This is a genomic window from Pseudomonas fluorescens, from assembly GCF_000967965.1.
Taxonomy (GTDB): domain Bacteria; phylum Pseudomonadota; class Gammaproteobacteria; order Pseudomonadales; family Pseudomonadaceae; genus Aquipseudomonas; species Aquipseudomonas grandcourensis.
On record NZ_LACC01000039.1, the window covers coordinates 5761 to 57714 of the forward strand.

Below are 51954 nucleotides of genomic sequence, written 5' to 3' on the forward strand. Positions count from 1 at the left end.
CGGATATGTACACCATCAAAATCCATGCCGCCTGACACACAGCCATCGCGAGCAGACTCACTCCCACACGGGATCGAGGACAACCTCAAAATCGCCTTGCACTGCCTGCAATCGGGCCATCTCCCCGAAATAACAGACAGCGGTGTACAATCGCGCTCTTATATCTCTGTTGATCATGCGAAGGATTTTCCGGATGTTGCCGCGTTTTCCTGCCGTCACCCGCTGCCTGACTCTTGCCGCCCTCTTTGTGGCCGGTCCAGTCGCAGCATTGGAGTTTCCCCTGCCACCGCCAGGTGAGGACATCATCGGCCAGGTGCAGGTGATCAAGGCCAAGTACGAAGATACCTTCGCCGACCTTGGTACCGCCTACGATCTGGGCTACACGGAAATGGTCGCGGCCAACCCGGGTGTCGATGCCTGGTTGCCAGGCGCCGGCACGGAAATCATCCTGCCGACCCGCTTCATCCTGCCACCAGGCCCGCGTGAAGGCATCGTGATCAACCTGGCCGAGTACCGCCTCTACTACTACCCGAAAGGCAAGAACGTGGTGTACACGTTCCCGCTGGGTATCGGTCGTGAAGGCTGGGGCTCGCCGATTGCCCACACCAGCATCACCGCCAAGACACCGAACCCTACCTGGACGCCTCCGGCTTCGATCAAGGCCGAGCACGCAGCAGACGGTGATCCGCTGCCCAACGTCGTGCCGGCCGGCCCTGACAACCCTCTGGGGCCGTTCAAGTTCACCTTGGGCACACCGGGCTACCTGATCCACGGTTCGAACAAGAAGTTCGGCATCGGCATGCGCACCAGCCACGGCTGCTTCCGCATGTTCAACAACAACGTGCTGGAAATGGCGGGCATGGTGCCGGTCGGTACGTCGGTGCGGATCATCAACGACCCGTACAAGTTTGGCCTGAGTGGCGGCAAGGTCTATCTGGAGGCGCATACGCCGCTGGACGACAAGGGCAACCCGTCGGTGGTCGACAAGCACACCGCAGTCATCAATGCGATGCTCAAGCGTGAAGACATCACCAACAACCTGCGCATGAACTGGGATGTGGTGCGTGATGTGGTCGCCGCTGAAGACGGTCTGCCGGTTGAGATCGCTGTGCCGGGCAACGGTGTCGTACCGATGGTGTCGAGCACTCCGGTCGATCCGCTGCAGTAATGCTGGCAAAGAACCCGTCGGCGCGGACCGCGTCGACGGGTTTTTTATTGCCCGGAGAAACGCCAGGCAATAAAAAAGCCGACCCAAAAAATGGGTCGGCTTGATAACAATCCCGAAGGATTATTACTTGCGGCTAGCTTTGTCCAGCATGCGCAGAGCACGCTCGTTAGCTTCGTCAGCAGTCTGTTGTGCTTTTTGAGCAGCAGCCAGAGCTTCATCAGCTTTACGGTAAGCTTCGTCTGCACGAGCCTGGGAGCGAGCAGCTGCGTCTTCAGTAGCGGTCAGACGTGCTTCGGTTTCTTTCGATGCGCTGCTGCAACCGGTAGCCAGAACTGCGGCCAGAGCCAGAGCAGAGAATTTCAGAACGTTGTTCATCGTGTTCCCCTTCAAGGACTTTCTATTAAGTAGCTATCTCCTCCGATTGAGGAAATAGCCGGCGTACATACTACCCATTACTTGTAGTAAGTAAAACTGACGTGACGCAAGAAGCAAAAAAAATTGTAGGCGTTGATTCTTTTTCGAGCAACTTTTAACTGAATTGTTTAAAAAATATCCAGCTGCAAGGCCCGTGGCTGAGCGAACTGGCGAGAAAAAGTTCCTGTGGCACGGCGCTCTTTTTCCTGGTCCGGCTAAAGTCCGCCTACATGGATTCGTCTACACTTTTGTTCGGCTTTTGTGTGGCGCCTCTCAATATCTTTCTCGATGTTCAGGTGACTTTAACAACGGGCGCTCGTCTTAAGTCTCAACATCCGGCAATGTACAGGCTATCGACCCGGAGTGATCTTCGGTCGAGCCAATCCTGCGTGATCCGGAGCCGCACCCGCCAACCGGCACGATGACGAGCGCATCTTGAGCATTTCTGCCAATGGTGCCTACTATTTGTACGTGCTCGGTAGCGCGAGATCGGTGCAGCTCTTCTCGGTGTCCATTCAGGCACGGGGTGGCGTAGATGTTCCTTCGCCGGAAAAACATCGGTAAGGTAGGGGTCGGAATTCCAGACCCGCGAGGAGTAGTGATGAGCGAGGCGTTGTCCATCCACCATGACCAGGCTGGTCATCAGTTCGAGACCAATGTGGACGGTCATCGTGCCTATCTGACCTATATGGATCTGGGGAAACAGACCCTGGATATCTATCGCACCTTCGTGCCCAACGCATTGCGTGGTCGCGGTATTGCGGCAGCCTTGACCGAGAAGGCGCTGGAGTACGCTGACGAAATGGGCTACACCGTCATTCCATCGTGCTCCTACGTCGAGCGCTACATGGAGCGTCACCAGCGGCATGCGGCCAAGCTGAGTCAGTGACCTTCAACAAAACGAACACATAAAAAAACGCCGGGTTCAGCCCGGCGTTTTTTTTGTGTGCGCTTTTTGCGCCGCCAAACAGGCGATCAGCTGCGATCGCGATTAGGCAGCACATCCTTGAGCTTGGCATGCATGCTGCGCAAGGTGTTTTCGGTCGCAGTCCAGTCGATGCAGGCGTCGGTGATCGACACGCCGTATTGCAGGTCGGCGAGGTCTTTCGGGATCGCCTGGGCGCCCCAGTTCAGGTGGCTTTCAACCATCAGGCCGATGATCGACTTGTTGCCTTCGAGGATCTGGTTGGCGACGTTCTCCATCACCAGCGGTTGCAGGGCCGGATCCTTGTTGGAGTTGGCGTGGCTGCAATCGACCATGATGTTCGGCTTGATCTTCGCCTTGTTCAGCGCCTGCTCGCAGAGCGCAACGCTGACCGAATCGTAGTTCGGCTTGCCGTTGCCGCCGCGCAGCACCACGTGACCGTAGGCATTGCCCTTGGTGGTCACGATCGACACGCCACCTTCCTGGTTGATGCCCAGGAAGCGGTGCGGGCTGGAAACCGACTGCAGGGCGTTGATCGCTACGGTCAGGCCGCCATCGGTGCCGTTCTTGAAGCCGACGGCCGAGGACAGGCCGGAGGCCATTTCACGGTGAGTCTGGGATTCGGTGGTGCGCGCGCCGATGGCCGACCAGCTGATCAGGTCCTGCAGGTACTGCGGGGAGATCGGGTCGAGGGCTTCGGTGGCGGTCGGCAGGCCTTTTTCGGCCAGGTCCAGCAGCAATTGACGACCGATGTGCAAGCCGTCCTGGATCTTGAACGAGTCGTCCAGGTACGGGTCGTTGATCAAGCCTTTCCAGCCGACGGTGGTACGTGGCTTCTCGAAATACACGCGCATGACCAGATACAGGGTATCGGACACTTCGGCGGCGAGAACCTTCAGGCGCTCGGCATATTCGTGGGCGGCCTTGATGTCGTGGATCGAGCAAGGCCCGATGACGACGAACAGGCGATGGTCGGTGCCATCCAGAATGTTGCGAATGACTTCGCGGCCCTTGGTGACGGTGCGCAGTGCGGCGTCGCTCAGGGGAATATCGCGCTTGAGCTGATCGGGAGTGATCAGTGTCTCGTTGGAGGCGACGTTTAGGTCGTTGATCGGTAAATCAGCCATCGTTTACTCGTCAGGTCACGGGTGCCGGCCGCCAGCGAACCCGCGCGGCGGAGCACAGCAAATTAAGCGCGTCGGGGACCCGAACCTTAGCGCGTTACACCGTGGCTCGACAATGGGCAGACGCCGGTTTGGTGGGCTTTCGCAGTCAGTTTCCCTACCGTGAGGGGCAAACCGATCAAGAACACCCCTATTCCAGCACCGGCTGCGCAAAAGCCTTGCGCACCGAATCGTGAGAGAACTCGTCGGCATGCTCCTGGACCCATTCGAGGGCCAGGGCCTGGATATCCTGCAAGTCCTCGTGGGCGTCATGCAGGCGGCAGTAGCGTTCGATCTGGCACACCTGCTCACCCATTCGGGCGCTGAACAGCGTTTGTTCATCGACGAAGGCGATGCCCACCAGGTAACCACGCTTGCGTCGCAGGCACCAGGCGACATAGCCCAGGTAGCGCATGTCCGGGTTCACGGTCGGCATGCGTACCTCCAGCGCCGTGCCGTGGCGCCACGCGCGGTGATAATTGCAAGCCATGCCCCCGAGGCTGATAGTGTGCAGCTGTCGTCGCGAAAGACACTCAGGTTTCAGCAACTTTAACTCGACGGGCACATCGTCAGGGTGAGGAATGAATCGTCCCATGAACACAGACTCCATGTGTCGGCCATCTGACATTGTTCCCTCCAGTATAGTGGTCGAATTGGAACTGACCGATTTTGACGCCGACCAACGGCTGCTGGCGATGAGCGGCGTATCGCTGGTCATTTTCACCAGTGTCGGCTGCGCCAGTTGCCGTTTTGCCCGTGAGCAATTGCCGACACTCGATCTGGCAGTCGACCGACTGTGCTGGATTGATGCCGGCAACAACGGCGGGGTGGTCGAGCGTTATCAGGTCTTTCACTTGCCGGCGCTGTTTGTCGTTCGCGACGGCGAATTCTTTGGAGCACTCAAATCGCGTCTGACCGACACCGAGCTCAATCGAGCCGTGCGCCAGGCGCTGAGTCGAACAGCAGAGGAGTTGCCATGACGGGGACAGTTGCCAGGCCGACGATCGGCATTATCGGGACCGGCGCAATCGGCGGTTTCTACGGGGTGATGCTGGCGCGAGCCGGTTTTGATGTGCATTTTCTGCTACGCAGCGAGTTTTCCGCCGTGACCGAGCACGGGTTGCAAGTCGATAGCGCGCCCCACGGTGCGCTGAAACTGAATCCGGTACAGGCTTATTCGAACGCTGAAGACATGCCGCCCTGCGACTGGCTGCTTGTGGGGGCGAAAACCACCAGCAACGCCGACCTGGCACCTGCCATCCTGCAAGCGGCGGCACCGAATGCCAAGGTACTGCTGCTGCAAAACGGCCTGGACGTCGAAGACAGCCTGCGCGAGCTGCTCCCCGATTCGCTGCATGTGCTCGGAGGGCTGTGCTACATCTGCGTCCATCGCGAGGCGCCGGGCGTCATTACCCATCAGGCGCTGGGCGCGGTGCATGTGGGGTATCACAGCGGTCCCGCCGATGGGCCGGCACGCACTGCGATTGTCGAGGAGGGCGTCGGGCTGTTTCGCAGCGCCGGCCTCGATTCCCAGGCCATGGCGAATTTACATCAGGCGCGTTGGCAAAAACTGGTCTGGAATATCCCTTACAACGGTCTCTCGGTTTTGCTGGGGGCGAGCACCACACCGTTGATGGCCGATGCCGACAGTCGCGAGTTGATCAAGGCGCTGATGGCTGAAGTGGTTCAAGGCGCAGTTGCCTGCGGGCATGACGTACCGGCAGGGTATGCCGAGCATTTGTTCATGGTGACCGAAAAGATGCCCGACTACTGGCCGAGCATGTACCACGATTACTTGCACAAGCGACCGCTGGAACTGGCCGCGATCTACGCCCGGCCTTTGGCGGCGGCGAAGGCAGCCGGGTGTGAGATGCCACGCATCGAGGCCTTGTATCGCAGTTTGAGTTTCATTGATCGACGCAACATCTGAGTTGACCGACCTGAGGGGGAAGGGCATGCCAAAGGCAATTGACGACAAGCTGGTGCTGGCGATTTCTTCGCGGGCGCTGTTCGACCTGAGCGAAAGCCACAAGGTCTACCTGTCGAGTGGCGTCGAAGCCTACCGGCAGTATCAGATCGAACATGAAGACGAAATCCTCGAGCCCGGCGATGCCTTCCCGTTGGTGCAGAAACTCCTGAACCTCAACAACAGCCTCGGCCGCGCCCGGGTCGAAGTTATTCTGGTGTCGCGCAACAGCGCCGACACCGGGCTGCGGGTGTTCAACTCGATTGACCACTACGGACTGGCAATTTCCCGTGCGGCCTTTGTCGGCGGGCGCAGTCCGTATCCCTACCTCAAGGCCTTTGGCTGCGATCTGTTTCTCTCGACCCACGCCGAAGACGTACGCAATGCACTGGACGCCGGGTTCGCGGCAGCGACCATTCTGTCGGGTGGTGCCAGCCGTGCGGCTAGCGACGAGTTACGCATTGCCTTCGACGGAGACGCGGTGCTGTTTTCCGATGAGTCGGAGCGCATTTATCAGGCCGGTGGTCTGGAAGCGTTCCAGGCCAGCGAGCGTGAGGCCGCCCGCGAGCCGTTGCGCGGAGGGCCGTTCAAGGGCTTTCTCGCTGCTCTCAATCTGTTGCAGCGTGAATTCCCGGAAGACACCTGTCCGATCCGTACCGCGCTGGTCACGGCGCGATCGGCACCGGCCCATGAGCGGGTTATTCGCACCTTGCGCGAATGGGACATCCGTCTCGACGAGTCGCTGTTCCTCGGCGGCCTGACCAAGTCGGCCTTTCTCGAAGCCTTCGCGGCGGACGTGTTTTTCGACGATCAGGCCGGCCACTGCGAGTTGGCCCGTGAAGTCGTCGCCACCGGTCATGTGCCCCATGGCATAAGCAACGAGCAAAAGGTTTAAGCCCACCGTTCAATGCGTTGCGCCGGACGTCGTAGTCGCCAAGGCACTGCTAAGCTGAATCAAATCTCCGCCATGTTGGCAGTCGAGGAGGTCATATGATTCGTACGATGCTGTATGCCACTGACCTTGGCCTGTATGCGCCCGTGGTGATGCAGCATGCCCTGGAGCTGGCCAGGACCTTCAATGCCGGTTTGTACGTCGTGCATGCGGTTGAACCCATGGGGTTGTTTGCCGAATCGGTGCTGCAAAGTTATCTCGATGAACAGGCGCTGAACGAGTTTCACAGCCAGGGCCTCAATACGGTGATTGCCAGTATCGAGCAACGGGTGCTCGACAGTTTTCGTGAGGAGTTGGGGGATGAAGGGGAGCACGACCTGGAGCGGATTCAGGCAGTACGGGTGCTGCAGGGCGATCCGTCGCAGGTGATTCTGGACCAGGCGCAGAAACTCTCCGTGGATTTGTTGATCGTAGGTAGTCACAGCCATGGCGCCGGTGCGGAAACGCCTTTGGGGCGAACCGCCGCCCGTGTGTTGCAACTGTCCAAGGTGCCGGTCTATCTGGTGCCGTTGGTGCAACGTCGTCGCCAAGGGGACCGCTAGGACACGAATAATGGCAATCTGATAAAAAAGTTCTAGATTTATTCTTCGAGCCATTAATATAGTTATATATCGTCGCTGATGCCCGTGGCGTCTACCTGCTTTGAGGGATTCATATGAAGCTTCAACAATTGCGCTACATCTGGGAAGTGGCGCACCACGACCTCAACGTTTCCGCTACAGCCCAAAGTCTTTACACCTCTCAACCGGGCATCAGCAAGCAGATCCGTCTGCTGGAAGACGAGCTGGGCGTCGAGGTTTTTGCCCGCAGCGGCAAGCACCTGACCCGCGTTACCCCAGCCGGCGAGCGCATCATCACCACCGCTGGCGAGATTCTGCGCAAGGTTGAAAGCATCAAGCAGATCGCCCAGGAATTCTCCAACGAGAAGAAAGGCACCCTGTCGATTGCCACCACTCACACCCAGGCGCGTTATGCATTGCCGCCGGTGATCAGCAATTTCATCAAGCAATACCCGGACGTTGCCCTGCACATGCACCAGGGATCGCCGATGCAAATCGCCGAAATGGCCGCTGACGGCACCGTGGATTTCGCCATCGCCACCGAAGCGCTCGAGCTGTTCGGCGATCTGGTGATGATGCCGTGCTACCGCTGGAACCGATGCGTGGTCGTGCCTCAGGGCCACCCGCTGACCAAGCTGTCGAAACTGACCCTCGAAGCACTGGCCGAATACCCGATCGTGACGTATGTGTTCGGTTTCACCGGCCGTTCGAAACTCGACGAAGCCTTCAGCCATCGCGGCCTGACGCCGAAAGTGGTGTTCACCGCTGCCGACGCCGACGTGATCAAGACCTATGTTCGCCTGGGGCTGGGCGTGGGCATCGTGGCGAAAATGGCCGTCGACAGCAAACTCGACAGCGACCTGGTGGTGCTCGACGCCAGCGAACTGTTCGAGTCCAGCGTGACCAAGATCGGCTTCCGTCGCGGCACCTTCCTGCGAGGCTTCATGTGCGACTTCATCGAGAAGTTCGCGCCACACCTGACCCGCGAAGTCATGGCCAAGGCCATTCAGTGCCACAACAAGCAGGAACTGGAAGAGCTGTTCGAGGGCGTCGAACTGCCCGTTCACTGATAGCGTTTCTGCCGGTCAAACTACCTCGGTGACAGCGAACTGTTGCCGAGCGCCCGCCACCATGATCTCCACCTCATCGCCCTCGAATTTACCCAGCAGGCTTTTGCCCAGCGGTGAGCGCGGGGTGATGACGGTGATCAGTTGCCCCACCAGATCGACCTTCAGCCCGGCTGCATCGGGTGCCAGAAACAGCCATTGTTCGCGCCCCTTTTCGTCCTCGAGCCCGAGCAGCGCGCCCACTTCGATGCCCCGCTGATCGTCATACGGGCGCAGGGCCAGGTTCAGGCAGAGGTTCAGTGACTGGCGAATTTCCTCGACCCGCCTGGCTTGCCCGGCCGCGAGATAGGACGCTTCCAGCCCCAGGGTGTCGTACTTGTTCTCGGCGATGTTTTCTTCGTGGGTTGCCGTTTCGTAGGCGGTTTGCGCGGCCCGCTCGGCGATGTCGAGATCGATCCGCAGCTTGTCGAGAATCAGTTGGTGGACGGTTTGCTTATTCATGATCAATCGCAGAATTGCAGGACGTTGGCGCGACTTTTTTCGCTGGGCGCAGTCCGGTCCTGTTGCAGCCAGAACTGACAGCTTGGGTTGGACAGGTTGCGACTGCTGCTGCGCGCCTGATCGAGCCGTTGCTGCTGCTCGTTCTTGCGCAGGTTTTCTTCATATTGGTCGAACAGCGGGCTTTGTGACGGCATGTCCGGCACCGATTGGGCCACCACAGGTGGTTTGGCCAGTTGCTCCACAGCTGTCGCCACAGACGCCAATTGCTCGCTGAAAAGCAGGCGCGAAGCGAGCCAGCAGGTCAGCACGATGGCAATGAATCCCAGCCACATGCCGAGGGCGATGCTGCCGGTCAATTGCAGGGCGTTGAGGCTGATCGGGAAGGATCTGCGCGGAGTGGGGCGGTGGGGCATGGTTGCCTCCTGGCGAAAGGTCACTGGCGAGTGGCGATTGTCGCATGAAGAATAATCGCCGTCGGCTCTTCTGCACGGGGTAATTTATGCGGACAATCGGCGCCTTTGCCAACGGGAGCCTGGAATGCCTGAAATGAAAACCCGCTGGGATATTTTTTGCACCGTGGTCGACAACTTCGGCGACATCGGGGTGACCTGGCGACTGGCCCGGCAACTGGTGGCCGAACATGGTCTGGCGGTGCGTCTGTGGGTCGATGATCTTCGAGCGTTCGAGCGCCTGTGCCCGGAAATCGACATCCATGCTGCGCAACAGTGGCAGCAGGACGTCGAAGTGTGCCAGTGGCCCGCCGAGTGGCAGCCGACTGAAGCCGCCGATGTGGTGATTGCTGCCTTTGCCTGCCAATTGCCGAGCGCCTATATGGAGGCCATGGCCGAACGGGAAAAGACGCCGCTGTGGATGAACCTCGACTATCTGAGCGCCGAAGACTGGGTGATCGGCTGCCACGGTTTGCCCTCGGTGAAGTACAGAAATGTGCAGAAGTTCTTCTTCTTCCCTGGATTCCGGAAGGGCACCGGTGGACTGCTGCGTGAGCGAGGGTTGCTGGAACGGCGTCGGCAATTTCAGCAAAATCCGCAAGTTCAAAGAGAATTCTTGCAAGGTTTGGGGATTGATCCTGTGCCTGGTACGCAGCTGATCTCATTGTTTGCCTACGAAAACACCGGTCTGGCCAGTTGGCTCGATGGGATGGCTGGCGATTCTACGGCCACTCATCTGCTGGTGCCGGAAGGGCGGATTCTCGGCGACGTCGAGCGTTGGCTTGGTGTGCAGGGTCTGGCGGCCGGTGCAGTGCATGTGCGGGATGCCTTGACCGTGCAAGTGCTGCCATTTGTCCGCCAGGATCAATACGACCGGTTGCTGTGGTGCTGCGATTTCAATGCCGTGCGCGGCGAAGATTCCTTCGTGCGCGCTCAATGGGCCGGCCGGCCATTTCTCTGGCACATTTACCGGCAGGAAGAAGACATCCACCTGGACAAGCTCGAAGCCTTCCTCGAACTTTATGTAAAAGGGTTATCTGCGCCTGCGCGGGAGGCGATCAGCGGTCTCTGGCGGGCGTGGAACGCTGGTGAAAAAATAGCCGACCACTGGCAATTCACCCGTAAACACTGGCCAGAGCTGGAAAAACACGCCGAGGCGTGGTGTCAGGAACAGGCCTTGCAGGCCGATCTTGCCACGGCGCTGGTACAGTTTTATGGAAATTGGATATGATACGCGGCCTAGATTTTTGTAAATCCCATCCAAATTCGGATATTCGCAATGAAAACTGGTAAAGAACTGAAACCCGGGACCGTGATTCGTCTCGAAAACGATCCTTGGCTGGTTCAGAAAGCTGAATTCACCAAGTCCGGTCGTAACAGCGCGATCATGAAGACCAAGCTGAAGAACCTGCTGACCGGTTACAAGACCGAGATCGTTTACAGCGCCGACGACAAACTGGACGACGTAATCCTCGACCGCAAAGAAGCGACCCTGTCCTTCATCAGCGGCGACACCTACACGTTCATGGACACCACCGACTACACCATGTACGAGCTGAACGCTGAAGACATCGAAGCCGTTCTGCCTTTCGTTGAAGAAGGCATGACCGATGTTTGCGAAGCGATCTTCTTCGAAGAGCGTCTGGTTTCCGTAGAGCTGCCGACCACCATCGTGCGCGTAGTTGACTACACCGAAGGTTCGGCTCGCGGCGACACTTCCGGCAAAGTAATGAAGCCAGCCAAGCTGAGCAACGGTACCGAGCTGCAAGTTGCTGACTTCATCGAAATCGGTGACAAGATCGAGATCGACACCCGCGAAGGCGGTTCCTACAAAGGCCGTGCCAAATAAGCACAGCTTCAGGAATGAAAAAGCCCGACCATTGAGTCGGGCTTTTTTGTGCCTGCGATTTCGGGTTCAACCAGAAACCCTGTGGGAGCGAGCTTTTTATTTCAGGTGTTGCTTGAGCTCTTGCGAAGCCTGCAACATCGCCGAACGCACCGCTGGCACCTGGCTCACCACGTTGAGCAAACCGTAGTCGTGGATCAGGCCGTTGTAGCGAACCGAAGTCACCGGCACTCCGGCCTCGTCCAGTTTGCGGGCGTAGGCTTCGCCTTCGTCGCGCAACACGTCGGCACCGGCGGTCTGCACCAGCGCTGGAGGCAATCCTTTCAACTGAGCGCTGGTCGCGCGCAGTGGCGAGGCGTAGATCTCATTCCGTTGATTGGCGTCGGTGGTGTAGTTGTCCCAGAACCACTTCATCATGTTTTTGGTGAGGAAGTGCCCCTCGGCAAACTGGTTGTAGGACGCGGTTTCGAAGTTGGCATCAGTCACTGGCCACAACAGCACCTGGAACCTGATCGCCGGTGTGCCCTTGTCCTTGGCCATCAGCGCAACCACCGCCGCCATGTTACCGCCGACACTGTTGCCGGCTACCGCCAGGCGCTTGCCATCGACGCTGATCTCTTTACCGTGCTCGGCCACCCATCGGGTTGCGGCATAAGCCTGGTTGATCGCCACCGGGTAATGCGCTTCCGGCGACGGCGTGTAGTTCACGAACACGGCCGCGGCACCCGAACCCATCACCAGGTCACGCACCAGCCGCTCGTGGGTCGGGAAATCCCCCAGCACCCAGCCACCGCCGTGGAAGAACATGAACACCGGCAGCTCGCCCTTGACCCCGGCCGGCCGGACGATGGTCAGGCTGATCGGTTGGCCGTCGACTTGAATGGTCTTCTGGCTGACATCGGCTTTTGGCAGCGTCAGCTTGACCCCGGCTTGCGCACCTACCAGAACGGCGCGGGCCTCGGCGGGCGTCATTTGCTCCATCGGCTTGCCGGTACCGGCATTCAGCACATCGAGGAATGCTTGGGTGTTGTGCTCAACCCCGCTACCTGCGAATGCGTTGCTGATGGACAAGGCGAGAAGGGTACCGGTCAAGACTTTGCTGAAAGTGTTCATGTTCGTTTCCTGTTCGGGCCTGGGTAGCCAGCGCTTAGACGGTTACGTGCAGACGCACATCGACGTTGCCACGGGTGGCGTTGGAGTACGGGCAGACCTGGTGGGCCGCGTCGACCAGTGCTTGTGCATCGGCTTGTTCAAGACCCGGCAGGCTGATGTGCAGGTCGATGTCCAGGCCGAAGCCGCCGGGGATCTGGCCAATGCCGACGTGGGCAGTGATCGAAGCGTCGTTCGGGATGCTGCGCTTGGTCTGGCTGGCCACGAATTTCAGGGCACCGATGAAGCAGGCGGAGTAGCCGGCAGCGAACAGTTGCTCAGGGTTGGTGGCTGCGCCGCCGGCACCGCCGAGTTCTTTCGGCGTGGCGAGCTTGACGTCGAGGATGTTGTCGCTGGAAACCGCACGACCGTCACGGCCACCGGTGGAAGTTGCGATTGCGGTGTAGAGAGTTTGCATGGTGAAAGCCTCGTTCAGGGTTTGTTTGTTTTACGCTAAATATTTGCGCGCTAAGTAATGGCGAGATGAATGTATCGCGCAAATATTTAGCGCACAAGATAAATAGTAAAATTAATTTGCCAGGACAGACGAACGGTTGAGAAGGATTGGCTGGAGCTATTGAGTTAGAGCGACTGGAGGTTTTACAGGCGGCTTTTTCGGAAGGGGAATCGGGTTCTGTGGGACAGCACAAAGCAAATGTGGGAGCGGGCTTTGTGCTGGCCTTGAAACTACAGGCTGTCTTGCAGGTGGCGACGCAGCTCCTGCAACTCCGCTTGCAGGTTTTGCAGACGCTCCACGGTCATCCCGCTGGCGCCGAGGATGCACTGGGGAACATCACGGGCCTTGTCACGCAAGGCCCGACCCTGTTCGGTGAGTTCGACGATTACCACCCGCTCGTCTTCGCGGCTGCGGGTTCGGCTGAGCAGGCCTTCGGCTTCCAGGCGCTTGAGCAGCGGCGTCAACGAGCCTGGATCGGTCAGCAACCGCGTGCTGATTTCACCTACGGTCAAACCGTCCCTTTCCCACAACACCATCATCGCCAGGTATTGCGGGTAGGTCAGGCCCAGCGCTTGCAGCAAGGGTTTGTAGACCTTGGTCATCATCAGCGAAGTGGAATGCAGGGCGAAGCAGGCCTGATTGTCCAGCAGCAGGTTGTCGCAGTTGTCCGGAGTGTTGCGCTCGGTGGTCATGTCGAAGCCTTGATCTGTGATCTCAAGAATCTAGCGGGCGAATCTTTAATGCGCCAGATAATTTTGATCAATGCCGCTGCAGATGGGTTTGCAGCACCAGATCCCAGGGCGGAACCGGGCTGAAGCGGGTTTTCAGGTACTCCAGCAACAAGCGACTGCGGGAGTTGGGTTGCTGTTCCAGGCGCAAGGCATAGATGCCGGCGCTTTCCGGTTTCGGCAGCCCGCTGTCGCAGAACAGCGGCAACAACTCACCCCGCAACAGGTACTCGCTGGCCAGCCAGGTCGGCAGATGCGCGATTCCCAGCCCGGCCAATGCGCCGCACACCAGCGCCTCGGCATTGTTGGCGCTCATGCGGATCCGCGCCGGCCGGTGCAACTGCATTTGCCCGTCGCGCTCGAAACGCCAGGCGAAGGGCGGGGCCAAGCCATCCCAGTCGAGCCCGTCGTGTTCAATAAGATGTGTGGGCTCGGTCGGAACGCCGCGACGCCGCAAATAATCAGGGCTGGCGCAGGCGATACGCACCATGCTCGCCAGTGGCGTGGCCACCAGCCGGGTATCGGCCAGTTGCCCGGCGCGCAATACCAGATCGACCTTGCCCAGGTTCAGGCCCTGCATGTCGACGAAGCTGTCGATCAAGTGCAGTTGCACATCGAGCCCGGGGTAGAGCATCAGGAAATCGGCAATCACCGGTGCCAGGTGCCGGCGCCCAAAGGCTGCCGGCGCATCGATACGAATCAGGCCTTCCGGCGCGCTGCTCAGGGACACGGCCTCGGCCCGGGCCAGGCGCAACTCGGCGACGATCCGCCGTGCGCGCTCGGCAAAGGCCAATCCCGCCGGGGTGGCGCGTACCGCATGAGTGCTGCGCAGGAACAACTGACTGCCGACCGCGCTTTCCAGGCTGTCGATACGCCTTGCCACGGCCGAAGGGGTCAGCGGATGACGCCGTGAGGCGGCGGAAAAACTGCCGGTTTCCAGCACGTCAAGGAACAAGGCCAGTTGGTCGGTCAGTTGATTGGGGTTCATGGCAGGTTTGCGCTTGTGCGAATTTGGCACAGCCATTGTGCGATGCTGTGCGTTTCCGCGCCAGAAGCAACTGCGTAGGATCAAAGGCCTGATGGCAATGGGGAAAATGCGGTGATTGAGTTCTTGATGTATCTGGCGTTTGGCACTGCGTTGGGCACGCTCGGCGGGTTGTTCGGCATCGGCGGCGGCCTGATCGCCATTCCGCTACTGGGCGTGCTGTTCGGGCTCGATCAGCAGATAGCCCAAGGCACGGCCCTGGTGATGGTGGTGCCGAACGTGATGCTGGCGCTGTGGCGCTATCATCAGCGCAACCGGATCGAACTGCGCCACGCGTTACCGCTGGCCATCATGGGGTTCTGCTTCGCCTGGCTCGGATCGATCTGGGCGGTGGGCATTGATGCGCAAACCATGCGCATGGGTTTTGTCGCCTTTCTAGTTGCGCTGTCGGCGTACAACCTCGTCCGCATGTTCGCCGCCAGCGCCCCGGCGGCTTCTCAGATGAACTACTCATGGCCCTGGCTGGGCCTGCTTGGCGCTGCATCCGGCACAATGGGCGGGTTGTTCGGCGTGGGAGGCGCGGTGGTGGCGACACCGGTGCTGACCAGCCTGTTTGGCACCAGCCAAGTAGTTGCGCAGGGGTTGTCGTTGGCGCTGGCCTTGCCGAGTACGGGGGTAACGCTGGTGACTTACGCCGCGCACCATCAGGTCAGCTGGGTGATCGGCTTACCCTTGGCGATCGGTGGTCTGATGAGCATCAGTTGGGGCGTGAAGGTTGCCCACGCATTGCCGGAGCGGCTGCTACGCGGGCTGTTTTGCGGGTTCCTGGTGTTCTGTGCGGTGATGCTCGCCTTCAAGGTTTGAAGCCATCGACAATGTGCTCGGCCAGGCACTCGGTGATGGGTGACGGGTTATGCAGGTTGCGCACGAGCATGATGCTGGCCTCGGGCAGTAGCGGCAGATCCTCGGCCTCGCCGAGGATGCGCATGTCCGCGGTGATCAGGCTTTCAAGTTGCGCCGTGACGGCCAGGCCGGCGCTGACCACCGCCATGATCGCTGACAGGCTGTCGCTGTTGTACGCCACCCGATAATCACGCCCCCGGGCATCCAGGGCGTTACAGGCCCACTGGCGGCAGAAGCAATCACTGTTGAACATCGCCAGTGGCAGCGGCGTCTGCTCATGAGCGCTGTAGCATTGCGCTTCGGCCCAGACAAAACGCTCCTTGCGCAACAACTGGCCGATTTCACTGCCTGGTTCGCGGGTGACGATGGACAGGTCGAGGTCCTGGCGCATCAACAGTTGTTTTGATGATTCGCAGTGCACTTCTATCTGAATCAGCGGGTAAGACTGAGCAAACCGGCGCAGAATCCCCGGGAGGAACCGCATCACATAATCGTCAGGCGTGCCGATGCGCACGGTGCCGACCATGTCGGGTTCACGCAAGGTGTTGAATACTTCGCTGTGCAGCTTGAGGATCCGTCGCGCATAGCCGAGCAACACCTGGCCTTCAGCCGTCAGTCGCACCTGCCGCCCGTCGCGCTGGAACAACTGGCGCTGCAGCACATCTTCTTCCAGTCGTTTCATCTGCATGCTGACGGCTGACTGGGTGCGGTTGACCATTTCGCCGGCGCGGGTAAAGCCGCCCTGGTCGGCGATGGCGACGAAGGTGCGCAACACTTCGGTATCGATACTCGGGTAGGCGGACATCCATCAATCTCCGAGATATGTGACATCAGAAACATTCGTTGGATTGATCTTAGACCCGGCGCGAGACTGGAGCCATCCAAACGGAGGGCAACAAGATGAAAGGTCAACACGAGTTCCACGGATCAGAAAAACACTCGATTCACGTGATATCCGATCTGCTGCACAAGGTCGGCCGCTGGTACGAACTGCATCGCGAGCGCGAACTGCTGGCGAGCTTGAGCGACGAAGCACTCAAGGACATCGGCATGAGCCGTGCGGATGTGGAGAACGAGTCGATCAAACCGTTCTGGAATGACCCGATGCATAAATGATGAAGGCCACGCTACACAAACCCCTTACCGGTGAGGTAGGTTGCGAGCAGACAAGGAGGCACTCATGCCCGCAACATTGTCCTTTACCCTCAAACAGGCTCGGCGTCTGGCGCTGGCCGCCCAAGGGTTCAACGGGCGGTCGTCGCCAGCGACGATCAAGGCTGCTGCGCTCAATCGCCTGATCGAGCGGCTGGGCATTCTGCAGATCGATTCGGTCAATGCATTGGTGCGTTCGCACTACCTTCCGCTGTTTTCCCGCCTCGGCAATTACTCATCCGATTTGCTTGACCAGGCTGCCTGGAGCCAGGGCCGGCGCCGTACGTTGTTCGAGTACTGGGGTCATGAAGCCTCGTTACTACCACTTTCCATGTACCCGTTGATGCGTTGGCGCATGCAGCGTGCGAGCCGTGGCGAAGACATTTATCAGCAATTGGCGCGCTTCGGCCGTGAACAGCAAGACACCATTCGCCGGGTGCTGGCTTCGGTCGAGGAGCAGGGCGCGCTGGGGGCCGGAAGTCTGTCGACCCGTCAGGAACGGGCCGGCTCCTGGTGGGACTGGAGCGCGGAAAAGCATGCGCTGGAATGGTTGTTCGCTGCCGGTGAAGTGACCGTTGCCGGACGGCGCGGATTCGAAAGGCTCTACGATCTGCCGGAGCGGGTGATTCCTTCGGAGGTGCTTGCGATACCCGTCCTGAGTGATGACGAGGCCCAGCGCGGCCTGTTGCGGCATGCGGCAATGGCCTTGGGTGTCGGTACGGAGAAAGACTTGCGTGACTATTTCCGCTTGAACCCAGCGGACAGCCGCCCCCGTTTGGCCGAGTTGGTCGAGGCCGGGGAATTGCTGACCTGCGAAGTCCAGGGCTGGCGGCATCCGGCCTATTGTCTGCCCGAGCCAAAAGTGCCGCGCAAAGTCGTCGCCAGTGCATTGCTCTCGCCGTTCGATTCGCTTATCTGGGAGCGCAGCCGGACCGAGCGGCTGTTTGATTTCCGCTATCGGCTCGAGATCTACACGCCGCAGGACAAGCGGGTGTACGGCTATTACGTCCTGCCGTTTTTGCACAACGAGCGGATTGCCGCACGGGTCGATCTGCGCGCCGAACGGGGGGCGGGCCGTTTGGCAGTGCATGCGGTGCATGAAGAGGACGCGGGGCTGGATGAAGATGGGATGATGGCGTTGGCGGTCAATCTGCGGCAGATGGCGGATTGGCTGGGGTTGGCACAGGTTCAGTTGAATTGCCTGCGGGCCAGTGCGGCAAGGTTGCGGGTGGCATTGGCACAGATTGATGGTGACTGAGCTGGCCTCTTCGCGAGCAGGCTCGCTCCCACAGGGGAACGCGGTCCAATGTGGGAGCGAGCCTGCTCGCGATGAGGGCGCCGGGATTTAGCGCCGAACCTGCTTCAGAGTCTCGGCAATCAAAAATGCCAGTTCCAGCGACTGATCGGCATTCATTCGTGGGTCGCAATGGGTGTGGTAGCGATCCGACAAGCCATCCTCGGTGATCGGTCGCGCACCACCGATGCACTCGGTCACGTTCTGCCCGGTCATTTCGATGTGGATACCACCGGCATAACTGCCTTCGGCTTCGTGCACCTGGAAGAACTGCTTCACCTCGCCAAGGATTTGCGCAAAGTCGCGGGTCTTGTAGCCGCTGCTGGCCTTGATGGTGTTGCCGTGCATCGGGTCGGAACTCCACAGCACTTGCTTGCCTTCGCGCTGGACGGCGCGGATCAGCTGCGGCAAGTGATCGCCGACCTTGTTCGCGCCCATCCGCGCGATCAGGTTCAGGCGACCCGGATCGTTCTGCGGGTTGAGAACGTCGATCAAGCGAATCAGGTCATCGGGGTTCATGCTCGGGCCGACCTTGACCCCGATCGGGTTGTTCACCCCGCGCAGGAATTCGACATGGGCGCCGTCCAGTTGGCGGGTGCGGTCGCCGATCCACAGCATGTGGGCCGAGCAGTCGTAGTAGTCGTTGGTCAGGCTGTCGCGACGCACGAAGGCTTCTTCGTAGTTCAGCAGCAGCGCTTCGTGGGCGGTGAAGAAACTGGTCTCGCGCAGTTGTGGCGAGGTGTCCATGCCACAAGCGCGCATGAACGCCAGGGTTTCATCGATGCGGTCGGCCAGGTGGCTGTACTTTTCCGCCAGCGCCGAGTTGGCGATGAAGTCCAGGTTCCACTTGTGCACCTGATGCAGATCGGCAAAACCGCCCTGGGCGAACGCGCGCAACAGGTTCAGGGTAGCGGTGGACTGGTGATAGGACTGCAGCAGGCGTTCCGGGTCCGGCACGCGGCTTTTTTTGTCGAAGCCGATGCCATTGACGATATCGCCGCGGTAGGCGGGCAAGGTCACGCCATCGATGGTTTCGTCGTTGGCCGAACGCGGTTTGGCGAACTGCCCGGCCATGCGCCCGACCTTGACCACCGGACAGCCGGCGGCAAAAGTCATCACGATCGCCATCTGCAACAACACCTTGAAGGTGTCGCGGATTTTCGCCGCGGAGAATTCGGCGAAGCTTTCAGCACAGTCGCCACCCTGCAACAGAAACGCGCGGCCCTGGGTCACCTCGGCAAACTGACGGCGCAACTCCCGGGCTTCGCCGGCAAACACCAGCGGCGGATAGCTGGCCAGGGTCTGCTCGACCTGCTGCAAATGCGCGGCATCAGGGTATTGGGGTTGTTGCTGGATCGGCAAGGCGCGCCAGCTGTCAGGGCTCCAGGGTTGGCTCATCACGGTCTCTAGTGTTTTCGCTCGGACGTCCATGTTATCAGCAAATTAGTGCGTGACCTGTTCCTGTCGCTTCGCCGACAATCTCGCCTTTGCCGCTCTCTACCCGCGGTGTTATTGCGTTGCCGGCCCCGGTGACGATCAGGAGATGAAATGACTGAGGAGCGCGTCGAGCATCTGCTCGCCGAGGTACAGGACGAGTTCGGCGTGATTCGTGTGCTGGAAGTGGCCGATTACCGTTTTCTCGAGTTCGGTGATGCCATCGAGCAAAGCTGCGTGTTCACGGCCGATCCGAGCTGGCTCGAGTACGATTACACCCGGGCGATGCTGATCGGCGCGCTGTGCCACGAGCAACCGGAAAGTGCGCTGTTTCTTGGTCTAGGCGCCGGTACGCTGACCCAGGCCTGCCTCAAGTTCCTGCCGCTGGAAGATGTCGAAGCCATCGAGCTACGCCCGGACGTACCGCGCCTGGCCATTGAATATCTGGGGCTGGATGACGATCCGCGCCTGTACATCCGCATTGGCGATGCGCTGGAGCTGCTGGACACCGCCGAATCGGCGGACCTGATTTTCGTCGACCTTTATACCGACGTCGGTCCGGGTGTCGGGCATCTGGCCTGGAGCTTTCTGGAAAACTGCCAGAAGCGATTGAATCCGGGTGGTTGGCTGGTCATCAATCAGTGGGCTACCGATGATGGTAAACCCCTGGGCGCCGCCTTGTTGCGCGGTTTGTATCACCGACATTACTGGGAACTACCGGTGAAGGAGGGCAACGTGATTCTGATCGTGCCGTCGGAGCTGGACCAGGAACTGGACATGGACGGCCTGATCGCCCGTGCCGAAGCGCTGGCGCCGCGGTTGGGGTATTCGTTGCAGTCGTTGATCAAGTGCATTCGTCCGGCCACCTGAAAGTTGGTGAGATGACTGTGGCGAGGGGGCTTGTCGGACCGCCGCACCGCCCCGTTCGGCTGCGCAGCAGTCGTGTTTCTGGCTGGCGCGGTGTGTCCGAGTGAGCTAGGTGCAGGGATTTGGGGACCGCTTCGCGGTCCAACGGGGGCAATCCCCCTCGCCACAAAGTTTATGTCAGCAACCCTTGAATACTCCAGGCCGCCGCTCCACCATCGACCGCACACCTTCCTTGACGTCCTCGCTGGCCATCAACTTCCTGACCAGCAGCGGCAACGCCTTTGCCGCCGCGTTTTCCCCTTCATAACGGGCCTGTCGCGCAGACATCAGCGTCGCCTGCACCCCAAGCGGTGCCTGCCGGGCGATCCGCTCGGCCAGTTCAATCGCCCGGGGCAGCAAGTCTTCACTGGCCATGACCTCCTGCACCAGACCCAGGTGCAAGGCATCACGGGCGTCGAATTCATCACCGGTCAATAACCAGCGCATGGCATTTCCCCAGCCGGAGACTTGATGCAGACGCAGGGTGGCGCCGCCGAATGGGAAGAGCCCGCGTTGCACTTCCATCTGCGCGAACCGGGTGTTGCTGGCGCACAGGTTGATGTCGGCGGCCAACATCAATTCGATGCCGATGGTCAGGCAATAGCCCTGGGCGGCGACGATCACCGGTTTGCTGACCCTGGGGCCTGCGAACACCCCCCACGGATCACAGCCGCCGGGCGGAACCTGCCAGCCATCTGCCAGAGTGACGCTGGCATTGACCAGGTCGAGCCCGGCAGTGAAGTGCTCGCCATGAGCGAACACCACCGCCACCCGCGCCTCGCTGTCGGCTTCGAACTCGCCATAGGCCAGGCTCAACGCGTTGAGCAGGTCGAGATCGAAGGCATTGCGCTTGGCCACCCGATCCAGACCGATCAGGAACACATGACCATGCCGTTCGCGGCTGACTCGACTGGAGTTGGGCTGATTCATGTGGCTGTCCTCGGTGTGGGAAAGGCGTGCCAGACCGGCGGTCTACACGGCAAAGGGTGAACCGTTTTAGCGCCATAACCCGCAAGGCCGGGCCTTTGAAAAGTAGACGGCTGATCGATTATTCGCAAAGCCTGTTACACAACGGTGTATCCGGTGGATTTCCGATAAAAAAAGCTCCCTTTTTGGGTGAATTCCGGTATAGTGCGCGCCGGCCTTTAACCGGGCCGCGTTTAGGTAGCGCAATTCCCCGAAGCCAGCTTCGGCTGCACGTCCGCCCAGCGGACTCTCCCTTGACGATTCTTTTCATTCATTCGTTTTCGCAAATCCCCGCCGACAAAGCTGCCAGGGCGACTCTTGAGTCTCAACACGGCACGCGCAGCTTTGGAGCATGGGTCTTTGCGGATGCACTTAGAGGCAGACCCATGACCCAGGAAACCGGCGGCTTCGCCGCTTTTAATCTTAATCCGAATATTCTTGCAGCCGTCACCGCGACTGGCTACGAAGAGCCATCGGCTATTCAGCAGCAATCGATCCCGATCATCATGGCCGGTCACGACATGATTGGTCAGGCGCAAACCGGTACGGGTAAAACCGCTGCGTTCGCCCTGCCGATCCTGCATCGCATCGATCCTGCAAAGCGCGAACCGCAAGCCCTGATCCTGGCTCCAACTCGTGAGTTGGCGCTACAAGTTGCAACCGCTTTCGAAACCTATGCCAAGCAAATGCCGGGCGTAACTGTTGTGGCTGTCTACGGCGGCGCGCCGATGGGCCCACAGCTGAAAGCAATCCGTAATGGCGCACAGATCGTTGTCGCCACTCCGGGCCGTCTGTGCGACCACCTGCGTCGCGACGAAAAAGTACTGGCGACCGTGAACCACCTGGTTCTCGACGAAGCCGACGAAATGCTCAAACTGGGCTTCATGGACGACCTGGAAGTTATCTTCAAGGCCTTGCCTGTCACCCGTCAGACCGTATTGTTCTCGGCCACCCTGCCGCAGTCGATCCGTGCCATTGCTGAACGCCACCTGCGCGATCCGCAACACGTGAAGATCCAGACCAAGACCCAGACCGTTACCGCGATCGAACAGGCTCACCTGTTGGTTCACGCTGACCAGAAGACTTCCGCCGTTCTCAGCTTGCTGGAAGTGGAAGATTTCGACGCCCTGATCATGTTCGTGCGTACCAAGCAAGCGACCCTGGACCTGGCCAGTGCCCTGGAAGCCAAAGGCTACAAAGCCGCTGCGCTGAACGGTGACATCGCCCAGAACCAACGTGAGCGCGTGATCGAGTCCCTCAAGGATGGCCGTCTGGACATCGTTGTGGCGACCGACGTTGCTGCTCGTGGTCTGGACGTTCCGCGCATTACTCACGTGTTCAACGTTGACATGCCGTACGACCCAGAGTCCTACGTTCACCGTATCGGCCGTACCGGCCGTGCCGGTCGTGAAGGTCGTGCACTGCTGCTGGTGACTCCGCGTGAGCGCCGCATGCTGCAAGTGATCGAGCGTGTAACCGGTCAAAAGGTTGCTGAAGTTCGCCTGCCGGACGCTCAAGCCGTTCTGGATGCGCGCATCAAGAAACTGACCAACAGCCTGTCGCCGCTGGTTGCTGATGCCGAATCGACTCATGGCGATCTGCTGGATCGTCTGACCGCCGACATCGGTTGCACCCCGCGTGCCCTGGCCGCTGCTCTGCTGCGCAAGGCTACCAACGCTCAAGCGCTGACCCTGGCCGCTATCGAGAAAGAACGTCCACTGGTGCCGAACAATGCACCGCGTGGCGATCGTCCAGAGCGTTCCGGTGATCGTCCTGAGCGTGGCGACCGCGAGCGTCGTGCTCCGATGCCACTGGGCGAAGGCCGTGCACGTTGCCGTACCGCGCTGGGCGCGCGTGACGGTATCGCTGCCAAGAACCTGCTGGGCGCCATCCTCAACGAAGGTGGTCTGGCGCGTGAAGCGATCGGTCGCATCCAGGTGCGTGACAGCTTCAGCCTCGTCGAGCTGCCGGAAGATGGTCTAGAGAAGTTGCTGACCAAGCTGAAGGACACTCGCGTTGCCGGCAAGCAGTTGAAGCTGCGTCGCTACCGCGAAGATTGATCCGCTCTCGGGCTGATTGATCGAACATGAAAAATCCCCGACTGGTTCGGGGATTTTTTTTGCCTGCGAAACAGCCCTGTGCTTCAGCCGAAGCGGTAGATGTCCATGCCCAGTGCACCCATGGTGAAGCCCTGGTGGGCAACGCTGAACGGCCCGCCGGCGGCGCGGGCAAAGTAAAGTGGCAACAAGTGTTCGTCGCTGGGATGGTTGCGCACAGCATTCGGTGCTTGCGCGCGGTAGTCGTGCAATGCGGCTTCGTCATTCGCTGCGAGTTTGTCGATCATCCAGTCGCGAAATGCCTGGGCCCAGGGCTCAACGCTCTCGGGGCCGGCATGCCAGTCCAGTTCCCGCAGGTTGTGAGTGATGCTGCCGGAGCCGATCAGCAGGACGCCTTGCTCACGCAGGCTGGCCAGCGCGTGGCCAACGCGGGTCTGTAGGGCAGGGCCGCCACGGGTGGGCAGCGAAACCTGGACAATCGGGATGTCTGCCTGCGGATACATCAGCGATAACGGCACCCAGACGCCATGGTCGAAAGGCCGATTGCTGTCGATACGTACTGGAAAACCAGCGGATTTCAATAACTCGGCAACCTCTGTGGCGAGTGATGGGTCGCCGGGAGCCGGGTACTGGACTTCGAACAGGGCTTTGGGAAAACCGCCGAAGTCATGCCAGGTTTCCGGTTGTGGATTGCCGCTGACCAACAGCTCATTGCTTTCCCAGTGCGCAGACACAATCACGATGGCTTTTGGCTTCGGTATCTCGGCGGCCAGGCGGGTGAGTGCCGGCCCGCTGGCGCCGGGTTCCAGGGCGAGCATGGGGGAGCCGTGGGATATGTACAGGCTGGGGAACATGAATGAGCTCCTGAGAGTTAAGATGCAACATCTTCAGTCAGATCATTAATCTAAATCTAATATAAGTTTTAGGGTGTTTTGATCGAATTTTCGGGGTTATTTATGCAGCCGGAGTTTTGGCACAAGAAATGGGCGGCGAACCAGATCGGCTTTCACCTGCCGCAGGTGAACCCTCATCTGAAGCGGTTCTGGCCAGCGTTAAGCCTTGAAGAAGGCGCACGCGTGTTGGTGCCGTTATGTGGAAAAAGCCTGGATTTGCTATGGCTCGCCCATCAAGGCCATGAGGTCTTGGGAGTCGAGCTGTCGGAAAAAGCCGTCGAGGAGTTTTTCAGCGAGCATGGCTTTGATCCCGCCGTCAGCGAGCAGGGGCCGTTCAAGGTTTATCGGGCGGGCTCCATTGAGCTGTGGTGCGGCGATTTCTTCGAGCTGACGGCAGGCGATGCTGCCGATTGCTCCGCACTTTATGATCGCGCGGCGTTGATCGCGCTGCCGGCGGAAATGCGAGAGCGTTACGCCGCCCATTTGAAGCGGATTCTGCCGAAGGAGTCCCTTGGCCTGTTGATCACCCTGGACTATGACCAGGCGCAAATGCCCGGCCCGCCGTTTGCTGTACTCGATGATGAGGTGCGGCGGTTGTTCGGGGACTCATGGGCGCTGAAGATCCTGGAAGATCAGGATGTGTTGAGCGAGAGCGGGAAATTCCTGGAGGCGGGTGTCACGCGGCTGGAGGAGCGGGTGTATCGGGTTTCCAGTCGGTAATAGTGGCTGGCTTTGCTGGCCTCATCGCGAGCGAGCTCGCTCCCACAGTTGATCGGGTTGAACCACAAGATTTTCGGTCGGCCCCAATCCCATGTGGGAGCGAGCCTGCTCGCAAAGGGGCCCTGAAAACATCGAAACATTCCAGCAGACAAAAAAAGGCCCGCATCGCTGCGGGCCTTTTCATTTTTGCTGTGAAGTCTCTTAGCTCCGACGACGAGCCAGAGCGTCGATACGCTCTTCCAGCGGCGGGTGGCTCATGAACATGCGAGCGAACCCTTGCTTGATGCCACCGTTGATGCCGAAGGCGTTCAGGGTGTCGGGCATGTGCACCGGGAGCCCTTGTTCCGCCCGCAGGCGTTGCAGGGCGCCAATCATCGCGGCGGTGCCGGCCAGGTTTGCACCGGCTTCGTCGGCACGGAATTCGCGCTTGCGCGAGAACCACATGACGATGGCGCTGGCCAGGATGCCCAGAACCAGTTCGGCGAAGATGGTCGCCACGTAGTAGGCAATGCCCTGGCCTTCTTCGTTCTTGAAGATCACCTTGTCGACGAAATTGCCGATGATCCGTGCGAAGAACATCACGAAGGTGTTCACCACGCCTTGGATCAACGCCAGGGTAACCATGTCGCCATTGGCTACGTGGCCGATTTCGTGGGCCAGGACGGCTTTCACTTCATCCGGCGAGAAGCGCTCGAGCAAACCCTGGCTGACCGCGACCAATGCGTCGTTCTTGTTCCAGCCGGTGGCGAAGGCGTTCGCCTCGTAGGCCGGGAAGATACCGACTTCGGGCATCTTGATCCCGGCTTCGCGGGACAGTTGCTCGACGGTTTGCAGCAGCCATTGCTCGTGACGGGTGCGTGGCTGGGTGATGATCTGGGTGCTGGTGCTCATCTTCGCCATCCACTTGGAGATGAACAGCGAGAACAAGGAACCTGCGAAACCAAAGACCGCACAGAAGATCAGCAGCTGATTGAGGTTGAGGTCAACCCCATTGGCCGCCATGAACCCGTTGAAGCCGAAAAGGCTCAGGGTGATGCTGGCAATCAGCACGACCGCCAGGTTAGTGGCCAAGAACAGCAGGATGCGCATCATGGTTGTAGAAATCTCCTCAAGCTAAAGATGTAGCGTACTGCGGGGTATATAAGGTGCTGCACCGGGGTATTCAACCGGGTGACTATTTCAAACTGTGTCCTACGGCGACAGTCTAGCTGCTTGCAGGGCATTTCCGACAAGTGTGCGGGAAGTGTTTGTCAGTCAATTCGTGTCGAAGGCCCCGCCTTTGTTAGGCGCGAGCAGGCAAGGTGATATCCGCCAACGGGCAAAGGGGCAGCCAGTGGCGCAATGCAAACAAATGTTGCCGGATGAATCACCGTGCGACGTTCGGTGACGTCGCACGGTGACAGATCGCTTACTGGCGGTAGGACTTGAGGAAGCCGCCGATGCGTCCGATGGCCATCTCCAGGTCATCGACACGGGGCAGGGTCACGACGCGGAAGTGGTCTGGCCATGGCCAGTTGAATGCGGTGCCTTGAACCACCAGCAGTTTCTCGGAGAGCAGCAGGTCGAGGACGAATTTTTCGTCGTTATGGATCGGGCAGACCTTTGGGTCGATCCGCGGGAACGCATACAGCGCGCCCATCGGCTTGACGCAGCTCACGCCCGGAATGTCGTTGAGCAACTCCCAGGTGCGGTTGCGTTGCTCCAGCAGGCGACCCTGGGGCAGCACCAGGTCATTGATGCTCTGATAGCCACCCAGGGCGGTCTGGATCGCATGCTGGCTCGGCACGTTGGCGCAAAGGCGCATGTTCGCCAGTATGTCGATGCCTTCGATGTAGCTCTGGGCATGGTGTTTCGGGCCGGAAATGGCGATCCAGCCGGAACGGAAACCGGCCACGCGATAGGACTTGGACAGACCGTTAAAGGTCAGGCACAGCAGGTCCGGCGCCAGGGAGGCGGTGCAGATGTGCACGGCATCGTCGTAAAGGATCTTGTCGTAGATCTCGTCGGAGAACACTACCAGGTTGTGCTGGCGGGCCAGTTCCAGCATGCCCAGCAGCACTTCCTTGGAATACACCGCGCCGGTCGGGTTGTTCGGGTTGATGATCACCAGGGCCTTGGTGTTCGGGGTGATCTTGGCCTTGATGTCGGCCAGGTCCGGCCACCAGTTGGCTTGCTCGTCGCACAGGTAATGCACCGGATTGCCGCCGGACAGGCTCACGGCTGCGGTCCACAATGGATAGTCCGGCGCCGGCACCAGCACTTCGTCGCCATTGTTGAGCAGGGCCTGCATCGACATCACGATCAGTTCGGAAACGCCGTTGCCCAGGTAGATGTCTTCAATGCCGACGCCTTCCACCTGCTTTTGCTGGTAGTACTGCATGACGGCCTTGCGCGCACTGAACAGGCCCTTGGAATCGCTGTAGCCCTGGGCGGTCGGCAGGTTGCGGATCACGTCCTGGAGGATTTCATCCGGTGCTTCGAAACCAAAGGGCGCCGGGTTGCCGATGTTCAGCTTGAGGATGCGATGGCCTTCCTCTTCCAGGCGCTTGGCGTGCTTGAGCACCGGGCCGCGAATGTCGTAGCAGACGTTGGCGAGCTTGTTCGATTTGCTGACCTGCATGGCGATGTGTTCCCGAAAATGAACGATCCAGACGGCGTTTGGGCAACCGTGCTGGGAATCCTGCGTATTCACACAGGCCTGACGCCTTGAGATGCAGCACCCATATTTCCGTTTGAATGCGCGTGGTCTGGCTGCCAGACTGGCGTTTGACGAGGCGCAATCATACGTGCCGCCCGATCCGTGGAAAAGGTACAGATCGGGCTTTTTCAGCCGCTGAGGTGTGATGATGGAAAAGTTGGAAAAAACCCTGGAAGAATGGAAGGCGATGCTCGACCCAGAGCAGTACAACGTGTGCCGCCTCAAAGGCACCGAACGTCCGTTTTCCGGTAAATACAACGCCACCAAGACCGACGGTATCTACCACTGCATTTGCTGTAGCGAGCCGCTGTTCGACTCCAGGACCAAGTTCGATTCCGGCTGCGGCTGGCCGAGTTTCTACGCGCCGATCGGCGACAGCGCCATGACCGAGATCCGTGATGTCAGCCACGGCATGATCCGCACCGAAGTGGTCTGTGCCAAATGCGACGCGCACCTGGGGCATGTATTCCCTGATGGTCCGCCGCCGACGGGCCTGCGTTATTGCATCAATTCGGTGTGCCTGGACCTGGTACCGCGCGAGTAAGTCCCCGAAGCGATCCGATGATCGCTTTCCCGATATTTAAATTGCACACAATTCAATTGCTCGCTACTTTGTTGATTCTTCCATTCATTCGGAACCTCAAACATGAGCGACAACCTGCTGAGCATCCCTTGCACCACGATCAAGGGTGAGCAAAAAACCCTGGCGGATTTCGCCGGCAAAGCCGTGCTGGTGGTCAACACGGCCAGCAAATGCGGTTTCACTCCGCAGTACAAAGGCCTGGAAGAGTTGTGGCAGACCTACAAGGAACAGGGCCTGGTGGTACTCGGATTTCCCTGCAACCAGTTCGGCAAGCAAGAGCCGGGCAACGAAGGGGCGATCTCCGAATTCTGCGAGCTGAACTTCGGTGTCAGCTTCCCGCTGTTCAAAAAGATCGACGTCAATGGTGCCGACGCCCATCCGCTGTTCGTGCAATTGAAAAAGCGCGCACCGGGGGTGCTGGGTTCCCAGGGCATCAAGTGGAATTTCACCAAGTTCCTGATCGGCAAGGATGGGCAACTGGTCAAGCGCTTCGCTCCGGCGACCAAGCCGCAGGACCTGACCCGCGAGATCGAAGCCCTGCTCAAATGAATACCTTGTCAGTCGATTCCCTGAAGCTCGACAGCCAGCTGTGTTTCAAGCTCTACGCGGCTTCCCGAGCGGTGATTCGCGCCTACAAGCCGATGCTCGATCAGTTGGGCCTGACTTACCCTCAGTACCTGGCGATGCTGGTTTTATGGGAGTGGCAGGAAGCGGCCCCGGAGCAACCGACCGTCAAGGCATTGGGCGAGCGTCTGGCCCTGGATTCCGGCACGCTGACACCCTTGCTCAAGCGCCTGGAACAACTGCAACTGGTGCAGCGTCAGCGTTCGGCACGCGATGAACGTGAAGTGCATCTGAGCCTGTCACCAGCCGGCACGGCCTTGCGCGACCAGGTCGGGCCACTCAAGGCGCGCCTGTTGTGCGACAGCGGGGTCGATCTGAATCGTCTCAACGACTTGCGCGATGGCCTCGATCACCTGTTGGGGCAGATCAAGGCGCTGTCGTAGCGGGGATCCACAGGTCCAGCAGGGCGGCCAGTTCTTCGCGCCGGAAGGGTTTGGCCAGGTAGTCGCTCATGCCCGCGGCACGACAGCGTTCGCGCTCCTCCGACATGGCGTTGGCCGTCAGGGCGACGATGGGCAGTTGGGGCCAGCGTCCGCTGCGGCGGATTTGCCGGCTCGCTTCATAGCCGTCCATCACCGGCATGTTGCAGTCCATCAGCACCAGGTCGAATTCCCGTTGCTCGAGTTGATCCAGGGCCTCTCCACCATGAGCCGCAGTGGTGACTTCGCAACCGAGTTTGCCGAGCATGCCCTTGGCCACCAACTGGTTGACCGGATTATCTTCCACCAACAACACGCGTCCGCGGCGTAGCGGGCATTGCGTGTCGAGCCGGGCCTCATTGATCGGGTGGGTTTGCGGTTGCAGGATCCGCTGCAACGTCTGAAGCAGCGTACTGCGGGCCAAGGGGCGGGCCTGTTGTTGCAGGGGGGCGAGGGCGTTGACCTCTTCGCTGGGCATGAAGTTGCCATAAGCGGTGATCAGCAGGATCGGCGCGCTGAGGGTGGGGCGCAAACTGAACAGGCATTCGGGGCAGTCGGTGATGAGCACGTCGGCTGCCAGGCCAAGCAGTGAGTCATCCATGGAACGCCGTTCATAGTCCAGCCCCCAGCCAGGCAACAGACTGTTGAGCAGCTCGCCCAGCCCGCTGCTGGCGGCCGTGATGGCAATGACTTTGCCCTTGAGCGAAACAGCAGTTGCACGGGTATGGCTGGGCAATGGCAAATCCGCGCAGAACTGGCTGCCAAAGCCCGGCTCGGAGCTGATCGTCAGGCGCCCTTGCATGGCTTCGCAAAGGTTGTAGGTCAGGGCCAGGCCCAGCCCGGTGCCGCCAAACTGGCGGGTAATACCGACACCGGCCTGGGTGAAGGGCTGCAAGATTTTGACCTGGGCATCCAGAGGGATGCCGATGCCGGTGTCGCACACTTCGATTCTGACGCCGTCGCCGAACGTCGACAGGCGCACGTCGACCCGTCCGAAACGGGTGAACTTGAGGGCGTTGGACAGCAGATTACTGACGATCTGCCGCACCCGGGTCGGGTCGCCAAGCACCAGTGCCGGGAAATGCGGATCGATCAGGCAGGTCAGTTCGACGCTGGGGGCGGCGTTCTGCGACAACAGGTTGGCGGTGTCTTCGATCAGCGAACCGAGGTCGAAGGGGATGTGTTCAAGTTCGAGTTGGCCGGCATCGAACTTCGACAAGTCGAGAATATCGTTGAGCAACTCCACCAGCACTTTGCCCGAGTCATGGGCGATCGACAGTTGCTGCTGTTGTTCGGCATTCAACGGCCCGTCGAGGGACAGCGCGATCATCCCGAGCAAGCCATTGAGAGGCGTGCGAATTTCATGGCTCATGTTGGCCAGGAACACCGAGCGGGCATCGGCCATGTCGAGGGCGGTACTGCGGGCGACTTCCAGTTCCTCGTTGGATTGGCTCAGCCGGGTGTTGATCGCCTTGAGTTCGGCGGTGCGGGCCGAGACGATGTTTTCCAGTTGGCCCAGATACTCGGTCAGGCGGTTTTCCGCGTTGCGCCGCTGCTGGATTTCGGTGGCGATGTTCTTGAATTGCTGATTGGCAACCTTGACCAGCACGCCGATCTCATCGTCGGCGTGTACGACGGGACACTCCAGTGAGGTCGGCTCGGTGCTGCTCGGGTCGCGACCGCTGAGTTCACGAATGACCCGCACCAGGGGTTTGGTCAGCATCACATAGAACAGCGCCAGCAGGATGCCGGACAACAGCAGGCTGCGGGCGAAGCCATTGATCAGGGTCACTTCGGCCCGGCGCAGGAACCGGTCGCCGAAGGCGTAAGTGTCGACGTTCAGCCGCAGCGTACCCAGGGATTCGTTGGGTAAATGATCCAGGTAAAGCCGGTCTTCGAACTGTCGGTTGGCGCCGAACAGGAAGTCACTGAGCATCCGGTATCCGTTTTCCACACCGGGTCGCTTGACGTTGGCCAGCACGGTGCCGTTGTTGTCGGTCAGTTTTGCGCCGATGATCGCTGGCGAGCGTAGCAGGCCCTGGGTCAGTTCCTTGGCGAGTTCGGCGTCGATGTTGTAGGCGATTCGCGAGGCCGGATTGTGGCTGATCTCCAGTAATGAAAGGATTTCACGATTGATGGAGGCGTCTTCACTGGCATAATCGATGCCTATTTGCAGCAGGCTGAGCAGCGTGCCCAGAATGAAACCGACCAGCACGGTAAGCCGGGCTTGCTTGAATGACAGCCGGTTGGTGAATTTGATGTCCATGAGGGGGTGAACCACTTCGGTTTCCTTTCGCTGCTCAAGCATAGCCGATCATGCCTGCCTGCTGATGTTCTCGCGAGGCCTGTATTGCGGGGGCAGCCGCTTGTGTGACGCTGTGTTTCGTCGCTGTATCACCATCATTACTGTGAACGTGCCTGAGGAGAAGTCGTGGACTCTCGATTGAATGCTTTTCTTGAACGCGCCGATGCCGTTCTGGCCCGTATCGAGCCGTTGCTGCCGGCGCCACGGCCCGCCATCGACTGGACGCAATGCCTGGCCGCGCGCTGGCAGCGTGAGTCGCGCGGCGGTTATCTGATGCCGCTGGAAGTCAGCCTCGACATGCGTTTGTCGGATCTGATCGGCGTCGACCGGCAAGTCGAGCAACTTGGGCGCAATACCCAACAGTTTCTCGACGGCATGCCGGCCAACCACGCCTTGCTCTGGGGCTCGCGCGGCACCGGCAAGTCGTCGCTGGTGCGCGCCTTGCTGGCTGAGCACGCTCAAGCCGGTTTGCGCTTGATCGAGATTGAACGTGATCACCTGGCAGACCTGCCGCGAGTGGTCGAACAGATCGGCAAGCTGCCCCAGCGTTTCGTGCTGTTTTGCGATGACCTCTCGTTCGAGTCGGGCGAAGGTGATTACCGGGTGCTCAAGAGCGTCCTCGACGGCTCGCTGGAACAGGCTCCGGACAATGTTTTGCTGTACGCCACGTCCAACCGTCGCCACCTGGTGCCGGAAAAGGAAAGTGACAATGAAAACTGGAAACGGGTCGACGGCGAACTGCATCCGAGCGAGGCGGTGGAAGACAAGATCGCGCTGTCGGACCGTTTCGGTTTGTGGCTGTCGTTCTATCCGTTTACCCAGGAACACTTCCTAGACGTCGTCGAACACTGGATCGGCCAGTTGGCCGGCAAGGCCGGATTGGCCTGGCAGCGCAGCGAAGAGCTGGACATTCTGGCGGTACGCTGGGCCACCGGCCGAGGCAATCGCAATGGGCGTTGCGCCTATCAATTTGCCCGTTATTGGGTCGGGCTGAAACTGTTGGAGCACAAGGCATGATCGATTTACAAAAAAGCGGCCAGGGCCTCGAAGGCTACGGAATGCTGCACGCACAGCTGGAATCATTGCTGGCGGACGAGCGGGACTTCATCGCCAATGCCGCACAGTTTTCGGCGTTTCTGTTCAACCAACTCGATGACTTGAATTGGGCCGGTTTCTACCTCAATCGTAATGAGGAACTGGTGCTGGGCCCGTTTCAGGGGCAGATCGCTTGCGTGCGGATTCCGTTCGGTCGTGGCGTTTGCGGGGCGGCGGCAGCTACCCTGCAGACTCAACGAGTCGAAGATGTGCATGCGTTCCCCGGTCACATTGCCTGCGACAGCGCCTCGAACAGCGAACTGGTGGTGCCGCTGGTCAAGGACGGCATATTGATCGGTGTGCTCGACCTCGACAGTCCGAAACTCGCGCGTTTCACCGCGCAGGACCAGGCCGGGATCGAACAGCTGGCGGCGATTTTCCTGCGCCTGACCGACTGCTGATCAAGACGCCAGGCCGGCCTTGGCCAGTAGGCCCGAGGCGTCCACCGTATCGATCTGCCCGGGGTCGAGGAAGCGCCTGGCGTACTGCAAATAGATCTGTGCCTTGATGAACAGCCCGAACAGTTCCGGGTCGATGTGGGCATCACGGCACATGAACGCCATGATGCCCAGCGCCTCGCTCAGGGTCTTGGCTTTTTTGTAGGGGCGGTCGGCGGCCGTCAAGGCTTCGAAAATATCGGCAATCGCCATCATCCGCGCTGGCAGGCTCATTTCTTCTCGCTTCAAGCGTTTCGGATATCCGCTGCCGTCCATTTTTTCGTGGTGCCCGCCGGCTATTTCCGCGACGTTGCGCAAGTGCTCGGGGAACGGCAGATGGTTGAGCATCAGAATCGTCTGAACGATGTGGTTATTGATGACATAGCGCTCCTCGCCGGTCAGTGTGCCCCGGACAATGCTCAGGTTGTACAGCTCGCCCCGGTTGTATTTGTGGGGCGGAACGTCGAGTTTGAAGGCCAGGGGATTGTCTTGCGGTATCACTTCGTTTTCGCTGCGTTCGAACAGGTGCTCGGGTTTGTCCGCCAGTAACGGTTCGCTGACGGGCAGGGTGGGGGCGGGCGTTCGGGCCTGACGCCGGTTTTCTTCCCAGGACACGCCCAGCCGGTCATCCAGGGTCCGGGTCCAAGTGCGTTCAGCCAGACTGCGCAGGCGTTGCAGATCTGCGTCGGCCATGGTTTCGCCACCGAGATTGCAATGGGCCACGAAGGCGAAATCATTATCCAGTCCGGCCAGGCTGGCATTGCGTAATTCTGCCAGCGCTTGTTCGTCACCGCCCAGGGCAATGGCCTGCCAGTAGCTGATCCAGGCATCGCGCTTGAGTACCTCGAAACGGGTACGGATTTCATGGATGCGATCGGTCAGGGTTTCCAGTTTCGTGGCTTTGTCGACGACGTATTCCGGGGTGGTGATCTTGCCGCAATCGTGCAGCCAGGCGGCGATGTGCAGTGCCTCCCATTCATCTTCGGTCGGCTGATAGGCGCTGAAGGCGGGCTCCTGGCTGTTTGCCGCCGCCTGGGCAAGCATCAGGGTCAGTTCCGGCACGCGCTGGCAATGGCCGCCGGTGTAGGGGCTTTTGGCGTCGATGGCGCCGGCCAGCAGTTGAATGAAGGCGTCCAGCAGCTGTTTTTGCCGGGCTTGCAGGCGCTGGCTTTCGATACATACGGCGGCCGCGCCGGACACCGCCTGGAGAAACGCGATGCGGTCCGGCCGCAGTTTGTCCAGATCACTCTGCTCGCCACTGTCGGCCAACAGCAACACCTGCAGACCTACGGTTTCGTTGTGGCGATTGTGCAGGCGGATCCCGATCAGATGGACCCGGGGACTTTCCAGCGCGAGCAGGATTTTCTGCAGATCACCCGCCTGCTCGAAACCCAGGTTGCTGACGACAGTGTCGACGTTGGCCAACTGGCTCAGCCATGGGGGGCTTTGCGGGTTATTGAGCGAGTGTCCGCGGATGTCGAAGGCTTGCAGGTTTTCGGCGGTGTTATTGATGACCAGTCCGTGGGGTTCCATGTGCTCGCCGTCACCTTCGCGCAGGTAGATCAGGCCGGCCTGGGCCTGACCGATTTTCACGGTTTCAAACAACACCCGTTCCAGCAGCGGGGCGAAACGGGTTTCGGCACTGAGGCTGTCTGTGATCTGGAAGAAACTCGCCAGGGTGTCTTTCATCCGAGCCATCGACACACTCAACTGGTCGACTTCGAGCACCGGCGAGCGACGGGAAAGTGGAAAATTGAAGTCGAAACTGCGAATCGCATCGGCCTCCTGCACCAGGGCGCGTAAGGGTTTGACCAGGATTCTTGACGTCAGCCAACCCAGCGGTACGCATAACAGCAGGGTTGCCAGGGTAATGAGCGCACCTTGCCAGCGCATCCGGTACGCGTCGACGAGCAACTCGTCTTCCGGTACCAGTAGCGCCAGTTGCAGGCCTTGGGGGCCGCCTTCCTGCATGCTGCTGCGGGCCACGATCCACTGCCGGCCGCTGGCGTTCAGGCGACTGCCCTGAGGGGGGCTGTTGAGCAGCGCACCCAGGCTGGGGCTCAGGTCCGCCGCCTTGATCAGGCGGGACGTCTGATCATCGATGATCAGCCTGTGGCTGTCGGGGTAGGCAATGGCATTGCCTTCGGCATCGAACAGCACGATTTCGGTATTGGGGGTCACGACGTGCTTGGCCAGGGTCGCGCTGAGTTCGGCCAGGGTCAGGTCAGCGGCCAGGATTGCCTTGGCGCCGCTGCGTCGCGCCAGCGTCGTGCCGATGTTGTGAGTGGAAAAGAAGATATAGGGTTCGGTGGTGATCTGGTCATTGTCTCCGTGGGCGCTGGTAAACCAGGTGCGATTGCGTGGGTCGTACGTGTCGTTCAGGTTGTCCTGACGGCTGACAAGTGCCAGGTTCCGGTCGAAAAACAACGACTGGGAGTGGGCCTGGCCGCTGCTGTCGTGCTCGATGCTCCAGACTTGGTAAACCGCCGTGTCCGGTGCCTTGACCAGGGCTTTGACCGCTGGAGTGCGCAGCGGGCGGACCATGAAAAAGTCACCATTGTCGTAGCCCAGGTATAGCGAAGCCAGGTTGGGGTTGTCCTCGAGTGACTGGCTGAACGGTTCGAGCAGTGCCAGGCGCTGTTCCAGATCAGGGGACTGGCCCGCCGGATTGAGTGCCAGCAGGCTCAACAGATGACGAATGGGGTCATAGGTCGCGTGCAGGTCCAGCCGGACATCCTGCTCAATGCGGTTGAAGAGTTTTTCGCTGCCGGACAAGATGATCTGTGTGGTTTGCCGGTAGTTGAAAAGCCCCAGCACCGCCCCGGTCAGCAACAACAAAAAGGTGAACATCACGCTGATATGGACATGCAGCGGAAATCTTCGTGGATCCGTGCGCAGTGGGTCAGGCATTGCGGGTTTCTCCATGATGGTCAACACACTGCCGAGGGACCAAGCATAGTTAAGGCTCTGGCATTTTGCTTTCGTCGTAATGTTCGATCTGACGTAGCAACGCGTCCTCCAGCTCAAGCATGGCGCGCTCCATGGATTTGCAGCATCCAGCTACTTCTTCGCGATCGAAATCCTCATGGCAGGCGGCTTCGAGTGCCTCGCAACGGTCGATCAGGCGGGTGGCTTGTACTATCCGGGCCGCGCCTTTGATTTTGTGGGCAATGTCCAGCAGCGCCTGGGTATCCCCGGAGCTGGATAACGACAACAGCGTTGGCAGATCCTGGCGGTTGCTGTTCACCAGCTCGTTCAGCAATCGTCGGTTCAACATCGGGTTGCCCCCGGTCAGCAGTTTCAACCCGTGAAGGCTGAACGCCGGGGTTGCATGGGTTGGTTCAATGCTTTGCACCCATTGACTCAAGGCCCCGAGGCTGAGAGGTTTGAACAGGCAGTCGTCCATTCCGGCCTGTTTGCAGCGTTGTATTTCTTCCGGTTGGGCATTGGCGGTAAAGCCGAGAACGGTGCAGGGAGGACGATGGAGTTGTCGCTCATGCTGGCGAATGGCACGGCTCAGCTCATAACCGCTCATGACTGGCATGTTGCAATCGGCGATCACCAGATCAAAAGGCTGGTCCTTCCATGCCTCCAATCCCTCCTGTCCATCGGCCGCGACAGTGAAGCGATGCCCAAGAAACTCCAGTTGCTGGCAAGTGAGCAATCGATTGGCCGAGTGATCGTCGACTACCAGAACATTCAATGGGGTTGTGGCGACGACGATTTGGGTTTCGACCACTTGGGCTGACTGTTGCAACGGCAACGTTTCCAGCTGCAACAACACCTCCACTTGGGTGCCGATGCCCGGCTCGCTGCGTAATTGCAGGCTACCGCCCATCATCTCGCAGAGATTGCGGCTGATCACCAGCCCCAGCCCTGCGCCTCCCCTGGCCGATTGCATGGCGTGGTCGGCCTGAGCGAAGGGTTCGAACAGGCGTTGTTGATCCTGTTCGCTGATCCCGATACCACTGTCGTGAACCTGCACCCGCATATGCACACGCTCAGGTTGCGTTGCCGGGTGCAGGTCGACAATGACCCGGACCTGGCCTTGCTCGGTAAACTTGATGGCATTGCTGATCAGGTTGGACAACACCTGTTTGAAGCGCAATGGGTCCAGCAACACATCGAAAGTCGGGTTCGCCGATGAAAACTCCAGCACTAGCTCGAGTTCCTTCTGTCGGGCCAGACCTTCGAAAATCCGCACGACCGAGGTCACAAGTTCACCCGGATCAACCCGCTCCGGGCTCAGGCTCAAGCGTCCTGATTCGATTCTGGCGATGTCGAGAATGTCGCCGATCAATTCCAGCAACCCTTTCGCCGAGTTGTACGCGACATCAATGGCCGCACGCTCCGGGTGCTGATGATCAAGACGCTTGAGTGTCAGTTCAAGCATGCCGATGATTGCATTCATCGGCGTGCGGATCTCATGGCTCATCGTGGCCAGAAACGTGCTTTTGGCCCGGTTGGCGTTATCGGCGCGTTCTTTCGCGCAGCGCAGATCATCGAGCAGTTGCCGCCGCTCGCTGATGTCGATCCAGCCACCGATAATGCCTTGCACTTTTGCGCTGGAGTCCCGATAGGGAAGAATCCAGTGATAGATCGTCAGCCGCCGGCCACCAATGTGCAGCTCGCGATCGACGATCAACGGTCTGCCCTCGGCCACCACGCGTTGGTAGTCGGCCTGGTACTCTCGGGCTTCAAACACATTGCTCATCGATCCCTGCATGACGCTTTTGCCGATGACATCTTCACGCCGGGCGCAGAACGCTTGCAGGTAACTGTCGTTGCAACTTTGCAGCAGCCCCTGGCGGTCACGTACGTAGATCGGATGGGGCGTGCCATTGACCAGCGATCGCATGAATTCGAACTGATCGTTCAGCGCACGCTCGGCGGCCTTGCGCTGCTTGATCTGGCGTCGCATGTAGTCGTTCCACGCAACGGAAATCAGCAACAGCACGCCGGCACCGATGACAATTTGGTAGAACAGTCTTTGATAGTTGCGCCAGGTGCTTTGCGAGGACGCAGAATAGCCGCGCCAGCGACTGTTGATAATGCCCAGCTCTTCCGGCGAGATGCTCAGCAGCGCCTTGTCGAGAATGGCGTTCAGCTCTTTGGCGCCCAGAGCGGTAGCAAGGGAAAACGCCGCCTGCTCGGTACCGATGGTGGTGCTGATTTGCAATGTGTGCTCGAACAGCCGCGAGGAAATGAAGTAATTGGCAATGACCAATGAGTTCACCGCGCCCTCTGCCTGGCCTTCGGCGAGTAATTCTACGGCGCTGAAGGTGTCCGGCGTTTCGATCAACTTGATCCTGGGAAACTCACCGCGCAGGTAATCCATGAGTGGATTGCCGCGGGCAATGGCCAGGCGCTTGTCCTGTAACTGCGCGAGGTTGGTCGGGCTGTCAGCGGCTTTGCGGGTCAGCAGGACGTAGGAATTTTCCAGAAAGGGGCGGGTAAAGTTCAGCTGGGTTTGGCGTTGGGCGCTGGGGAGCAACGCAGCGATCACATCTACCTTGTTGTCCTTGATCTGTTTGATCATCTCGTCATCGCTTCGACTGCTCCGGATATCGAAGCGCAAGCCGGTACGCAGCCTGATCAGCTCAAGCAAATCCGCGGTGACCCCACGAAAATTGCCATTGCTATCGAAAAAGGTCAGTGGCGCAAAGGCTTCGTTGACGACAACTCGCACAATCGGGTGGTGGCTCAGCCAGCGCTCTTCCCGGTCAGTGAGTTGCAGCTTTTGATCGGTCAGCAGAATGTCGCTGCCGGCGCTCCAGCGTTTGGCGATGTTTTCTCGTTCACTGGAGGGGATGGCAGTGATCATCGCGTTGATGATGCCAAGCAGCTCGGGGTTGTTGCGGTTGACGGCGAAGCTGAAACCAAAGGCTTCATGTTTGCCGAAGTTGGCCATGCGGATGTTGTTCAGGTACCCCTTGTTGATCATGTAGTGAGTTGAAATGGTGTCACCGAGAAACACGTCCGCCTGATCGAAAGCAACGGCATTGATAGCATTCTGGTAGGACGGATAGGACGTGATGATCGCCTTCGGGTACAACGCCTTGACTTCCGCCAGCGGCAAGTAGTGATACACCATGCTCAGGCGCAATCCGGCCAGGCCATCGGTGAGGGATCGGGTTTCCCCTTCGCGGGTCACCAATACGGGTTGGTCGACGGCATAGGGTATGGACAGTGCAATGTCGGCATTGCCAGCTTCGAATCCATTGGCGGTGCCAAGCAGATCGACTTCGCCGTTCTCCAGCGCAGCGATCGCGGCCCCTCGGGAATCGAAACGCCGAACCGTGACGGGCAGACCGGTTACTTTCCCCAGGAGACCGGCGTAATCGGCGGTAAACCCTTCATAGTCCCGACCACTGGTGGTCAGGTCGAATGGGGGATAGTCCGGGGCCGACGTACCGAGCGTCAGTTGTTTTTTTTGTGTTATCCATTGTTGCTGGGATTCATCCAGCCGAACCTCCAGCGCTCCGACCTTCGAGCGGCTGAGCAACGTGTAGTTTTCATTGCCCGGTGCCCCGAGCAACGAGGTGCTCACGCATAGACCTGCGGTCAGTTGAATCAGATAGACCTTCAAACGGCTGGGCATCCAGGTTCTCACACGAGTGCGTTACGTTTTGCCATCTCGATTAGTTCAACCAGGGATTTGGCTTTGAGTTTCTGCATGAGGCGCTTTTTGTAGGTGCTCACGGTCTTGTTGCTCAGGAACATGCCCTTGGCGATTTCCTTGTTTGTGCGACCTTGGGCAAAAAGTTGCAAGACCATTAGTTCCCGGTCATTTACCGATTTGAACAGTTCCAGTTCGATACAGCGTGTTTCATCTCCGCGGATGGGGTTCAGCGCCTCGCTCGGGAAATAGTTGTAACCTGCAAATACCGCTTTTATGGCGCTGACCAGTTCACTGATGTCCTCTCGATCAATTTCTGTTCAGGTTGATATGGTTGACTGTGGTTGGTGCGAAACTCATGAAGCCTTGAAATGCATGTTTTCAAAAAAAATAATACTGATGAATATTGTTAGGCGAAAACTTATACGAGTGAAAGTGCTGTCGGGTGACCGTAGGAGGTTCACGGCTTAATACTGCCCAGTGACCGAGTTAGTCCTATGTGGGTAAAGTTAAAAATGGCAGGGGCGTGGCGAGCAGAGATCGGGTGCGAATGGCTTGAAGAAGTGTCGTGGTTGGAGATCGATGTGATGTTGGGAGAGGATAGTGATACCCTGCTCGATTGAGTATTAAATGCGCTTGTGATTATTTGAGTTTGAGATAAGAACTTACGGGGTGGTTGATAAGGTAATACGATATCATGTCCCGCTGTATTAATGGTTTGGCGATAAAGTTGGATAGGTGTTCTCCTATCAGAATGCTTCTTCTAATCAAGCATCGACTAGTTCCGGAGTTGTTGAAAATCAATCTGTCGGCCATTGCGCAGGTGATGTGCGAAGCGAGGATGTGTTGGCACTTATCAAAATCTTTTCTATTTAGGTATTTTTCCTTCTCATGTCTGATTAGTGACACAAAGCCTTTCTTTAGAAACGTGTCATAAAAATCGTTGTAGCTGATTCGGAATTGTTCAAGGGCAACGCTGAGCAATATGCAATCGGGCGGGAGAGTTGGTACATTAGGGCGGAAAAAATGTGCCGCTTTTTTTATTTTGGTTAAAATAGGGGGATCAATTGGTGTCTCTGAATTTAGATACGAGAGTATGTCGGCGCTGCTTCGATAGAATTCCGCCGTATTGGTCCTGGGTGGTATTTCTTTGGTGTAATATTTGTACAGCTTCTCGATAAGTCTAGGGGTTGGTCTTAACGGAAAGCCCATTGGGGCCAGCAGTGTTTCAATAATCGAAAATTTCTTCCGAAACAGATCCAGAACGCTGGGCCGAAAATAAAACGATGACTTACCCGCTACGTGAGAGAGTACATTGCGATAGGCCAGGGCTCTAAGGGTGTGTTCGGAAACTTGTGCACGTTTAGCGGCTATAGTAATGCTCAGGTAATTTTGATTTTCCGTAGGCTTTTCTGTGCTTAGGTGAATGGCAAACTTTGAAATTTCTTTTTTTCTATAGATGGCAGTGGTTCGGGATTGTGTTGTGGCGGGAAAGATTAGTGGCTGGATGCCAAAAAACTGCAGCACATCGGCCAGGCGGTTTACAGAAATTTTCAGAATTTTGCTTGTGGTTTTGCTAATTAAGTATTTTTGTTTGAATTTTTGTATTTCCGTTTTAGGAATGTAGATTTTTTTCAAGGATATGTAACAATGTTTCAAGTAATGCCACTTTATGAGCTCATGAACGGCTGCTTTTTCAATTCGAAGTGATTTCGCGGTCTGCGCATAGCTCAGGAATTTTGCGAAAAAAACTGGATCAGCTGGGAGGTTTGGTAGAATTAGCGGAAACGCTTCCGTGGCTCGTGATTTTTTGTGTGCCAACGTTAGCTTGATTGACTGGATGTCTTCTGAGGTAAATAGCCAGTACGACCAGTGGAGTTCGGCATTGTAGCTGGGTTCAACTTGGGATTCGAGAATGGCTTTGCGGATTTTTATGACTTTAACGCCGCAGGTTGCTGCAATGTAGTGCGGAGGTTGGAGTCGATCGAGTAGGCAATCCACGTCAGCTGGAAGAAAAAATTTCCTGCCCTTCTTGCCGCAATAGAATGGCAATAAACCATCTCTGGAATAAGTTTGTACGACGTTCGGTTTTACATTTAGCCGCCTTGCGACCTCTTTGGTAGTCCACATCTCTGACTGTGCGATGGGTAAACGTCCAGCACTCTTGGCGTGATATTCTTCAAGCGCTAGAGATAATGCAAAAATGTCATCATTGGTAAAGAATTTTCTCGTTGCGTTAACGCTTTGGCATATCCCGCTTATGCTCGCGAAGCGTAAGCCCTCCGCTTGCATTTTTCGTCTGGCTTGTCCGGCCGTTAATAGAAAAGGTGTATCGCTCTGGATGCTGTCCTGAGAAAACGATGTCCTTTTCATGAAGGCATTTATAGCTTCATTCACTTCAGGGCTCTTGAAACCTGAGAAACGGGCGGCTATCCAAGACTTATCGATATCGGGATATATGCTATGTAACGCTGATAGGTGTTGCAGAATTCCGTGCGCATCATTATTCGCAATGAGCATAGCTGCTTCATTAATCTGGCAGCGGCTGGCCTCGGGGGCGGTAGGTTTTTTTTGCATAACACTTCCCAAATTGCGAGCAATTCTCATAACCTTGTCAAGGTAAGCTTGATTGTGGGTCTTCAAACTCTGTACAAGATATTGCTCATGCCTACAGTCTTGGGCAGTGCAGGGAGCACACTTAAGGACAACCCCACAGTAGTGACATTTGCCATGTAGAGCATGCCACCACTTAAAATCTCCACCGCATGCGGGGCAGTGCGCCAAGTATTTTTTCTGGTGATATGGGCAAAATTCTGCAAGTTTTATGTCTTGAATTTGGCGTTGCCAGCCCTCTTCGAAACAGCCGTCACAATACACAAAAGAACGTAACCTTAGATAAATGCTAGGTGTTTCAATTCCGCTGACCAACAAATTCATCGTCTGGGCGCGGTTTACAGTTTTGTAAAATCCACTGAGTACTGCGGGGGCATAGGTCCCCGCCTCTTCTGCTAAAAATTGAGCGATCGCTGATGACTGGGTTACTGCAATGTGTTGTACAGCTGATTCACCCACGCAGTGGCTACTGAATTGACCAATCGTGTGAAATCCATGAAACAGTGTTACCCGTCTGATCAAGCTGTATGGGCTTTCTTCAGCGAGCGGAATTGGTACGAAGATTAGCTTGTTCATTGGTGTACGCCGTTATCAACGCTAGACACTCACTCAGCGTCAAAGTGAATGGATTGGTTGTCTCACTGAGCTGTTTGGGGAGATTCAGGCATTGGCAGGCCTCGAAGAAGTCCTGGCGGGTGAGAGTAGTTGAGTTACGGGTTAAGGCACAGATAACCGCTTCGTGCACGATTTGTCGAAGGTATTCCAGGCTTCCTACGCTCGCAACGTAAAGCGGCGCCATGATCATCAGATCGTGGAGATGAACATCGCCTTCGAACTTCATTAGCTTAAATAACTGCTGATCAAGAACCTTAAGCGTCATGTAGTACTCAGAGGTTTCGAGCTCGCTGAACTTGAAATGCTCCAGATACGCGACGTAGCAGTATCTTCTGATGAACGGTGAAAAACTTTGTTTTTTCTGTTCCTTAAGCAGAAGTTTGCACTCTTCGGTGCCTGCCAGCATGATGGGGATCTCACTCTTGCTCAGTAGTGTTACCAGCCAATCCAAGGTCACGCCGCGTGATTTCTCCGCTTCCGGTTTCAACAAGCGCTGGATTTCGTCCAAGATTATGACTCTGACCCGGCATTTTTTTAGACGATCTAGGAGTAGTTCGTTAAGCGCATGCACGTCGCCGTGCGGCGGGTAAACACCAAGCGCTTTGAGTAACGTGGTGCAAATCCCCTTGATCGTCACCGGAGCGGGTACGATGCAGTAGAGCGCGGTTATAATTTTGAATATGCCGTCTTTATCGCACTCTATATACGGCGGATTAAAGGTATCGGTGAACAGCTCGCACAGACGAGATTTTCCGGAGCCGGACGGCCCGATGATGAAGGCGCAGCTTGCCGTTTTACGTATTTCAGTGGCTTCCACGGCTTTGGAAAGCTGGGAGTAGGCGAACTGATAGCTGGGAAAGAACACGGTCTGTTTATTGAATTCGACCATGGCTTGAGCTTTCGATTCATCGAGCATGTTTGGTCACCACGCTCGCATAATTCGGTGGGGTATCAGGATGGAATTGATAACGTCTGTTGCTGTCATCCTCCCGAGCCACTGAAGGGGCGGGCAAGCTCGGCCAAGCGTTGAAGTCGCCACGCTCCTCCGCGCGTTTCCTTGTTTTCCATTCAGTTTTGGTTTTCGCGTTGGCCAGTTCTCGTAATATCTGAACCCGCGCCTCGCGTGCGGCACTGTAGTTTGGTGATTGCTTTCTGGCTCTGAGCCGGGCCTTGATCATTTCGTGAAGGTGCATGGTCAAACCCTTTTGATAATCGGGATCAACCGCCATGACTTCGAAGAGTTCGCTTGGCGAATTAGGGTCGCAGACCCAGGCCTTGCCCAGTTCGGAAATGTCATAGAGCAGCCGCAGCGACCTAGGTTTGCCGGAATACTGGGTGGCCAGATAACTCACTGCTGGGCCCGTCCAGGCGAGTCCTTGGAAGCGCAACCGGCCATTGTTGGGTTTGACGTAAGCGACACACAGCAGATGGCGATTAAGGTCTTCCTCGCTGTACCTTTTCCGTTCGAACGCGAGAGTATTGGCCTGGTCCTCGTCCCAGGCTTCCAGGGGTGATTTGCCCAAGCCATCTTGGAATCCTGGATGGTATGCAGTAGCGAGCCAATCTTCGAAATTTTTCATGACGTCCTCCAAGGTGAGGGTGGCATTGGCTTCGGAGTCATAAGGATTTGGCCCCGAGAATGTCGTACCGGGCATGCAATGGGCGATGGATGTGGTCCATGTCTTGAAGAAACTTTCGATGTGCGGTTTTTGATCTGGATTACCCGGTTCACAGTAGGTCACGTCACTGCCAAGGTCCTGAAGGACGCTTTTCAAACGGGCATTGGCGAATTCGCTTCCATTGTCGAGACGATAGCGGCGAGCCAGTCCTCCATAGGGATTACTACTCAACAGTGAATGTTTCAGCGCGCGCATCGTCTTTTCGGTGCTGGGCGGGTTGTAGGAGATGTCCCATCCTGTGATTACCCTGTTTCTCACTTCAATCAGCGCAGTCAAGTAAAGGCGTCCGGTCAAGTGGCCGTTCTCATCGACGGTTTCCACATCGAGTTCATGCGTATCGCCTTCGACGAGGTTGAAGAGCTCCAATGGCCGCCTACATTTTTTACTCCATTTTTGCCTTTTGATGGCTCGACGATAACCGAGCTGATGGCGGTCGGTCTCGTACCGGTCCAATTCTGTAATGATTCGGTACAGCGTACTGGTCGACGGACAGGCAAGCTGATCGTGTGGAGGCCGTTTTTCGTTGCAGGCGTTAATTGAGCATTGGATGGCACTAATAAGGTCGGTTTTCTTGCACGGCGTAGGCTTAAAGAACAATTGAGCCAAATTGAGCTGGATGAGTTCTTGCACAACCTCTGGCTGCCTGAAAACACGCCGGGTTGGCGAATTCCGGGTTCGCGGGACGAGAGCGAGCTTATTTTCGCCCATGCTCAGGTAGGCTCTTATCCACAGGTAAAGGGCACCGTAGCTCGGCCTCGCTTCGCCCCTCTGCGCGGCAATTTCGGAGAGCAAAGTCAGCACCGGCTGGCGAGGCAGACGGCCGCCCCAGCGCTCCAACACGGGTAGTACATAAGCCAGCCGTTGAGCCATGATGTTCTGCTGGCGTGCATTCAATGCGTCGACGATCAGGTCCACCCGCGGAGCAAACGGTGCCTCCTGGGTTTTGACCAAGGTGCCATTCCGCCAGGCGCGCACCAGGCGCTCATACGACTGAATCACGATTTGCTTGCTGAATTTCAGCGAGCGCAGCTGATAGCGATTGCCTTGGGCCGCGACCACCTGGTAATCGGAACCGCAATATTGGTAATGCTCGCCGACATTGAGCTCCAGAGTGTTCATCACATTCACCACACGCGGCTGAGTAAGTTCAGCGGGCGCTGCAGATTGCAATGCAGCCGTTGATGAAACAGCGCACAGGTGATATCAGCCTGCGGAACTCCCTGTTTCAGCAAAAACCTGATCGACGCACTTCTTTGTGTTTGCTCGCGCAGTAGGCGAAGCATATACGGCACACTGGCGAGGCTGCCGTTGTAGCCCAAATGGTATAGCGTGCGAAGGTTTTGGATCTGGATAGGATGGCAAAACTGACGCTCTTCAACGCATTCGAACCCTAAACCGTTTCGGCTAAACAGTTGCTCAAGTACGGCACGACGTATTTGCCATTTTCGATTGCGAGCACCCGCGCAGCTTTTCACCTCGTACACAACCTGGTTACCGTCCACCAGTGTTGCAAGAAAGTCAGGGGTATAGCGGGTTTTCGACTCGGTGAAGCAGATGGTGAAGGGCTGCGATTGGTAGGCGGCGATAGCTGCTTGATATTCCAGATGAATGCAAAAATCAGCCTCCAGTAAGGTCTCGCAGCCTATGGAGACCTGGTTCTTGCGCGAGGCAACGAAGGTCACCAGTTTGCGGGGTTTTCCAAACACCAACGGTTTGCTCGGTTCTAGCGTATAGCCCGCATTTGGCGCTTGCCGATCATATCGAGTAACCATTGATTGGTCTCTGAGAGTGTTAGCGATGGTTGGTCCACATCACTCACCGCCAAGGCCCTCAAGTAAAGAACGGACATGTCGAACTCAGGGCCATTGTCCAGGCAATAGCGAAGTGGTTCACCGACATGCTTAGGAGCGAAGGGACGCAGCCTTTTCAGCTTATGTGATCCAGCACTTGACCGCTGGTTCGTTGGGGGGGAAGTCTGCTCGTTCCGAGGGTAATTGTTGATGCCGGCGCGAGTTCGGCCAGGCCGTCTTATGGGATGATCCGTCAAGGCTTCGACCTTACCAATTACCCACTCGCAGACCGCATACCCAGCGCAAAGGTGTGCCCCGAGTACAAGGCGTGTCCGTGTATCGGACAGTATTACGATTTGCATAAGCCCACCCATAGGTTCGTCGACATGGATGTCGGGTATCCATGTCGACAGCGGTTCGACGCAGACCTTCATCCCGAGCGCGCCCAGCAGGTAACTGAACAAGCTATGTTTGGGTCGCGAGAAAAATCGCCCGCGAACAGCAAACTATCCCGGCGAAACAAATTCAGGTTGGGGGGCGTACTGGCCTTTGGAGACGGATAGGGGCAGTGATGGAGGTTGGCCAGCGACAGCGTCGTTCGTAAAGGAAAGGCGTGGTGCCGAAGCGCTTCGTCGCGCTCAGGTTGAGTGATTGATGAGAGCGGAGAGATCGCCAGCGGGGGCCGTAGACGAGGCGAGCTAAAAGCCGATTCTGCACTGGCGCGACGTCGAGTCGCTTCTTTTCGTAAACGATACCGATTAAGTATGGTGTTCATCACTTCGCTCCAGGCGCCGCACAGAAGGGCGGCCTGTATCTCAGAGTTGTTAATGTTATTAAACGCCTATTTAGTTTAAAGAACTTCCCCCGCTTAGTGATTTATTGAGAAACTTATCTCATTGATATAACATAAATATTTTCCAGTATTATCAGTGTGTGTTAACTGTTAGCCTCCGGCACACATTCGCTGTGGACAAAACAGTGCTTCACTACAGGTGTTGGAAGTTGCAATGGAAGGTCGTGCCATGGGCCGCATTTCGTTAGTCCGGCGCCTTAGAAACCGAGTGTTTGCTCATAGCCTGCTGAGTTGCTGGGGATGTCGGCATAACGGGAGCGCGCTGACCCAATGTGGTGGAGCTTGGCAGCAGCATCGTCAGAATGATCCGGACTTACCCCCCAACAACAAGTGGGCACGGTTACTAGCGGGCAGTGAGTTACGCGATCCGTGGTTGAGCGCATTGCTGATGGCTTATCCCGCAGTGCGGCCTTGCTGGACCAACTCGTTGTGGAACGCCCTCAGTACACTCTGGGATGAGCGTCGCCCCACTGATCATTTGGCGCAGACCCTACACTTGGAAAACGGCTATAAGTTGCCGGCGCATAGCTCCTTTCTAATGCGTCGCCTGTTTGGCTGTCCCGATTGGAACAACCTAGGATGTGTCCTTGCCCTATTGGGCTCGAAGTCCAAACAGTTCGCGCCCCACCGTCGCTGGTTACGCACGCATTTTCTGAACTATCTGATCCTGGTGTGTATGGCTGAACCGATGTGCTTCGTCCGCGCACCGCTGTATGAGTTGCTCCATAAACTTTACCTGCGCGATTTTTTTGAACATGTTGATGATTGGCCGTCAGACTTCGCCGCCTTCAAGCAGTGCTGTGAGGCCATGGAGCGCTGCGGTGAATGGATGCGCGGTCACGACTGGATCGCCGGTTGGGACCTCCACGCGTGCACCCTGTTGCAGCTTTACCGGCCGGACCAGGAAATGCTGCGACAGGAGGCCTTAACGCTGGCCCGCCCGCCACCCCCTGTTGAACTACCGTCATGGATTGCTAGGAAGGTCGAGGCAGCGCTTGAGGACCACCGACGTGACCGTTTTGTGATGGGAGAATGGCCCGACGTTTCCGCTGCGTCAGCGACCGAACCTGCCCCGGTAGCAACGGGCTTCAGCTAGGGGGGCCTAAGAGCAAAGCTAGCTGTCATCTGTGGTCAAGGGTGGTGGTGCCGATTGACTGAGCAAGTCCTGCAAGCGCTTGATCTGTTGCCGCTGGAACCGCAGCTCGCGACGGCTCTGCCGTTCCGTGAGCACCTGACGCTTGACCCGTTCGCGCAGGCTGGCGTGTTCGGTGGTCAACGCTTGGACCCGCGCTTGCGCGCTCTGCTCGCGGATTTCCGCATCCTGGTTTTGTTGTCGCAACTGCAGCAGTGCACGTTCACGTTGGCGAGCTTGCTGGCCTTGGTGGCGCAGTTCACCAACCAGCCGTTCGTTGTCTTGGAATAGGCGGGCGAGTTCATCCTGCTTGTCCGAAAGACTGATACGTAGTGCACGCAACTCGTGTTGCAACTGCTGCACTTGCGCGTCGTGACGCTGGGTTTCCTGCTCACGCTGGGTCAGATGCTCTTGGCGAAAGTGCTTCAGAGCCTCGCGCGCTTGGCGATGCTTGTCCTCCAATGACTGGAGGTGCGCCGCCCGTTCGATCAACAGCTGGTTCAGGTCGTGTTGCAGCTGGCCCAAACGTTGGCATTCGCCGTCCGCTTGGCGCAGTTGCTCCTGGAGTGTTCGTTCGTGCTCACGCAGGGCCTGCAGCTCACGATCGAGGCCGGCGTAAGCGCTCTGCAGGTGATCGATTTGCACCTGGTGCTGCAGCCGCTGCTGCTCATACGCCGAACGATCTCGCTGCAGGCGCTGGCGATCCTCGGCGACCGCCTGTTCGGCAAGCACCGTGAGGCGAGCACTTAAACCGGCGACAAAGCTGTGCAGTTCCTCGTCGGGGGTAGGCGGCAGCGCCTGCTCTCGGGCGCCGAGTTCCTTCAGGTAGCGCTGAATGGTGCTCTTCGAACCGGTGTTGCCCAGCTCCACGCGCACGGCGTCGATGCTGGGGTGCTGGCCGCGGGCGAGCAGCGCTTCGCGGGCGATTTGCACCACGGCCTTGTTGATGCCACCACGTGCCATGGCCTGACTCCGACGATTTCGTACTGGTTTACGGAGTATGCAATTACAGCTGTAACCCTGCCTTTAGGACGGCAGGAATTCGGACGGACTGGCGTTCGAGAATGCTGAATTCTTGAACGTGACAAGCCTTAATCGGTGCAGGGCTCCGGAAAGGCGGTATGCGGGAGGTCTCGTGAGCGATTCGGAGCGGTACTTACAGGCGGCGCGACGCGAGAGCACCCAGCGTCGTTATGCACAGGCCATTGAACACTTTGAAGCGGAGTGGGGCGGGGTGCTGCCGGCCTCCAGTGAAAACATCGTGCGTTACCTGGCGGCCTATGGCGCGCAGTTGTCCAGCAACACCCTGCGCACGCACCTGGCGGCCTTGGCCCAATGGCACCAACAACACGGCTTCGATGACCCAACCAAAGCGTCGCGCGTACGCGATGTCCTGCGCGGCATTCAGGCGCTGCATCCGCAACCCATCAAGCAGGCCGAAGCGCTGCAGTTACAGCGGCTGGAAGCATGCATCGAGGGGTTGGAGCAGCAGTTGGTCTCAGATCAATGGGCGGTGCGGCTGCGTGCCGCGCGGGACCAAGCGTTGATCCTGATGGGTTTTTGGCGTGCGCTGCGGGGCGACGAATTGTGCCGACTGCGTATCGAGCATATCCAGTTGCGTGAAGGGCAAGCGCTGGAGATTTTCCTCACCAGCAGCAAGACCGATCGCGACCATCGCGGCCGTACCCTGGTGCTCCCGGCACTGAAGCGATTATGCCCAGTGGACGCCTACCAGCAGTGGCTGTTGGTCAGTGGCCTCCACCACGGGCCAGTGTTTCGCGCCATCGACCGTTGGGGCCATTTAGCGGAGGAGCGGGTCAATCCGAACAGCCTCTCGCGTATTTTGCGTCTGGCGTTTGTGCGCAGCGGTGAAGCTGGCGAGGGTTACACCGCGCATTCGCTGCGCCGCGGTTTTGCCACCTGGGCCAGTCGCAATCAATGGAGCAGCAAGGCGTTGATGGAGTATGTCGGTTGGCGCGATGTGCAGTCGGCGATGCGCTACATCGAGGCGGATGTGCCGTTTGGCGATTGGGCCCGTTGAGCGTTCCGACGGCGCCCCTCTGACCTGTCGGAAGGCTAGAGATGCATGCCCATGACAGGGTTTAGACATAACTTGCTGGCCGTCCAGTGACAAGCTGCCACACGTGGTGAGCTGAGAATGGTTGGCCATTGAGGGGAGACCGGTGCGGTCGCGGATGAATTGTTTCGAACCCAACTCGTAAGGGGTGAAAGCGATGGCAACAATTATTGAGCTACCGCCTCAAGGCGTTCCCAAACAACTCACAGCGCGTGCGGCTGTAGTGCATCTGGGTGAGCATTTTGAATCATTTCTGGCTGCCAACAATCTTCATGGGTGGTACCCGGACGCAAATTACGTTTTTCGCGACGATCGTTTGGCCGATCGGTTTGTATTGATTGCACTGAGTCCTGGACTTTTTTTAAATCGGTGCAGAATCACCAATAAAAGATTACGGAAAATCGCCAGTGCATCGGGCTCCAAAATTAAGTGCAGGGCTATGTACGAAATGTTGGCACATGCGTTGGGCTATAGCAGTTGGTACTTTGCTTACAAATGCAGGACGGTCGATGATTTTATCGAAAATACCTGGCCTCTTGGCGGGACTATTAGTTTGCTGTCTTTTGATGAGCAAGCCATCGAAAAGATTAACAGAACAAGTGTTGGTGCTCGAATGGTTGAACGTTATCGGTTCAATAAAATAAGAGACAAGCATGACCGTGGCAAATGAACGGCTTGCGGACTAGATTGTGCGAAAAGCTCGAATGTCGTCTTGGCGGCAACTAAGCTAGGTGAGACTTTGATGCTGTCAGAGCGGGACGGATGGGCCATCAGGTTTCGCTTGCCGCTTACGAACGGGATTGCTATACGTAAACGGGATTTTCGGTTTCAGGTAGCGAGGAGTTACTGTTATGAAAACGACATTTTTTTCAGAATTCATTCGCGCTGCGAAAGAAGCCCCGCGACTCTATTTTGTACCGTTGGTTGGGGCGGTCAGAGCGATCAAGGCTGAGTTTCGCCGGGTGAAGAAGGCAGAAGGTCAGACGCCACGGGATCCCACCGCGAAGCAATGAAAATTGCCCCCAACCAAGATCCGCTTTCGACGGTTTTTTTACTTATTACAGGCAATCAAAAGAACGATGCTTCATCGTGGTCTGAGAAACTCAATGAGTTTACGCCTTTATCACGGACCGCTTCATGGCTTTTTCAGGTGGAGCTTTGTTGCTTGAGATGGCAATTGTAAAAATCGCCAAGGGGAAGTTCGTGAAGCTCTCCTCGAGGCAAGAAGGCAACAAGACCCCTGAAGGAATAAATGCACGTCCAGAACTGATTGTTCTGGGGTGTGTACGCTCGGCCAGTGAGGCCCAACCGCTTCTTCGCGCCGCAAAACCAGCCTCCCCAAGGTCTTCGTGGTGGTGATACTGCTTCGTGTAAACCACTTTTATGACTTGTAAACTACCGAGGTTTACAGTGCAAAAATGAGGGTTACAAGATTCAGGATTACCCTCGATATCTATTTTTGGTCGACACCTCAGGCTGTGATCTTACCTGCGAGCCGTGTGCGGCCACGACTGCGAAATTACACTGCACTTGGCTGTTCAAACCCCATTCCGACCAGGAGGAAGGGCGCTTTACCGCCCTCGGCTCTCTGTACGGTTCGTACATTGAGGCCAGAAATTTCGGCGAGCGTTTCCTGTGACCACTGGCGCATCTCTCGCCACATCTTGAGCATGGCAGCCAACTCATCAGGGGTCAGGACTCGTGGCTGAGTAGAGTCATTCATTGCTTCTGGAGCCTTGCTAAGGAAACTCTGAAAAAGA

Annotated in this window: 47 protein-coding genes and 2 pseudogenes; 24 read left to right on the plus strand and 25 right to left on the minus strand. The window is 57.8% G+C overall.

The genetic code is table 11. The annotated features are described in order from the left end of the window. Positions 1 to 193: 193 nt before the first annotated feature. The gene (locus VC35_RS25540) at positions 194 to 1168 is read left to right on the plus strand and encodes a L,D-transpeptidase family protein (RefSeq protein WP_046043371.1); all 975 of its coding nucleotides are present in this window, start codon (positions 194 to 196) and stop codon (positions 1166 to 1168) included. Between the two features lie 123 nt (positions 1169 to 1291). On the opposite strand, the gene oprI is transcribed toward VC35_RS25540, so the two are convergent. Then, a complete protein-coding gene (gene oprI, locus VC35_RS25545) occupies positions 1292 to 1543 on the minus strand; it encodes an outer membrane lipoprotei OprI (protein ID WP_003199355.1) in 252 nt (83 codons plus the stop codon). Between the two features lie 640 nt (positions 1544 to 2183). Between oprI and VC35_RS25550 the strand changes: the two genes are divergently transcribed. Further along, complete coding sequence (locus tag VC35_RS25550; protein ID WP_007973562.1) at positions 2184 to 2471, plus strand: GNAT family N-acetyltransferase; 288 nt, start codon at positions 2184 to 2186, stop codon at positions 2469 to 2471. An 86-nt stretch (positions 2472 to 2557) separates the two neighbouring features. On the opposite strand, the gene VC35_RS25555 is transcribed toward VC35_RS25550, so the two are convergent. Next, complete coding sequence (locus tag VC35_RS25555; RefSeq protein WP_046043373.1) at positions 2558 to 3634, minus strand: 3-deoxy-7-phosphoheptulonate synthase; 1077 nt, start codon at positions 3632 to 3634, stop codon at positions 2558 to 2560. A 187-nt stretch (positions 3635 to 3821) separates the two neighbouring features. Beyond that, positions 3822 to 4265: a PilZ domain-containing protein gene (locus tag VC35_RS25560; protein WP_046043374.1), complete on the minus strand. Its 444-nt coding sequence runs from the start codon at positions 4263 to 4265 to the stop codon at positions 3822 to 3824. On the opposite strand from VC35_RS25560, the gene VC35_RS25565 reads away from it, so the two are divergent. The 5 genes from VC35_RS25565 (at position 4264) to cysB (ending at position 8218) form a co-directional block, all read left to right on the plus strand. Then, a complete protein-coding gene (locus tag VC35_RS25565; protein ID WP_046043375.1) occupies positions 4264 to 4650 on the plus strand; it encodes a thioredoxin family protein in 387 nt (128 codons plus the stop codon). The two genes, VC35_RS25560 and VC35_RS25565, sit on opposite strands and share 2 nt — an antisense overlap. Beyond that, complete coding sequence (locus VC35_RS25570) at positions 4647 to 5600, plus strand: putative 2-dehydropantoate 2-reductase (protein WP_046043376.1); 954 nt, start codon at positions 4647 to 4649, stop codon at positions 5598 to 5600. Before VC35_RS25565 ends, VC35_RS25570 begins: the two co-directional genes overlap by 4 nt. A 25-nt stretch (positions 5601 to 5625) precedes the next feature. Continuing rightward, a complete protein-coding gene (locus VC35_RS25575; RefSeq protein WP_046043378.1) occupies positions 5626 to 6531 on the plus strand; it encodes a 5'-nucleotidase in 906 nt (301 codons plus the stop codon). A 95-nt stretch (positions 6532 to 6626) separates the two neighbouring features. Then, the gene (locus tag VC35_RS25580; RefSeq protein WP_046043379.1) at positions 6627 to 7130 is read left to right on the plus strand and encodes a universal stress protein; all 504 of its coding nucleotides are present in this window, start codon (positions 6627 to 6629) and stop codon (positions 7128 to 7130) included. Positions 7131 to 7243: 113 nt separating this feature from the next. Beyond that, a complete protein-coding gene (gene cysB, locus VC35_RS25585; protein WP_046043380.1) occupies positions 7244 to 8218 on the plus strand; it encodes an HTH-type transcriptional regulator CysB in 975 nt (324 codons plus the stop codon). A gap of 15 nt (positions 8219 to 8233) precedes the next feature. On the opposite strand, the gene VC35_RS25590 is transcribed toward cysB, so the two are convergent. Both VC35_RS25590 and VC35_RS25595 read right to left on the minus strand, forming a co-directional pair. Continuing rightward, on the minus strand, positions 8234 to 8716 hold the full coding sequence (locus VC35_RS25590; protein WP_046043382.1) for a GreA/GreB family elongation factor: 483 nt from the start codon (positions 8714 to 8716) through the stop codon (positions 8234 to 8236). Between the two features lie 2 nt (positions 8717 to 8718). Further along, on the minus strand, positions 8719 to 9129 hold the full coding sequence (locus VC35_RS25595) for a hypothetical protein (protein WP_046043383.1): 411 nt from the start codon (positions 9127 to 9129) through the stop codon (positions 8719 to 8721). A 124-nt stretch (positions 9130 to 9253) separates the two neighbouring features. Between VC35_RS25595 and earP the strand changes: the two genes are divergently transcribed. Beyond that, complete coding sequence (earP, locus tag VC35_RS25600) at positions 9254 to 10396, plus strand: elongation factor P maturation arginine rhamnosyltransferase EarP (protein ID WP_046043385.1); 1143 nt, start codon at positions 9254 to 9256, stop codon at positions 10394 to 10396. 48 nt (positions 10397 to 10444) lie between these two features. Then, positions 10445 to 11014, plus strand: a complete 570-nt coding sequence (locus VC35_RS25605) for an elongation factor P (protein ID WP_028619992.1) — start codon at positions 10445 to 10447, stop codon at positions 11012 to 11014. 96 nt (positions 11015 to 11110) lie between these two features. Here the strand turns inward: VC35_RS25605 and VC35_RS25610 are convergent, their stop codons facing one another. From VC35_RS25610 to VC35_RS25625, 4 genes are all read right to left on the minus strand, one after another. After that, entirely contained in the window at positions 11111 to 12124 is a 1014-nt protein-coding gene (locus tag VC35_RS25610) for an alpha/beta hydrolase (protein WP_046043388.1), read from the minus strand. A gap of 34 nt (positions 12125 to 12158) precedes the next feature. Then, entirely contained in the window at positions 12159 to 12578 is a 420-nt protein-coding gene (locus VC35_RS25615; protein WP_046031808.1) for an organic hydroperoxide resistance protein, read from the minus strand. A 269-nt stretch (positions 12579 to 12847) separates the two neighbouring features. Continuing rightward, positions 12848 to 13309: a MarR family winged helix-turn-helix transcriptional regulator gene (locus tag VC35_RS25620; protein ID WP_046043389.1), complete on the minus strand. Its 462-nt coding sequence runs from the start codon at positions 13307 to 13309 to the stop codon at positions 12848 to 12850. 67 nt (positions 13310 to 13376) lie between these two features. Further along, the gene (locus VC35_RS25625; RefSeq protein ID WP_046043422.1) at positions 13377 to 14333 is read right to left on the minus strand and encodes a LysR family transcriptional regulator; all 957 of its coding nucleotides are present in this window, start codon (positions 14331 to 14333) and stop codon (positions 13377 to 13379) included. A 126-nt stretch (positions 14334 to 14459) separates the two neighbouring features. On the opposite strand from VC35_RS25625, the gene VC35_RS25630 reads away from it, so the two are divergent. After that, positions 14460 to 15194, plus strand: a complete 735-nt coding sequence (locus tag VC35_RS25630) for a sulfite exporter TauE/SafE family protein (RefSeq protein ID WP_046043390.1) — start codon at positions 14460 to 14462, stop codon at positions 15192 to 15194. Here VC35_RS25630 and VC35_RS25635 read toward each other — a convergent pair. Beyond that, on the minus strand, positions 15184 to 16038 hold the full coding sequence (locus VC35_RS25635; protein ID WP_046043391.1) for a LysR substrate-binding domain-containing protein: 855 nt from the start codon (positions 16036 to 16038) through the stop codon (positions 15184 to 15186). The genes VC35_RS25630 and VC35_RS25635 overlap by 11 nt on opposite strands. Positions 16039 to 16133: 95 nt before the next feature. On the opposite strand from VC35_RS25635, the gene VC35_RS25640 reads away from it, so the two are divergent. Together VC35_RS25640 and VC35_RS25645 are read left to right on the plus strand one after the other, a co-directional pair. Beyond that, on the plus strand, positions 16134 to 16349 hold the full coding sequence (locus VC35_RS25640) for a DUF1127 domain-containing protein (RefSeq protein ID WP_046043392.1): 216 nt from the start codon (positions 16134 to 16136) through the stop codon (positions 16347 to 16349). Positions 16350 to 16413: 64 nt separating this feature from the next. After that, positions 16414 to 17643 carry a winged helix-turn-helix domain-containing protein gene (locus VC35_RS25645; RefSeq protein ID WP_046043394.1) on the plus strand — a complete coding sequence of 410 codons (1230 nt, stop codon included), beginning with the start codon at positions 16414 to 16416 and terminating at the stop codon, positions 17641 to 17643. 87 nt (positions 17644 to 17730) lie between these two features. On the opposite strand, the gene VC35_RS25650 is transcribed toward VC35_RS25645, so the two are convergent. Next, positions 17731 to 19077, minus strand: a complete 1347-nt coding sequence (locus tag VC35_RS25650) for a class II 3-deoxy-7-phosphoheptulonate synthase (RefSeq protein WP_046043395.1) — start codon at positions 19075 to 19077, stop codon at positions 17731 to 17733. Between the two features lie 150 nt (positions 19078 to 19227). Between VC35_RS25650 and VC35_RS25655 the strand changes: the two genes are divergently transcribed. Continuing rightward, on the plus strand, positions 19228 to 19983 hold the full coding sequence (locus tag VC35_RS25655; RefSeq protein WP_046043396.1) for a spermidine synthase: 756 nt from the start codon (positions 19228 to 19230) through the stop codon (positions 19981 to 19983). A gap of 174 nt (positions 19984 to 20157) precedes the next feature. Here the strand turns inward: VC35_RS25655 and VC35_RS25660 are convergent, their stop codons facing one another. Further along, positions 20158 to 20949, minus strand: a complete 792-nt coding sequence (locus VC35_RS25660) for a crotonase/enoyl-CoA hydratase family protein (RefSeq protein WP_046043397.1) — start codon at positions 20947 to 20949, stop codon at positions 20158 to 20160. A gap of 422 nt (positions 20950 to 21371) precedes the next feature. Between VC35_RS25660 and VC35_RS25665 the strand changes: the two genes are divergently transcribed. After that, complete coding sequence (locus tag VC35_RS25665) at positions 21372 to 23045, plus strand: DEAD/DEAH box helicase (protein ID WP_046043399.1); 1674 nt, start codon at positions 21372 to 21374, stop codon at positions 23043 to 23045. Positions 23046 to 23128: 83 nt separating this feature from the next. Here VC35_RS25665 and VC35_RS25670 read toward each other — a convergent pair whose 3' ends face one another. After that, positions 23129 to 23896 carry a DODA-type extradiol aromatic ring-opening family dioxygenase gene (locus tag VC35_RS25670; protein WP_046043400.1) on the minus strand — a complete coding sequence of 256 codons (768 nt, stop codon included), beginning with the start codon at positions 23894 to 23896 and terminating at the stop codon, positions 23129 to 23131. A 102-nt stretch (positions 23897 to 23998) separates the two neighbouring features. Here VC35_RS25670 and VC35_RS25675 point away from each other — a divergent pair, with 102 nt between their 5' ends. Next, positions 23999 to 24655, plus strand: coding sequence for a thiopurine S-methyltransferase (locus tag VC35_RS25675; protein ID WP_046043401.1), 657 nt, complete (start codon positions 23999 to 24001; stop codon positions 24653 to 24655). Positions 24656 to 24856: 201 nt separating this feature from the next. On the opposite strand, the gene htpX is transcribed toward VC35_RS25675, so the two are convergent. Both htpX and VC35_RS25685 read right to left on the minus strand, forming a co-directional pair. After that, positions 24857 to 25747: a protease HtpX gene (gene htpX, locus VC35_RS25680; RefSeq protein WP_046043402.1), complete on the minus strand. Its 891-nt coding sequence runs from the start codon at positions 25745 to 25747 to the stop codon at positions 24857 to 24859. Between the two features lie 316 nt (positions 25748 to 26063). Further along, a complete protein-coding gene (locus VC35_RS25685) occupies positions 26064 to 27275 on the minus strand; it encodes a pyridoxal phosphate-dependent aminotransferase (RefSeq protein WP_046043403.1) in 1212 nt (403 codons plus the stop codon). A gap of 226 nt (positions 27276 to 27501) precedes the next feature. Between VC35_RS25685 and msrB the strand changes: the two genes are divergently transcribed. The 3 genes from msrB (at position 27502) to VC35_RS25700 (ending at position 28943) form a co-directional block, all read left to right on the plus strand. Further along, the gene (msrB, locus tag VC35_RS25690; RefSeq protein ID WP_046043423.1) at positions 27502 to 27897 is read left to right on the plus strand and encodes a peptide-methionine (R)-S-oxide reductase MsrB; all 396 of its coding nucleotides are present in this window, start codon (positions 27502 to 27504) and stop codon (positions 27895 to 27897) included. Between the two features lie 102 nt (positions 27898 to 27999). After that, positions 28000 to 28485, plus strand: a complete 486-nt coding sequence (locus VC35_RS25695; protein WP_046043404.1) for a glutathione peroxidase — start codon at positions 28000 to 28002, stop codon at positions 28483 to 28485. Then, positions 28482 to 28943, plus strand: coding sequence for a MarR family winged helix-turn-helix transcriptional regulator (locus VC35_RS25700; protein ID WP_046043405.1), 462 nt, complete (start codon positions 28482 to 28484; stop codon positions 28941 to 28943). Before VC35_RS25695 ends, VC35_RS25700 begins: the two co-directional genes overlap by 4 nt. On the opposite strand, the gene VC35_RS25705 is transcribed toward VC35_RS25700, so the two are convergent. Then, positions 28927 to 31287, minus strand: coding sequence for a hybrid sensor histidine kinase/response regulator (locus VC35_RS25705; RefSeq protein ID WP_046043406.1), 2361 nt, complete (start codon positions 31285 to 31287; stop codon positions 28927 to 28929). The two genes, VC35_RS25700 and VC35_RS25705, sit on opposite strands and share 17 nt — an antisense overlap. A 123-nt stretch (positions 31288 to 31410) precedes the next feature. Between VC35_RS25705 and VC35_RS25710 the strand changes: the two genes are divergently transcribed. Both VC35_RS25710 and VC35_RS25715 read left to right on the plus strand, forming a co-directional pair. Beyond that, positions 31411 to 32301 carry an ATP-binding protein gene (locus VC35_RS25710; protein WP_046043407.1) on the plus strand — a complete coding sequence of 297 codons (891 nt, stop codon included), beginning with the start codon at positions 31411 to 31413 and terminating at the stop codon, positions 32299 to 32301. After that, entirely contained in the window at positions 32298 to 32780 is a 483-nt protein-coding gene (locus tag VC35_RS25715; protein ID WP_046043409.1) for a GAF domain-containing protein, read from the plus strand. Before VC35_RS25710 ends, VC35_RS25715 begins: the two co-directional genes overlap by 4 nt. On the opposite strand, the gene VC35_RS25720 is transcribed toward VC35_RS25715, so the two are convergent. The 7 genes and pseudogenes from VC35_RS25720 to VC35_RS25750 all read right to left on the minus strand — a co-directional run bounded on the left by VC35_RS25720 (position 32781) and on the right by VC35_RS25750 (position 46114). Beyond that, the gene (locus VC35_RS25720; protein WP_046043410.1) at positions 32781 to 35726 is read right to left on the minus strand and encodes an HD domain-containing phosphohydrolase; all 2946 of its coding nucleotides are present in this window, start codon (positions 35724 to 35726) and stop codon (positions 32781 to 32783) included. A gap of 49 nt (positions 35727 to 35775) precedes the next feature. Beyond that, entirely contained in the window at positions 35776 to 39417 is a 3642-nt protein-coding gene (locus tag VC35_RS25725; RefSeq protein WP_046043412.1) for a transporter substrate-binding domain-containing protein, read from the minus strand. Between the two features lie 8 nt (positions 39418 to 39425). Next, positions 39426 to 39743 (minus strand): annotated as a pseudogene (locus VC35_RS25730) (response regulator transcription factor); the annotation flags it as partial. 334 nt (positions 39744 to 40077) lie between these two features. After that, on the minus strand, positions 40078 to 42624 hold the full coding sequence (locus VC35_RS25735) for a TniQ family protein (RefSeq protein ID WP_259674446.1): 2547 nt from the start codon (positions 42622 to 42624) through the stop codon (positions 40078 to 40080). After that, the gene (locus VC35_RS25740; RefSeq protein ID WP_046043414.1) at positions 42587 to 43579 is read right to left on the minus strand and encodes an ATP-binding protein; all 993 of its coding nucleotides are present in this window, start codon (positions 43577 to 43579) and stop codon (positions 42587 to 42589) included. Before VC35_RS25740 ends, VC35_RS25735 begins: the two co-directional genes overlap by 38 nt. Further along, positions 43569 to 45461, minus strand: a complete 1893-nt coding sequence (locus VC35_RS25745; RefSeq protein WP_046043415.1) for an integrase catalytic domain-containing protein — start codon at positions 45459 to 45461, stop codon at positions 43569 to 43571. Before VC35_RS25745 ends, VC35_RS25740 begins: the two co-directional genes overlap by 11 nt. Before the next feature lie 5 nt (positions 45462 to 45466). Next, the gene (locus VC35_RS25750; protein ID WP_046043416.1) at positions 45467 to 46114 is read right to left on the minus strand and encodes a TnsA endonuclease N-terminal domain-containing protein; all 648 of its coding nucleotides are present in this window, start codon (positions 46112 to 46114) and stop codon (positions 45467 to 45469) included. Positions 46115 to 47358: 1244 nt separating this feature from the next. Between VC35_RS25750 and VC35_RS25760 the strand changes: the two genes are divergently transcribed. Continuing rightward, a complete protein-coding gene (locus VC35_RS25760) occupies positions 47359 to 48081 on the plus strand; it encodes a hypothetical protein (RefSeq protein ID WP_259674447.1) in 723 nt (240 codons plus the stop codon). An 18-nt stretch (positions 48082 to 48099) separates the two neighbouring features. Here the strand turns inward: VC35_RS25760 and VC35_RS25765 are convergent, their stop codons facing one another. Continuing rightward, positions 48100 to 49080 (minus strand): DNA-binding protein, encoded by a 981-nt coding sequence (locus VC35_RS25765; protein ID WP_046043419.1) that lies wholly within the window; start codon positions 49078 to 49080, stop codon positions 48100 to 48102. 172 nt (positions 49081 to 49252) lie between these two features. On the opposite strand from VC35_RS25765, the gene VC35_RS25770 reads away from it, so the two are divergent. From VC35_RS25770 to VC35_RS29680, 3 genes are all read left to right on the plus strand, one after another. Then, positions 49253 to 50158, plus strand: coding sequence for a site-specific integrase (locus tag VC35_RS25770; protein ID WP_046043420.1), 906 nt, complete (start codon positions 49253 to 49255; stop codon positions 50156 to 50158). A 193-nt stretch (positions 50159 to 50351) separates the two neighbouring features. Beyond that, positions 50352 to 50864 carry a hypothetical protein gene (locus tag VC35_RS29675; protein ID WP_185754856.1) on the plus strand — a complete coding sequence of 171 codons (513 nt, stop codon included), beginning with the start codon at positions 50352 to 50354 and terminating at the stop codon, positions 50862 to 50864. Between the two features lie 181 nt (positions 50865 to 51045). Beyond that, positions 51046 to 51207 (plus strand): hypothetical protein, encoded by a 162-nt coding sequence (locus tag VC35_RS29680; protein WP_185754857.1) that lies wholly within the window; start codon positions 51046 to 51048, stop codon positions 51205 to 51207. Between the two features lie 506 nt (positions 51208 to 51713). Here VC35_RS29680 and VC35_RS29800 read toward each other — a convergent pair. Then, positions 51714 to 51954: pseudogene (locus tag VC35_RS29800) on the minus strand (helix-turn-helix transcriptional regulator); the annotation flags it as partial.

Coding starts and splice junctions, on each gene's coding strand:
- VC35_RS25540 (WP_046043371.1), top strand. CDS start 194: ATGTTGCCGCGTTTTCCTGCCGTCACCCGCTGCCTGACTCTTGCCGCC.
- oprI (WP_003199355.1), bottom strand. CDS start 1,543: ATGAACAACGTTCTGAAATTCTCTGCTCTGGCTCTGGCCGCAGTTCTG.
- VC35_RS25550 (WP_007973562.1), top strand. CDS start 2,184: ATGAGCGAGGCGTTGTCCATCCACCATGACCAGGCTGGTCATCAGTTC.
- VC35_RS25555 (WP_046043373.1), bottom strand. CDS start 3,634: ATGGCTGATTTACCGATCAACGACCTAAACGTCGCCTCCAACGAGACA.
- VC35_RS25565 (WP_046043375.1), top strand. CDS start 4,264: ATGAACACAGACTCCATGTGTCGGCCATCTGACATTGTTCCCTCCAGT.
- VC35_RS25560 (WP_046043374.1), bottom strand. CDS start 4,265: ATGGGACGATTCATTCCTCACCCTGACGATGTGCCCGTCGAGTTAAAG.
- VC35_RS25570 (WP_046043376.1), top strand. CDS start 4,647: ATGACGGGGACAGTTGCCAGGCCGACGATCGGCATTATCGGGACCGGC.
- VC35_RS25575 (WP_046043378.1), top strand. CDS start 5,626: ATGCCAAAGGCAATTGACGACAAGCTGGTGCTGGCGATTTCTTCGCGG.
- VC35_RS25580 (WP_046043379.1), top strand. CDS start 6,627: ATGATTCGTACGATGCTGTATGCCACTGACCTTGGCCTGTATGCGCCC.
- cysB (WP_046043380.1), top strand. CDS start 7,244: ATGAAGCTTCAACAATTGCGCTACATCTGGGAAGTGGCGCACCACGAC.
- VC35_RS25590 (WP_046043382.1), bottom strand. CDS start 8,716: ATGAATAAGCAAACCGTCCACCAACTGATTCTCGACAAGCTGCGGATC.
- VC35_RS25595 (WP_046043383.1), bottom strand. CDS start 9,129: ATGCCCCACCGCCCCACTCCGCGCAGATCCTTCCCGATCAGCCTCAAC.
- earP (WP_046043385.1), top strand. CDS start 9,254: ATGCCTGAAATGAAAACCCGCTGGGATATTTTTTGCACCGTGGTCGAC.
- VC35_RS25605 (WP_028619992.1), top strand. CDS start 10,445: ATGAAAACTGGTAAAGAACTGAAACCCGGGACCGTGATTCGTCTCGAA.
- VC35_RS25610 (WP_046043388.1), bottom strand. CDS start 12,124: ATGAACACTTTCAGCAAAGTCTTGACCGGTACCCTTCTCGCCTTGTCC.
- VC35_RS25615 (WP_046031808.1), bottom strand. CDS start 12,578: ATGCAAACTCTCTACACCGCAATCGCAACTTCCACCGGTGGCCGTGAC.
- VC35_RS25620 (WP_046043389.1), bottom strand. CDS start 13,309: ATGACCACCGAGCGCAACACTCCGGACAACTGCGACAACCTGCTGCTG.
- VC35_RS25625 (WP_046043422.1), bottom strand. CDS start 14,333: ATGAACCCCAATCAACTGACCGACCAACTGGCCTTGTTCCTTGACGTG.
- VC35_RS25630 (WP_046043390.1), top strand. CDS start 14,460: ATGTATCTGGCGTTTGGCACTGCGTTGGGCACGCTCGGCGGGTTGTTC.
- VC35_RS25635 (WP_046043391.1), bottom strand. CDS start 16,038: ATGTCCGCCTACCCGAGTATCGATACCGAAGTGTTGCGCACCTTCGTC.
- VC35_RS25640 (WP_046043392.1), top strand. CDS start 16,134: ATGAAAGGTCAACACGAGTTCCACGGATCAGAAAAACACTCGATTCAC.
- VC35_RS25645 (WP_046043394.1), top strand. CDS start 16,414: ATGCCCGCAACATTGTCCTTTACCCTCAAACAGGCTCGGCGTCTGGCG.
- VC35_RS25650 (WP_046043395.1), bottom strand. CDS start 19,077: ATGAGCCAACCCTGGAGCCCTGACAGCTGGCGCGCCTTGCCGATCCAG.
- VC35_RS25655 (WP_046043396.1), top strand. CDS start 19,228: ATGACTGAGGAGCGCGTCGAGCATCTGCTCGCCGAGGTACAGGACGAG.
- VC35_RS25660 (WP_046043397.1), bottom strand. CDS start 20,949: ATGAATCAGCCCAACTCCAGTCGAGTCAGCCGCGAACGGCATGGTCAT.
- VC35_RS25665 (WP_046043399.1), top strand. CDS start 21,372: ATGACCCAGGAAACCGGCGGCTTCGCCGCTTTTAATCTTAATCCGAAT.
- VC35_RS25670 (WP_046043400.1), bottom strand. CDS start 23,896: ATGTTCCCCAGCCTGTACATATCCCACGGCTCCCCCATGCTCGCCCTG.
- VC35_RS25675 (WP_046043401.1), top strand. CDS start 23,999: ATGCAGCCGGAGTTTTGGCACAAGAAATGGGCGGCGAACCAGATCGGC.
- htpX (WP_046043402.1), bottom strand. CDS start 25,747: ATGATGCGCATCCTGCTGTTCTTGGCCACTAACCTGGCGGTCGTGCTG.
- VC35_RS25685 (WP_046043403.1), bottom strand. CDS start 27,275: ATGCAGGTCAGCAAATCGAACAAGCTCGCCAACGTCTGCTACGACATT.
- msrB (WP_046043423.1), top strand. CDS start 27,502: ATGGAAAAGTTGGAAAAAACCCTGGAAGAATGGAAGGCGATGCTCGAC.
- VC35_RS25695 (WP_046043404.1), top strand. CDS start 28,000: ATGAGCGACAACCTGCTGAGCATCCCTTGCACCACGATCAAGGGTGAG.
- VC35_RS25700 (WP_046043405.1), top strand. CDS start 28,482: ATGAATACCTTGTCAGTCGATTCCCTGAAGCTCGACAGCCAGCTGTGT.
- VC35_RS25705 (WP_046043406.1), bottom strand. CDS start 31,287: ATGCTTGAGCAGCGAAAGGAAACCGAAGTGGTTCACCCCCTCATGGAC.
- VC35_RS25715 (WP_046043409.1), top strand. CDS start 32,298: ATGATCGATTTACAAAAAAGCGGCCAGGGCCTCGAAGGCTACGGAATG.
- VC35_RS25720 (WP_046043410.1), bottom strand. CDS start 35,726: ATGCCTGACCCACTGCGCACGGATCCACGAAGATTTCCGCTGCATGTC.
- VC35_RS25725 (WP_046043412.1), bottom strand. CDS start 39,417: ATGCCCAGCCGTTTGAAGGTCTATCTGATTCAACTGACCGCAGGTCTA.
- VC35_RS25735 (WP_259674446.1), bottom strand. CDS start 42,624: ATGAACAAGCTAATCTTCGTACCAATTCCGCTCGCTGAAGAAAGCCCA.
- VC35_RS25740 (WP_046043414.1), bottom strand. CDS start 43,579: ATGCTCGATGAATCGAAAGCTCAAGCCATGGTCGAATTCAATAAACAG.
- VC35_RS25745 (WP_046043415.1), bottom strand. CDS start 45,461: ATGAACACTCTGGAGCTCAATGTCGGCGAGCATTACCAATATTGCGGT.
- VC35_RS25750 (WP_046043416.1), bottom strand. CDS start 46,114: ATGGTTACTCGATATGATCGGCAAGCGCCAAATGCGGGCTATACGCTA.
- VC35_RS25765 (WP_046043419.1), bottom strand. CDS start 49,080: ATGGCACGTGGTGGCATCAACAAGGCCGTGGTGCAAATCGCCCGCGAA.
- VC35_RS29675 (WP_185754856.1), top strand. CDS start 50,352: ATGGCAACAATTATTGAGCTACCGCCTCAAGGCGTTCCCAAACAACTC.
- VC35_RS29680 (WP_185754857.1), top strand. CDS start 51,046: ATGAAAACGACATTTTTTTCAGAATTCATTCGCGCTGCGAAAGAAGCC.